The organism is Rhodococcus sp. SB1D (assembly GCF_048573875.1).
In the GTDB taxonomy this organism is placed as follows: Bacteria; Actinomycetota; Actinomycetes; order Mycobacteriales; family Mycobacteriaceae; genus Rhodococcus_F; species Rhodococcus_F qingshengii.
In genome coordinates this window covers 1-57,671 of the sequence record NZ_JBMAIQ010000022.1, presented here as the reverse complement: position 1 = coordinate 57,671, position 57,671 = coordinate 1, and the positions used below count along the sequence as shown (strand labels likewise).

Annotated in this window: 50 protein-coding genes and 2 tRNA genes (1 of these 52 running past the window's edge); 15 read left to right on the top strand and 37 right to left on the bottom strand. The window is 62.9% G+C overall.

Annotated features, from left to right (window positions below):
- From atpD to argS, 20 genes are all read right to left on the bottom strand, one after another.
- On the bottom strand, nucleotides 1-1,288 hold the 5' portion of the coding sequence (atpD, locus tag ACN50D_RS30150) for a F0F1 ATP synthase subunit beta (RefSeq protein ID WP_003941349.1). It extends 164 nt beyond the left edge of the window; the window shows 1,288 of its 1,452 coding nt (coding positions 1-1,288); it begins with the start codon at nucleotides 1,286-1,288; its stop codon lies beyond the left edge, outside the window.
- A gap of 3 nt (nucleotides 1,289-1,291) precedes the next feature.
- The gene (locus tag ACN50D_RS30145; protein ID WP_003941320.1) at nucleotides 1,292-2,275 is read right to left on the bottom strand and encodes a F0F1 ATP synthase subunit gamma; all 984 of its coding nucleotides are present in this window, start codon (nucleotides 2,273-2,275) and stop codon (nucleotides 1,292-1,294) included.
- A gap of 48 nt (nucleotides 2,276-2,323) precedes the next feature.
- On the bottom strand, nucleotides 2,324-3,967 hold the full coding sequence (gene atpA / locus ACN50D_RS30140; RefSeq protein WP_007726218.1) for a F0F1 ATP synthase subunit alpha: 1,644 nt from the start codon (nucleotides 3,965-3,967) through the stop codon (nucleotides 2,324-2,326).
- Nucleotides 3,968-4,029: 62 nt separating this feature from the next.
- Complete coding sequence (locus tag ACN50D_RS30135; RefSeq protein WP_003941304.1) at nucleotides 4,030-4,854, bottom strand: F0F1 ATP synthase subunit delta; 825 nt, start codon at nucleotides 4,852-4,854, stop codon at nucleotides 4,030-4,032.
- Nucleotides 4,855-4,859: 5 nt separating this feature from the next.
- Nucleotides 4,860-5,420, bottom strand: a complete 561-nt coding sequence (locus ACN50D_RS30130; RefSeq protein WP_003941337.1) for a F0F1 ATP synthase subunit B — start codon at nucleotides 5,418-5,420, stop codon at nucleotides 4,860-4,862.
- Between the two features lie 7 nt (nucleotides 5,421-5,427).
- A complete protein-coding gene (locus ACN50D_RS30125) occupies nucleotides 5,428-5,670 on the bottom strand; it encodes an ATP synthase F0 subunit C (protein WP_003941327.1) in 243 nt (80 codons plus the stop codon).
- 83 nt (nucleotides 5,671-5,753) lie between these two features.
- Entirely contained in the window at nucleotides 5,754-6,581 is an 828-nt protein-coding gene (atpB, locus tag ACN50D_RS30120; RefSeq protein ID WP_003941403.1) for a F0F1 ATP synthase subunit A, read from the bottom strand.
- Between the two features lie 280 nt (nucleotides 6,582-6,861).
- Nucleotides 6,862-7,332, bottom strand: a complete 471-nt coding sequence (locus ACN50D_RS30115) for a glycine zipper family protein (RefSeq protein WP_064444081.1) — start codon at nucleotides 7,330-7,332, stop codon at nucleotides 6,862-6,864.
- 32 nt (nucleotides 7,333-7,364) lie between these two features.
- On the bottom strand, nucleotides 7,365-8,552 hold the full coding sequence (locus tag ACN50D_RS30110; protein ID WP_212634100.1) for a glycosyltransferase family 4 protein: 1,188 nt from the start codon (nucleotides 8,550-8,552) through the stop codon (nucleotides 7,365-7,367).
- Nucleotides 8,549-9,874, bottom strand: coding sequence for a serine hydroxymethyltransferase (glyA, locus tag ACN50D_RS30105; protein ID WP_212634099.1), 1,326 nt, complete (start codon nucleotides 9,872-9,874; stop codon nucleotides 8,549-8,551). Before glyA ends, ACN50D_RS30110 begins: the two co-directional genes overlap by 4 nt.
- Nucleotides 9,875-9,876: 2 nt before the next feature.
- Nucleotides 9,877-10,539 carry an L-threonylcarbamoyladenylate synthase gene (locus ACN50D_RS30100; protein ID WP_003941345.1) on the bottom strand — a complete coding sequence of 221 codons (663 nt, stop codon included), beginning with the start codon at nucleotides 10,537-10,539 and terminating at the stop codon, nucleotides 9,877-9,879.
- Complete coding sequence (gene prmC / locus ACN50D_RS30095) at nucleotides 10,536-11,468, bottom strand: peptide chain release factor N(5)-glutamine methyltransferase (RefSeq protein ID WP_030537333.1); 933 nt, start codon at nucleotides 11,466-11,468, stop codon at nucleotides 10,536-10,538. The genes ACN50D_RS30100 and prmC overlap by 4 nt, the downstream gene beginning before the upstream one ends.
- A 77-nt stretch (nucleotides 11,469-11,545) precedes the next feature.
- The gene (gene prfA, locus ACN50D_RS30090) at nucleotides 11,546-12,625 is read right to left on the bottom strand and encodes a peptide chain release factor 1 (RefSeq protein ID WP_003941341.1); all 1,080 of its coding nucleotides are present in this window, start codon (nucleotides 12,623-12,625) and stop codon (nucleotides 11,546-11,548) included.
- 146 nt (nucleotides 12,626-12,771) lie between these two features.
- Nucleotides 12,772-13,008 carry a 50S ribosomal protein L31 gene (gene rpmE, locus ACN50D_RS30085; protein WP_003941310.1) on the bottom strand — a complete coding sequence of 79 codons (237 nt, stop codon included), beginning with the start codon at nucleotides 13,006-13,008 and terminating at the stop codon, nucleotides 12,772-12,774.
- 226 nt (nucleotides 13,009-13,234) lie between these two features.
- Nucleotides 13,235-15,364 carry a transcription termination factor Rho gene (rho, locus tag ACN50D_RS30080; RefSeq protein ID WP_058227676.1) on the bottom strand — a complete coding sequence of 710 codons (2,130 nt, stop codon included), beginning with the start codon at nucleotides 15,362-15,364 and terminating at the stop codon, nucleotides 13,235-13,237.
- A gap of 503 nt (nucleotides 15,365-15,867) precedes the next feature.
- Complete coding sequence (gene thrB / locus ACN50D_RS30075) at nucleotides 15,868-16,812, bottom strand: homoserine kinase (RefSeq protein ID WP_007726194.1); 945 nt, start codon at nucleotides 16,810-16,812, stop codon at nucleotides 15,868-15,870.
- A gap of 44 nt (nucleotides 16,813-16,856) precedes the next feature.
- Nucleotides 16,857-17,939 (bottom strand): threonine synthase, encoded by a 1,083-nt coding sequence (gene thrC / locus ACN50D_RS30070; protein ID WP_003941280.1) that lies wholly within the window; start codon nucleotides 17,937-17,939, stop codon nucleotides 16,857-16,859.
- Nucleotides 17,936-19,249: a homoserine dehydrogenase gene (locus tag ACN50D_RS30065; RefSeq protein WP_007726192.1), complete on the bottom strand. Its 1,314-nt coding sequence runs from the start codon at nucleotides 19,247-19,249 to the stop codon at nucleotides 17,936-17,938. The genes thrC and ACN50D_RS30065 overlap by 4 nt, the downstream gene beginning before the upstream one ends.
- Nucleotides 19,246-20,667, bottom strand: a complete 1,422-nt coding sequence (lysA, locus tag ACN50D_RS30060; protein WP_003941384.1) for a diaminopimelate decarboxylase — start codon at nucleotides 20,665-20,667, stop codon at nucleotides 19,246-19,248. The genes ACN50D_RS30065 and lysA overlap by 4 nt, the downstream gene beginning before the upstream one ends.
- Nucleotides 20,664-22,316, bottom strand: a complete 1,653-nt coding sequence (argS, locus tag ACN50D_RS30055) for an arginine--tRNA ligase (RefSeq protein ID WP_003941360.1) — start codon at nucleotides 22,314-22,316, stop codon at nucleotides 20,664-20,666. The genes lysA and argS overlap by 4 nt, the downstream gene beginning before the upstream one ends.
- A 216-nt stretch (nucleotides 22,317-22,532) precedes the next feature.
- Here argS and ACN50D_RS30050 point away from each other — a divergent pair, with 216 nt between their 5' ends.
- Complete coding sequence (locus ACN50D_RS30050) at nucleotides 22,533-23,360, top strand: DUF3105 domain-containing protein (RefSeq protein WP_003941378.1); 828 nt, start codon at nucleotides 22,533-22,535, stop codon at nucleotides 23,358-23,360.
- The gene (locus ACN50D_RS30045; protein ID WP_030537330.1) at nucleotides 23,353-24,072 is read left to right on the top strand and encodes a DUF305 domain-containing protein; all 720 of its coding nucleotides are present in this window, start codon (nucleotides 23,353-23,355) and stop codon (nucleotides 24,070-24,072) included. The genes ACN50D_RS30050 and ACN50D_RS30045 overlap by 8 nt, the downstream gene beginning before the upstream one ends.
- A gap of 55 nt (nucleotides 24,073-24,127) precedes the next feature.
- Here the strand turns inward: ACN50D_RS30045 and ACN50D_RS30040 are convergent, their stop codons facing one another.
- Complete coding sequence (locus tag ACN50D_RS30040) at nucleotides 24,128-26,497, bottom strand: phosphoketolase (RefSeq protein WP_030537329.1); 2,370 nt, start codon at nucleotides 26,495-26,497, stop codon at nucleotides 24,128-24,130.
- 243 nt (nucleotides 26,498-26,740) lie between these two features.
- Here ACN50D_RS30040 and ACN50D_RS30035 point away from each other — a divergent pair.
- The 4 genes from ACN50D_RS30035 to ACN50D_RS30020 all read left to right on the top strand — a co-directional run bounded on the left by ACN50D_RS30035 (nucleotide 26,741) and on the right by ACN50D_RS30020 (nucleotide 31,169).
- Nucleotides 26,741-26,816 (top strand) — tRNA-Arg (locus ACN50D_RS30035).
- Between the two features lie 89 nt (nucleotides 26,817-26,905).
- Entirely contained in the window at nucleotides 26,906-27,832 is a 927-nt protein-coding gene (locus ACN50D_RS30030; RefSeq protein WP_042445544.1) for a LysR substrate-binding domain-containing protein, read from the top strand.
- A gap of 128 nt (nucleotides 27,833-27,960) precedes the next feature.
- The gene (locus ACN50D_RS30025; protein ID WP_007726181.1) at nucleotides 27,961-29,289 is read left to right on the top strand and encodes an MFS transporter; all 1,329 of its coding nucleotides are present in this window, start codon (nucleotides 27,961-27,963) and stop codon (nucleotides 29,287-29,289) included.
- 2 nt (nucleotides 29,290-29,291) lie between these two features.
- Nucleotides 29,292-31,169 carry an FAD-dependent monooxygenase gene (locus ACN50D_RS30020; RefSeq protein WP_065456556.1) on the top strand — a complete coding sequence of 626 codons (1,878 nt, stop codon included), beginning with the start codon at nucleotides 29,292-29,294 and terminating at the stop codon, nucleotides 31,167-31,169.
- A gap of 73 nt (nucleotides 31,170-31,242) precedes the next feature.
- Here ACN50D_RS30020 and ACN50D_RS30015 read toward each other — a convergent pair whose 3' ends face one another.
- Nucleotides 31,243-32,772 (bottom strand): MFS transporter, encoded by a 1,530-nt coding sequence (locus ACN50D_RS30015; RefSeq protein ID WP_212634098.1) that lies wholly within the window; start codon nucleotides 32,770-32,772, stop codon nucleotides 31,243-31,245.
- An 85-nt stretch (nucleotides 32,773-32,857) separates the two neighbouring features.
- On the opposite strand from ACN50D_RS30015, the gene ACN50D_RS30010 reads away from it, so the two are divergent.
- Entirely contained in the window at nucleotides 32,858-33,235 is a 378-nt protein-coding gene (locus tag ACN50D_RS30010) for a MarR family winged helix-turn-helix transcriptional regulator (protein ID WP_003941367.1), read from the top strand.
- Between the two features lie 233 nt (nucleotides 33,236-33,468).
- Nucleotides 33,469-34,620 (top strand): N(5)-(carboxyethyl)ornithine synthase, encoded by a 1,152-nt coding sequence (locus tag ACN50D_RS30005; protein ID WP_030537325.1) that lies wholly within the window; start codon nucleotides 33,469-33,471, stop codon nucleotides 34,618-34,620.
- 9 nt (nucleotides 34,621-34,629) lie between these two features.
- Here ACN50D_RS30005 and ACN50D_RS30000 read toward each other — a convergent pair whose 3' ends face one another.
- The 5 genes from ACN50D_RS30000 to ACN50D_RS29980 all read right to left on the bottom strand — a co-directional run bounded on the left by ACN50D_RS30000 (nucleotide 34,630) and on the right by ACN50D_RS29980 (nucleotide 39,998).
- Nucleotides 34,630-35,001: a limonene-1,2-epoxide hydrolase family protein gene (locus ACN50D_RS30000; RefSeq protein WP_007726173.1), complete on the bottom strand. Its 372-nt coding sequence runs from the start codon at nucleotides 34,999-35,001 to the stop codon at nucleotides 34,630-34,632.
- Nucleotides 34,998-36,152 (bottom strand): 3'(2'),5'-bisphosphate nucleotidase CysQ, encoded by a 1,155-nt coding sequence (locus ACN50D_RS29995; protein WP_047270166.1) that lies wholly within the window; start codon nucleotides 36,150-36,152, stop codon nucleotides 34,998-35,000. The genes ACN50D_RS30000 and ACN50D_RS29995 overlap by 4 nt, the downstream gene beginning before the upstream one ends.
- Nucleotides 36,149-37,993: an adenylyl-sulfate kinase gene (gene cysC, locus ACN50D_RS29990; RefSeq protein WP_212634097.1), complete on the bottom strand. Its 1,845-nt coding sequence runs from the start codon at nucleotides 37,991-37,993 to the stop codon at nucleotides 36,149-36,151. The genes ACN50D_RS29995 and cysC overlap by 4 nt, the downstream gene beginning before the upstream one ends.
- Nucleotides 37,993-38,919 carry a sulfate adenylyltransferase subunit CysD gene (gene cysD, locus ACN50D_RS29985; RefSeq protein WP_003941285.1) on the bottom strand — a complete coding sequence of 309 codons (927 nt, stop codon included), beginning with the start codon at nucleotides 38,917-38,919 and terminating at the stop codon, nucleotides 37,993-37,995. The genes cysC and cysD overlap by 1 nt, the downstream gene beginning before the upstream one ends.
- Before the next feature lie 143 nt (nucleotides 38,920-39,062).
- Nucleotides 39,063-39,998: a helix-turn-helix domain-containing protein gene (locus ACN50D_RS29980; RefSeq protein ID WP_047270168.1), complete on the bottom strand. Its 936-nt coding sequence runs from the start codon at nucleotides 39,996-39,998 to the stop codon at nucleotides 39,063-39,065.
- A 116-nt stretch (nucleotides 39,999-40,114) separates the two neighbouring features.
- Here ACN50D_RS29980 and ACN50D_RS29975 point away from each other — a divergent pair, with 116 nt between their 5' ends.
- The 3 genes from ACN50D_RS29975 to ACN50D_RS29965 are packed head-to-tail and all read left to right on the top strand — an operon-like array spanning nucleotide 40,115 to nucleotide 43,213.
- Entirely contained in the window at nucleotides 40,115-41,281 is a 1,167-nt protein-coding gene (locus tag ACN50D_RS29975; RefSeq protein ID WP_064075259.1) for a hypothetical protein, read from the top strand.
- A gap of 2 nt (nucleotides 41,282-41,283) precedes the next feature.
- Nucleotides 41,284-42,066 (top strand): SDR family oxidoreductase, encoded by a 783-nt coding sequence (locus ACN50D_RS29970; RefSeq protein ID WP_212634096.1) that lies wholly within the window; start codon nucleotides 41,284-41,286, stop codon nucleotides 42,064-42,066.
- Nucleotides 42,067-42,073: 7 nt separating this feature from the next.
- The gene (locus tag ACN50D_RS29965) at nucleotides 42,074-43,213 is read left to right on the top strand and encodes a sulfotransferase family protein (RefSeq protein ID WP_212634095.1); all 1,140 of its coding nucleotides are present in this window, start codon (nucleotides 42,074-42,076) and stop codon (nucleotides 43,211-43,213) included.
- 87 nt (nucleotides 43,214-43,300) lie between these two features.
- Here the strand turns inward: ACN50D_RS29965 and ACN50D_RS29960 are convergent, their stop codons facing one another.
- A complete protein-coding gene (locus ACN50D_RS29960; RefSeq protein ID WP_064113028.1) occupies nucleotides 43,301-44,146 on the bottom strand; it encodes an alpha/beta fold hydrolase in 846 nt (281 codons plus the stop codon).
- Nucleotides 44,143-45,933: an N-acyl-D-amino-acid deacylase family protein gene (locus ACN50D_RS29955; protein ID WP_003941306.1), complete on the bottom strand. Its 1,791-nt coding sequence runs from the start codon at nucleotides 45,931-45,933 to the stop codon at nucleotides 44,143-44,145. Before ACN50D_RS29955 ends, ACN50D_RS29960 begins: the two co-directional genes overlap by 4 nt.
- Before the next feature lie 97 nt (nucleotides 45,934-46,030).
- On the opposite strand from ACN50D_RS29955, the gene ACN50D_RS29950 reads away from it, so the two are divergent.
- Both ACN50D_RS29950 and ACN50D_RS29945 read left to right on the top strand, forming a co-directional pair.
- Nucleotides 46,031-46,678 (top strand): TetR/AcrR family transcriptional regulator, encoded by a 648-nt coding sequence (locus tag ACN50D_RS29950; RefSeq protein WP_042923173.1) that lies wholly within the window; start codon nucleotides 46,031-46,033, stop codon nucleotides 46,676-46,678.
- Nucleotides 46,679-47,072: 394 nt separating this feature from the next.
- The gene (locus ACN50D_RS29945) at nucleotides 47,073-47,198 is read left to right on the top strand and encodes a hypothetical protein (protein WP_255246884.1); all 126 of its coding nucleotides are present in this window, start codon (nucleotides 47,073-47,075) and stop codon (nucleotides 47,196-47,198) included.
- An 82-nt stretch (nucleotides 47,199-47,280) separates the two neighbouring features.
- Here ACN50D_RS29945 and dcm read toward each other — a convergent pair whose 3' ends face one another.
- Both dcm and ACN50D_RS29935 read right to left on the bottom strand, forming a co-directional pair.
- Nucleotides 47,281-48,576 (bottom strand): DNA (cytosine-5-)-methyltransferase, encoded by a 1,296-nt coding sequence (gene dcm / locus ACN50D_RS29940; RefSeq protein WP_065456555.1) that lies wholly within the window; start codon nucleotides 48,574-48,576, stop codon nucleotides 47,281-47,283.
- Nucleotides 48,577-48,735: 159 nt separating this feature from the next.
- Nucleotides 48,736-48,806, bottom strand: a tRNA-Cys gene (locus tag ACN50D_RS29935).
- Between the two features lie 233 nt (nucleotides 48,807-49,039).
- On the opposite strand from ACN50D_RS29935, the gene ACN50D_RS29930 reads away from it, so the two are divergent.
- On the top strand, nucleotides 49,040-50,308 hold the full coding sequence (locus ACN50D_RS29930; RefSeq protein ID WP_042445586.1) for a multidrug effflux MFS transporter: 1,269 nt from the start codon (nucleotides 49,040-49,042) through the stop codon (nucleotides 50,306-50,308).
- On the opposite strand, the gene mraY is transcribed toward ACN50D_RS29930, so the two are convergent.
- Nucleotides 50,305-51,381 carry a phospho-N-acetylmuramoyl-pentapeptide-transferase gene (mraY, locus tag ACN50D_RS29925; protein WP_003941316.1) on the bottom strand — a complete coding sequence of 359 codons (1,077 nt, stop codon included), beginning with the start codon at nucleotides 51,379-51,381 and terminating at the stop codon, nucleotides 50,305-50,307. The two genes, ACN50D_RS29930 and mraY, sit on opposite strands and share 4 nt — an antisense overlap.
- 85 nt (nucleotides 51,382-51,466) lie before the next feature.
- Between mraY and ACN50D_RS29920 the strand changes: the two genes are divergently transcribed.
- Nucleotides 51,467-52,000, top strand: a complete 534-nt coding sequence (locus ACN50D_RS29920; protein ID WP_007726151.1) for a MarR family winged helix-turn-helix transcriptional regulator — start codon at nucleotides 51,467-51,469, stop codon at nucleotides 51,998-52,000.
- Nucleotides 52,001-52,093: 93 nt separating this feature from the next.
- Here ACN50D_RS29920 and ACN50D_RS29915 read toward each other — a convergent pair whose 3' ends face one another.
- From ACN50D_RS29915 to ACN50D_RS29895, 5 genes are read right to left on the bottom strand one after another with little or no spacing between them, the layout of a single operon-like run.
- Nucleotides 52,094-52,870: an enoyl-CoA hydratase gene (locus tag ACN50D_RS29915; RefSeq protein WP_003941374.1), complete on the bottom strand. Its 777-nt coding sequence runs from the start codon at nucleotides 52,868-52,870 to the stop codon at nucleotides 52,094-52,096.
- Entirely contained in the window at nucleotides 52,870-53,763 is an 894-nt protein-coding gene (gene mmsB / locus ACN50D_RS29910; protein ID WP_003941308.1) for a 3-hydroxyisobutyrate dehydrogenase, read from the bottom strand. The genes ACN50D_RS29915 and mmsB overlap by 1 nt, the downstream gene beginning before the upstream one ends.
- Before the next feature lie 23 nt (nucleotides 53,764-53,786).
- The gene (locus ACN50D_RS29905; protein ID WP_007726146.1) at nucleotides 53,787-54,845 is read right to left on the bottom strand and encodes an enoyl-CoA hydratase/isomerase family protein; all 1,059 of its coding nucleotides are present in this window, start codon (nucleotides 54,843-54,845) and stop codon (nucleotides 53,787-53,789) included.
- Nucleotides 54,842-56,002 carry an isobutyryl-CoA dehydrogenase gene (locus ACN50D_RS29900; protein ID WP_007726145.1) on the bottom strand — a complete coding sequence of 387 codons (1,161 nt, stop codon included), beginning with the start codon at nucleotides 56,000-56,002 and terminating at the stop codon, nucleotides 54,842-54,844. The genes ACN50D_RS29905 and ACN50D_RS29900 overlap by 4 nt, the downstream gene beginning before the upstream one ends.
- Before the next feature lie 14 nt (nucleotides 56,003-56,016).
- On the bottom strand, nucleotides 56,017-57,534 hold the full coding sequence (locus ACN50D_RS29895; RefSeq protein ID WP_003941275.1) for a CoA-acylating methylmalonate-semialdehyde dehydrogenase: 1,518 nt from the start codon (nucleotides 57,532-57,534) through the stop codon (nucleotides 56,017-56,019).
- Between the last annotated feature and the right edge of the window lie 137 nt (nucleotides 57,535-57,671).

Here is a 57,671-nt window from a genome sequence, read left to right as displayed (position 1 = left end):
TCTCGGCAACGATGAAGTTCTGGCCGAGGAACTTCTGGATACGACGGGCGCGGCCGACGAGGACCTTGTCCTCTTCCTGAAGCTCGTCCATACCGAGGATGGCGATGATGTCCTGCAGTTCCTTGTACTTCTGCAGGATGCGCTTGACCTCGTTGGCAACGCGGAAGTGCTCGGCACCGACGATGCCGGGCTCCAGGATGCGGGAGGTCGAGCTCAGCGGATCCACAGCGGGGTAGATACCCATCTGCGAAATCGGGCGCGAAAGCTCGGTGGTGGCATCGAGGTGCGCGAACGTCGTAGCCGGCGCGGGGTCGGTGTAGTCGTCGGCGGGCACGTAAATAGCCTGCAGCGAGGTGATCGAGCGACCGCGAGTCGAGGTGATGCGCTCCTGGAGCTCACCCATCTCGTCCGCCAGCGTGGGCTGGTAGCCCACTGCCGAAGGCATACGGCCGAGGAGGGTGGAAACCTCGGAGCCTGCCTGCGTGAAGCGGAAGATATTGTCGATGAACAGCAGAACGTCCTGGCCCTGAACGTCGCGGAAGTACTCCGCCATCGTCAGTGCGGACAGGGCGACGCGCATACGCGTTCCGGGCGGCTCGTCCATCTGGCCGAAGACAAGGGCGGTGTCCTGGAGGACGCCCATCTCTTCCATTTCCAGGTGGAGGTCGGTGCCCTCACGGGTACGCTCACCGACGCCTGCGAACACCGAGGTGCCCGAGAACTCGCGAGCGATACGCGTGATCATTTCCTGGATCAGAACGGTCTTGCCGACGCCGGCGCCACCGAACAGGCCGATCTTTCCACCCTTGACGTACGGGGTGAGAAGGTCGATGACCTTGATGCCGGTCTCGAGGATCTCGGTCTTACCTTCGAGCTGATCGAAGGCTGGTGGCTTGCGGTGGATGCCCCACTGCTCGCCGTCGCGGCCGAGGCCGGGGGTGTCGAGGCAATCGCCCAGGGCGTTGAACACGTGGCCCTTGACGACGTCACCGACGGGAACCGAGATCGGCTTGCCCGAGTCGGTCACTGCAGTGCCGCGGACGAGGCCGTCGGTGGGCTGCATGGAGACGGTGCGGACCAGGTTGTCACCGAGGTGCTGTGCAACCTCGAGCGTCAGCGTCTTGGCGACCGAGGGAAGCGTGATCTCGGCGTTCAGGGCGTTGAACAGTTCAGGAACAGCGCCACGCGGGAATTCAACGTCCACGACGGGACCGATGACCCGCACGACGCGGCCGGCTACGGCCGAAGCCGAACCTGCCCCGTTGTTTTCGGTTACTGCTGCGGTCATGTGCTAGTCACTTCCTGCGCTCGAGGCGAGCGCGTTGGCGCCGCCGACGATCTCGCTGATTTCCTGGGTGATCTGGGCCTGGCGAGCCTGGTTGGCCTGACGGCTCAACGTGTTCACCAGTTCGTTTGCGTTGTCCGTCGCGGCCTTCATGGCAGTACGACGGGCTGCCGACTCCGATGCCGCAGCATCGAGAAGCGACGAGAAGATACGAGTGCTGACGTACTTCGGGAGAAGAGCGCCGAGAAGCTTCTCGGGCTCGGGCTCGAAGCTGAAGTCCGCGACGGGGCCATTGTCATGGTCGTCGTCGTGGCCGTTGGTCAGCATGTCGTCACCGAGTTCGATGCGCTCTTCCGACACGAAGACCTCGAGAGGAGCCATACGGCGAACCTCGGGAGTCTGCGTCAGCATCGACACGAAGCGGGTGTAGACGATATGGAGTTCGTCGACGCCCTCGATCGTGCCTTCACCGTTCGGAGCGGCAACCTGGTTACCCGAACCAGCCATGAACAGCTCCACCAGGTGGCGGCTGGCCTTCGCGGCATCCGAGTAACCCGGATCCTGCGAGAAGCCCGTCCACGCAGCACCGATGTCGCGGCCGCGGAACGTGTAGTAGCCGAGCCCCTTGGAACCGAGCACGTACACGACCGGCTCCTTGCCCTCGCTGCGGAGGAGAGCCATGAGCTCTTCTGCCTGCTTGAGGACGTTGGAGTTGTAGCCACCACACATGCCGCGGTCACTGGTGACAACGAGGACCGCTGCCCGCTTGGGCTCCGGACGCTCGTTGAGCAACGGGTGATCGAGCGAAGCAGACGCACTCGCCAATTCGGTGAGTACCTTCGTGATCTCCTCGGCATACGGCTTGGACGCGGCGACGCGAATCTGAGCCTTGGTGATACGCGAAGTCGCGATCAGTTCCTGTGCCTTGGTGATCTTCTTGGTCGAGTTGACCGACTTGATACGAGACCGCAATTCGAGAATGCTCGCCATCGATCAATCACTCTCCCTTCGGAATTCGCAGTGTCATGGGCGCGTACGTCACTTGCTGACGGTCTTGCGCTTGACGTTGATCTGCTCGTTCGCGACCTCGTCGGCGCCCAAAGCATCAGCCTCGGCTTCGTTCACGACCCGGCTTCCGTCGGATGCGATGAAGCCTTCCTTGAACTTGTTCGTCGCGGCGATCAGCTCAGCAGCGTTGTCGGCATCGAGTGCCTTACCGCCGTTGATGCTGGAGTAGACGCCAGCAGCCGAGTGCTTGAGGTCTTCGAGCAGTTCCTTCTCGAAGCGACGGACGTCGCCGATCGGAACGCTGTCGAAGATGCCTTCGCCGGCCAGGTAGATCGAGACGATCTGGTCCTCGACGGGGATCGGGCTGTACTGATCCTGCTTGAGCAGCTCGACCAGACGGGCGCCGCGCTCGAGCTGAGCCTTGGAGGCAGCGTCGAGGTCGGAAGCGAAGGCGGAGAACGCTTCGAGCTCACGGAACTGAGCCAGTTCCAGACGCAGCGAACCGGAAACCTTCTTCATGCCCTTGGTCTGTGCAGCGCCACCGACGCGGGAGACCGAGATACCGACGTTGATCGCGGGGCGAACGCCCTTGTTGAACAGGTCGGACTCGAGGAACACCTGACCGTCGGTGATGGAGATGACGTTGGTCGGGATGTAAGCCGAGACGTCGTTCGCCTTGGTCTCGATGATCGGCAGAGCCGTCAGCGAGCCACCGCCGAGTGCGTCGGACAGCTTCGCCGAACGCTCCAGCAGACGGGAGTGCAAGTAGAAGACGTCACCGGGGTAAGCCTCGCGTCCCGGCGGGCGACGCAGCAGCAGCGAGATGGCGCGGTACGCCTCTGCCTGCTTGGTCAGGTCGTCGAACACGACCAGAACGTGCTTGCCCTGGTACATCCAGTGCTGGCCGATGGCCGAGCCGGTGTACGGTGCGAGCCACTTGAAGCCTGCGGAATCAGATGCCGGAGCAGCAACGATGGTGGTGTATTCCATCGCGCCCTTCTCCTCGAGGGCAGCCTTGACGCCCGCGATGGTGGAACCCTTCTGACCGATGGCAACGTAGATGCAGCGCACCTGCTTGTTGACATCGCCGGAATCCCAGTTGGCCTTCTGGTTCAGGATGGCGTCGATGCAGACCGCGGTCTTGCCGGTCTTGCGGTCGCCGATGATGAGCTGGCGCTGGCCGCGGCCGATCGGGGTCATGGCGTCGATAGCCTTGATACCGGTCTGGAGCGGCTCCTCGACCGGCTGGCGCTCGAGCACCGAAGCGGCCTGGAGCTCGAGTGCACGGTTCTCGGTGCTCTCGATCTCGCCGAGGCCGTCGATGGGCGCACCCAGCGGGTCGATGACGCGGCCGAGGAAAGCATCGCCGACGGGAACCGACAGAACGTCGCCCGTGCGCTTTACTTCCTGGCCTTCTTGAATGTTCTGGTAATCGCCAAGGATGACGGCACCGATTTCGGTGGCATCCAGGTTGAGCGCGACGCCGACGATTCCACCGGGGAACTCCAACAGCTCGTTGGACATAGCCGAAGGCAGGCCAGAGACGTGCGCAATGCCGTCACTGGTGTCGGTCACTGTGCCGACCTCCTCACGGGAGGCCTCCGGGGAGTAGCTCGCGGTGTAGTTGTCGATCGCGCTACGGATCTCGTCGGAGGAGATCGTCAGCTCCGCCATGTTTTTCCTGCTCTCGGTGTCTGGTCTTCGAAAAGATCTGGAGTATGTGTTCGGCTGAAGGACTACTTGAGGTTCTTCCGCAGTGCTGCGAGTCGACCCGCTGCGCTGCCGTCGATAACCTCGTCGCCCACCCGGACGACCAAGCCGCTGAGGAGTTCTGGATCGACCTCGACGTGCACTGCTACCGGCTTCCCGTAGGTGCGGGTAAGAGTGCTCGCCAAGCGATCCGACTGCTCCGAGCTCAACGCCGAGGCGCTGCGAACGTGAGCAACGGTGGTATCGCGCTGCGCTGCGGCAAGATTCGACAGCTGATCGAAAGTGTCTGCGGGTGCAGACTTCAACCGGCCGACAGCCTGTCCGGCGAGTGCCTCGGTGACCGCGGTGACCTTGCCGTAGAGCAAGCGGGAGAGGAACTCACGCTTGCGGGCTGCGGGAACCGACAGATCCGAGAGCGTCTGCTCCAGGCTGGGATCCCCTGCCACGATGCGACCGAGACGGAAGAGCTCGTCCTCAACGGTGTCCAACTGGCTCTGATCGGCTGCGGCGCGGAGCAGAGCTTCGCGTCCGAGCAGTTCGAGCGAGTTGACCAAGTCGCGGGCCGCAGACCAGTCCTGGCCTGCAGCTGCCTTCACGGTGGCGAGCGCCTCGGCGCCGACCTTTCCGGAGAACAACTGCTCTGCCAAAGCCTGGCGACCAGCGGCCGGTGCCGAAGCGTCAGCCAGCGCGCTGCGAAGAGCGCGCTGGCCGTCGAGTACCTCGACCACCGAGAAGAGCTCGGACCCAGCCTGAGCAGAAGCAGCAGTTGCGGCTCCTGCAGAGACGGCGCCCAGGGCACTGCTCAGCGCAGAACGAGTCTGCGCCAAGGCTTCACGGCTCGCTGCGTACATGTTGCTCACTTCCTGGCTGAATCAGCGCTGACGGTGTCGAGCTCGTTGAGGAAACGATCAACCGTTCCGGCGCGCTTCACGTCGTCGGCGAGGGACTCCCCGATGACCTTCTCGGCCAGGTCTACAGCGGTCTTGCCGAGATCCGAGCGGAGCTCAGCGACGATCTGCTGACGCTGGGCGACGAGCTGGCTGTGGCCTGCGGCCACGATGCGGTCGCTCTCGTCCTGCGCCTGAACCTTCATGTCAGCGATGATCTGCTGACCCTGGGTACGCGCTTCCTCACGGATCTGCGCTGCCTCGGTACGAGCTTCGGCGAGCTGCGCGCGGTACTGCTCGAGCGCTGCTGCTGCCTCCGCCTGTGCGTCTTCGGCTTTCTTGATGCCGCCCTCGATCTGCTCGGTGCGTTCGGCCAAGACCTTCTGGAACTTCGGAAGAACGAGCTTCCAGAAGACGAAACCAACTACTACGAGCGCGACCGCGGACCACACGATGTCGTATGTCTCGGGGATGAGGGGATTGTGTTCAGTCGTCCCCTCCGCCGCGAGAATTGCGATGGTGGCTGCCATGTCGGTCTTAGAAGATGAAGCCGGCGACGAGGCCGATCAGCGCGAGGGCCTCGGTGAATGCAATACCGAGGAACATGGTGGTACGAACCTGGCCGGCCATCTCGGGCTGGCGGACCATGCCTTCGATTGCCTTGCCCACAACGATGCCCACGCCGATGCCGGGGCCGATTGCTGCGAGGCCGTAGCCGATGGCTCCGTAGCCGCGCGACTTGGTCTCGACAACTTCCTGAGCGAGGTAAGCGATGCTCATGGTGTTCCATTCCCTTTCTGTTGACCTCCGCCGGATTCGGCAAGAGGCTCAGTTCTTGGTGTAGCTGGTGAGGAGGTAAAAGGTCAGTGCTCGTCGGCGTGGAGCGCCAGATCGATGTACACCGCGGTCAGCAGCGCGAACACGTAAGCCTGCAGGAAGATGACCAGCAGCTCGAAGAACGTGAATGCGATACCGGCAATGATCGACGGAACACCGAAGATCGCCTGGAATCCGCCGGACACGAAGAAGAAGTAGTTCGTCGCGCTGAAGAACAGCACCAGCAGGATGTGGCCGGCCAACATGTTGGCCATGAGACGAACCATCAGCGTGAACGGGCGCAGGATGAAGGTCGAGATGAACTCGATGGGCACCAACAGGAAGTGCAGGGGCAGCGGGACGCCGGGAACGACGATGCTGCTCTTGACGTACTTGAAGAAGCCGTACTTCTTGATTCCCACGTAGTTGAACACGATGTAGGCGAGCGCTGCGAGTACCAGCGGCATACCGATTCGTGCGTTCGGCGAGATGTTCAGGAAGGGAATGACGCTGGCCAGGTTGCTGGCGACCACGATGAAGAAGATCGTCGTGATGACCGGCAGGAAGCGCTTGCCCTGTTCCTTGCCCAGGATCTCCTCGGCGATGTTGATACGAACGAAGTCGAGCGCGAGCTCAGCTGCGTTCTGCAGTCCACGGGGAACCAGTCGAGGGCTGCGCATTGCGATCACGAAGAAGGCTGCGACCAGCACCGACATCAGCAGACGAATCAGCATCAGACGGTCGAGCTCGAAGGGGCCCGCGTGAATCAACACGGAGGGCGGGAAAAAATCGTCTAGTGACGGCGCATGGAATTCATCCGCGGCCAGGGTGGTGACGCTCAGCGTTCTCTCCCGTAGTCGGTCCGCAGCCATCATTGACTGCGGTTCGATCGGACATTGACGATCTACAAGTCGACAAGTTCGACTCGCGCATTCGTCAGCAGCTGGAGAACCCTAGAGGGGCCTGGCGTCTGTCGGTGTCGGCGACTCTCGTCGACTCAGTGGTCAGAATTTCGACCACCTGCGAGCACATGGCATCGTCGGCTGAGTGTTACTCGGCCCACCATTGCTCTCGCTTGAACCGAACCTTATCAAGTCATCTACGACATTGTGTAGATGGGGTACCTGGAAGTCCGATTAGTTACCTCTTGTAGTACTACTCGTCGTCGTCGACGTTGCTGCTGGGAGTGGGATCGACGTACGTAGTTTTGGTTCCCAGGACGCCGTAAGTCTCCGCACCGAGCACCACGACCAGCGACATGATGATGACCAGGACGAGGGCGGTCTTGTTGTAGAAATCCATGTCCGAGAGGACAAAGAGAACCACCATCGCGAGAATCATCTTCAGCAGCCAGGTACCGAGTAGAACGGCACCGGCCGTGAGCGCAGGCAGCTTCGCTGTGAGCAGCACGCCCAACGCCGTGAACAGGATGAACCCGCCGCCGACGGCTGCGCCGATCAAAGCGCCGTAGACGCCTTCCTTACCGGCGAAGAGCCCGCCCAGGAGCGCGCCGACCACGGCCAGCGCGATCAGCCCCATCACACCCCACTTCACGGCCGACTTCATGGCGGCGGTCGAATCAGGGATGGGTTGCGAGGCAGGTACAGGCTGCGGCGTGTTCGTCACGATACCCAAGGGTAATGGATCGGAAAACTTGGCTAGCGACGCTGCTGCTTGCGATCGATAAGGGAAGGCACCGCAGTGAAGAACAACGCAAGAACCAAACCGGCCGCGACGAGTACAACAACCAGCTGACGATTGAGCAGCGAGGATCCGACGGCACCGAACGCCAGGACGCTGACCCACAGGTAGATGACCAGCACAACTCGTCGGTGCGTGTGTCCGATCTGCAAGAGGCGATGATGCAGGTGCATCTTGTCCGGACTGAACGGACTGACGCCCGCTTTCGTCCGGCGGATCACGGCCAGGAGCATGTCCAGCATCGGGATGAACATCACAGCCCCGACCAGCAACAACGGCGCGAGGAGGCCGACGAGGTCGCGGGTTCCGTAGGCAGTGAGCGGAATACGACCGGATGCACTGGTGGAGATCGCGGCCAGCATGAGACCGATCAACATCGACCCGGAATCGCCCATGAAGATGCGCGCTGGATTGAAGTTGTGTGGAAGAAAACCGAGACAAGCGCCTGCCAAGGCCGCCGCGATCATCGCCGGCGGGTAGACACTCGCGTCGCCGCCCTGATCGTGGAGAAGACCGATCGAGAAGATGAGGATGGCGAGCGCCGCAATCAGACCCAACCCGGCGGCCAATCCGTCGAGACCGTCGACAAAATTCATGGCGTTGATGGTCGCGACGGCAACAGCAACGGTGAACAGTCCGGATTGAATCTGATCGAGGATGATGGTGGACCCACCGTCACCGCCGAACGGGTTGTAGATGATGAACCAGCTGACGCCCATCACCACGAGAACGCCGGCAGCAGTCACCTGACCGACAAATTTGGTGAGGGCGTCGAGGCCCCACCTGTCGTCGATCACACCCACGAGGACGATGACGGCGCCAGCTACGAGCGCAGCGTGTACGTCAGGACTGCCGAAGCCGAAACCTCTTGTGAGCGCGGGTAATTGCTGCGCAAACAGCAGACCGACAGCCATGCCGACATACATTCCGACGCCACCGAGACGGGGAATCGGCTCGACGTGAACGTCCCGATCACGAGGAATCGCGACAGCGCCGAACCTCAGCGCCAACAACCGGACTGCGCCAGTCGCCAGGTAGGTCACCACCGCCGCCGTACACAGCACGAGCAAAAGTTCACGGATGGGAACACCCGCTCCCCCGCCACCCTGTGCCAGATACGTGGTCGCCTCGTAGGAAATGATCACTGCTCGAGATCACCCGTCTGGCGGGCATAGGCAGGCTTTGCCCGGACCAGTTCGCGAACGCCTTCGGCAACTGCTGCCAACTCGGCCTCTCCTGACGTGGTGGCGGGGTCCGCGACAACTGCGCGCGCGATCAACTCCCCCACCACTCTCATGTCGGAGCGGTTGAAACCCTGGGTCGTGACGGCCGCGGATCCGACGCGGATTCCGGACGTGACGGCGGGCGACTGCGGATCGAACGGAATCGCGTTCTTGTTGAGCGTGATCGAAGCCAGTCCGCACCTACGCTCGGCGTCGACTCCGGTGACACCGCTTGCGCGCAGGTCGAGAAGCGCCAGATGTGTGTCGGTTCCACCGGACACGGTGCGCAGGCCGCGAGCTTCCAAAGACTGCGCGAGTGCCGATGCGTTGGCAACCACTTCCTGTGCATACCAACGATATTCCGGCGTCGACGCTTCCTTGAAGGCAACCGCCTTCCCGGCGATCGCATGCATCATCGGGCCGCCTTGAATGAAGGGGAACACCGCGCGATCTACAGCCGAGGCGTACTCGCTGCGGCACAGGATCATTCCGCCGCGCGGGCCTCTGAGGACTTTGTGCGTCGTCGCGGAGACGACGTCGGCGTACGGAACGCACGAAGGTATCGCCCGGCCTGCCACCAGTCCGATGAAGTGGGCGGCGTCGACCCACAGGATCGCACCGACCTCGTCTGCGATCGAGCGGAAGGCTGCGAAGTCGATGGTGCGGGAGTACGCGGTCGCGCCGGCGACGATGATTTTCGGCTTGTGCGCCAGAGCCAGGGTGCGAACCTCGTCGTAGTCGATCAATTCGGTGGCCGAATCGACGTGATAGGGAACGGTGGTGAACCACTGCCCCGAAAAGCTGACCCGAGACCCGTGAGTCAGATGCCCACCGTGCGGCAGACTCATCGCCAATACGGTGTCGCCGGGCTTGGCGAATGCGGCGTACACCGCGAGATTCGCAGTGGCCCCCGAATGCGGTTGGACGTTGACGTGCTCGGCGCCGAACAGCGCCTTTGCCCGATCGATCGCCAGATTCTCGGCTACGTCGACGTACTCGCACCCGCCGTAGTAACGCCGACCCGGATAGCCCTCGGCGTACTTGTTACTCAGGGTCGAACCCAAGGCAGCCAGTACCGAGGGACTGGTGAAGTTCTCGCTCGCGATGAGTTGAAGTCCGTCGCGCTGACGCTCGAGTTCCGCCAGCGCAACAGCCGCGATCTCGGGGTCTGCCGTGGCAAGCTCACCGAAATCCGGTCCCCAATACGTGGATTCCCCCGCGCGCTCGCCGCCGGCGCCGACCATCGTTACGAAACTCCCTCTACGAGACTTTCCGGACTGGTGCCCAATACCTCGGCGATGGATTCTGCCGAGACGGCACCCACTCGCAAGATACGCGGTGAATTGCCGGTCAGGTCGACGATCGTGGAAGCAACGGCGTGTTCGGCCTTGCCCCCGTCGAGATACACGCTGGCAGATCCGCCGAGCTGATCTCGGGCTTCCTCGACGGTAGTTGCCGGCGGACGCCCCGAAATGTTGGCGCTCGAGACGGCAAGCGGTCCGACATCGCGCAACAGTTCGAGGGCAACCGGATGCAAGGGCATGCGGAGCATGACGGTTCCGCGGGTATCACCGAGGTCCCAGGCAAGTGAAGGCGCCTGCTCGACGACCAGGCTCAGTCCGCCGGGCCAGAATGCGCGGATCAGATCCCGTGCCTGCGGGCGCACGCTGTAGACGAGCCCGTCGATGGTGTTCCACGATCCGACCAGAACCGGGACGGGCATGTCTCGCCCGCGTCCCTTGGCGCGCAAAAGACTCGTGACAGCTTCGCTGTCGAACGCGTCGGCGGCGAGTCCGTAAAGGGTGTCGGTAGGGAGAACTACGAGTCGGCCGGCCTTGAGCGCGTTCTTCGCGGCGGCCAAGCCTGCGGTTCGGGAATCTGTCTGACTGCAGTCGTACACGGTGCTCACTCAGCCATCCTTTCACTCTGCGCTTCGGGCGTTCGATTCCGCTGTGCTTCGACGTCGGTGGCGACACGTCTGGCGACGACGAATCGCGGACGACCGGCAAGATCTGGATGCTGCGCAACCTCGCCGAATACCCGGCGCGCCGAGAACAGCGCAGCGACGCCGTCCCCGTTGGTGTCGTCGTGCTCGATGCCTGCCGCGCCGCCGATTCGAAGCCACCGCGCGATGTTGCTGATCATGGGTTTGATGACGGACAGACCGTCGGTACCGCCGAACAGTGCGGTGTGTGGGTCGTAATCCATGACCTCAGGCTGCAATTGCGCGCCTTCGGGGATGTACGGCGGATTGGACACGACCAGATCGACGCCGCCCTCGAGCCCTGGCAACAGGTTCCGATCGGTGACATCACCCTGATGCAGATGGATCGGTGTATCACCGGCGGCCTCGCGGTCGGCAGCATTACGACGCGCCCACGCCAACGCGGCGGGCTCCTTCTCCACGGCGTGAACGACGGCGTCCGGACGGGCCTCGGCGATGGACAGCGCGAGTACACCCGATCCCGTGCACAGGTCCAGAACTACCGGCGGCTTGCTTCCGCAACCTTCGAGGAACGAGAGTGCCCAACCCATGAGCAGTTCGGTTTCCGGCCGCGGAATGAAGACACCCGGCCCGACAGCGACGTCGATGTTGCCCATCGACGCGACTCCGATGATGTGCTGCAACGGAATCCGCTTCACCCGTTGGGCAACCAACTCGTCGAACGCCGCGATGACCTCGGGATCGACCAACGGAATCAGTCCGAGACGCGTGCGTTCGACCCCGAGCAGGTGGGATGCCAACAACTCGGCGTCGGTGCGTGGGCTGGGCACACCTGCGGCGTCGAGCTGTTTTGCAGCTTCGATCAGCGCCAAACGAAGTGGAAGTCGACTCACGGGTACAGCCTGCCACGCTCGACCGACACGCGGTTCACCGAGTTCCCGGCGGGATGGAGGTCAGTCATGGTCTGCATCTACTCGGCCGCGAGACGCGCCTCTCGGTCCGCCTTGCCCAATGCATCGAGAAGTGCGTCGAGCTCACCGTCGAGCACCGCGTCGAGGTTGTGCGACTTGAATCCGATGCGGTGATCGGTGATGCGGTTCTCGGGGAAGTTGTAGGTGCGGATGCGCTCCGAACGGTCCACCGTCCGAACCTGACTCTGGCGACCTGCCGACGCTTCAGCGTCCGCGGCTTCCTCGGCGACTACCTGCAAACGGGCTGCAAGGACCTGCATGGCGCGCGCCTTGTTCTGGAGCTGCGAACGCTCGTTCTGGCAGGTGACGACGATGCCGGTCGGAAGGTGCGTGATTCGGACAGCAGAGTCGGTCGTGTTGACGCCCTGACCGCCCTTGCCGGACGAACGGTAGACGTCGATACGCAGGTCACTTTCGTCGATCTGGACCTGCTCGACCTCTTCGGGCTCCGGGTAGACCAGAACGCCGGCAGCCGAAGTGTGAACGCGTCCCTGGGATTCGGTGACGGGCACTCGCTGGACGCGGTGAACGCCGCCCTCGAACTTCAGCCGCGCCCACACTCCGTCCGGGGTGTCCGACTTGCTCTTGATCGACAGCGTGGCTTCCTTGTATCCGCCGAGATCGGAGACCGTCGCGTCGAGAATCTCGACGCGCCAGCCATGCCGTTCCGCGTAGCGGACGTACATGCGGGCCAGGTCCGAGGCGAAGAGCGCGGATTCTTCGCCGCCCTCACCGGACTTCACTTCGAGGACGATGTCGTCGCCGTCATGCGGATCACGCGGCGCCAACTGATCGGTAAGCGTCTGCTCGAGCTGCGCGACCTCGGCTTCGAGATCGGGGATCTCGGCGGCGAAGCTGGAATCGTCGGCGGCTAGTTCGCGCGCGGCTTCCAGATCGTCCTGCGCAGCGGTGAGCTTGTTGTACGTCGACATGATCGGCGAGAGCTCGGAGAACCGCTTACCGACGCGCCTGGCAGCGGCAGGGTCGTTGTGCAGCGCCGGATCGGACATCTGTGCTTCGAGACCGGCGTGCTCCGCCAAGATGTCGTCGATGGCCGAGGGCTGGGTTGCGCCTGCCATGGTTCGCTCCGCTCTGAGTTTCGATTCCTACGGTGCGCGCTTGAAGGTATTTCGACGCCGGGACCCGGGAAACGCGCAAACCGAGTGCAGGCACAAAAAAGCCGACGCCCGATCTGCGCATGGCAGATCGGGCGTCGGCGGAACAGCTAGGACTCGGTGGCCGGGACCTTGCTGTCTGCGCGCTTGCCGTAGCGAGCCTCGAAGCGAGCGACGCGTCCACCGGTGTCGAGAATCTTCTGCTTGCCCGTGTAGAACGGGTGGCACTGCGAGCAAACCTCGACGTTGATGCGTCCGGACTCCTTGGTGCTGTGGGTCTCGAACGTGTTACCGCAACCGCAGACGACGGTGGTCGCTACGTAGGTTGGGTGGATTCCTGCCTTCATGGTGTCCCTTTCAATGGTCGCCGGGTCGACGTCGCCAATCGACATCGTGAACCGGAACCGGACTCGGCCGTTCAGTATGCCAGATGCGGTACCTCACCGGATAATCCGCGTCTCGCACGCCTCGGGATGGCTGTACGAAGTTGTCAACGCACTGCCCCTCGGTTTTGTTCCGCCCACGCAAAAGGCCCACAACCAGCTGGTTGTGGGCCTTTTGACGTCGAATCGATCAGTCGTCGATCGCACCCGGTGCGGTCTTGGAGACCTGCATCAGGAACTCGAGGTTGTTCTTGCTCTTCTTCAGTCGATCGATCAGCAGATCGATGGCCTGATGCGAGTCCAGACCGGACAGGACGCGACGAAGCTTGTGCAGCACCGCAGCTTCGTCCGGGCTCAGGAGCAACTCGTCCTTACGCGTGCTGGACGGGTTGACGTCCACGGCCGGGAACACGCGGCGTTCGGCGATCTTGCGATCGAGCTTGAGCTCGGCGTTGCCGGTGCCCTTGAACTCTTCGAAGATCACGGTGTCGCCGGTGGATCCGGTCTCGACCATTGCGGTAGCGATGATGGTGAGCGATCCACCGTTCTCGATGTTGCGGGCAGCACCGAGGAAACGCTTCGGCGGGTAGAGCGCCGTCGAGTCGACACCACCGGAGAGGATGCGTCCCGACGCCGGCGAGGAGTTGTTGTACGCACGACCCAGACGCGTGATGGAGTCGAGCAGTACGACGACGTCCTTACCCATCTCGACCAGGCGCTTCGCACGCTCGATTGCCAGCTCGGCAACTGCGGTGTGATCTCCCGGCGGGCGGTCGAAGGTGGAGGAAATGACCTCACCCTTCACGCTGCGCTGCATGTCGGTCACTTCCTCGGGACGCTCGTCCACGAGGATGACCATCAGGTAGCACTCAGGATTGTTGGTGGCGACGGCATTCGCGATCGCCTGCAACACGCTGGTCTTACCGGCCTTGGGCGGGCTCACGATGAGGGCGCGCTGGCCCTTACCGATGGGCATCACCAGGTCGATGACACGCGTGGTGAGAATGTGCTGCTCGGTCTCGAGGCGCAGACGCTGGTTCGGGTACAGCGGCGTGAGCTTGTTGAACTCGGGGCGCTTCTTCGCGGCCTCGACGTCGCCGCCGTTGACCGTGTCGATACGGACCAGCGGGTTGAACTTCTGACGCTGGCTACCCTGCTCACCGTCACGCGAGACGCGGACGGCACCGGTGATGGCGTCGCCACGGCGAAGGCCGTTCTTGCGGATCAGGTTCATGGAGACGTAGACGTCGTTGGGGCCGGCGAGGTACCCGGACGTACGCACGAAGGCGTAATTGTCGAGGACGTCGAGGATGCCGGCGACCGGCTGCAGGACGTCGTCCTCACGAATCTCGGTCTCGCGTGAATCGTTGGGTGCGCCACCCTCACCGCGATCGCGACCACGGCCACGGCGCTCGCGGAAACGGCGTCCGCGGCGTCCGCGTCCACCCTCTTCGTCGTCGTCCGGCCCGTTGTTGCGGTTGTCCGTGCGAGGACCGGCGTTGTTCTGGCCGGCGTTGTTCTGATTGCCGCGATCCTGACGGTCCTGGCGATCCTGGTTACCCCGGTTGCCCTGGTTCTCGCGCTGGCCCTGGTTGTCCCGCTGGCCCTGGTTGTCCCGGTTTCGCTCGCGGCGGGGACGCTCGTTGCCCTGCTCGGCAGGAGCCTGATCAGCGTCGGACTTGCCCTCGGTGCGCGCAGGACGCTCGGCCGGAGCCTCGGCCTTGGCGGTCTCGGCGACCTTCGAAGAATCGGCGGCCTTCGCGGTGTCCGCGTCGGACTTCGCCGAAGGAGCTTCCTGCTCGATGCTCAGTTCGCCCTGGTCGGGTGAACCTGCACGACGAGCGGCGCCACGACGCTGACGTCCGCGACGAGGTGCGCTCTGATCGGAATCCTCGGCGGATTCCGTACGCGCAGGCGCGGCCTCGGCAGGAGCCGACTCGGCTGCCGGAGCTGTTTCGGCTGCGGGGGTTTCGGTGCGTGCGGCGCGAGTGCTCTTGGCACGAGTGCGCGCAACGGGTGCGTCGTCGAGAGTGAGTTCACTCTGTGCGGGTGCAGCCTTCGCGCTGCCGCCCTGGCGCTCCTTGATGGCTGCGATCAGGTCACCCTTGCGCATGCCGGAAGTGCCTTTGATGCCCAGTTCACCCGCAAGAGTGCGGAGTTCGGTGAGCACCATGCCGGAGAGTCCGGCACCACGGCGCGTTTCGGCACGCTTCGTGGAGGTCGCCACCGCACCGTTCGATGCTGAAGATGACGCCTGAGAATTGTCGCCTGATTCCGACCCGGCGGGTGCAGAAGTGGCGATGAGGTCCGTATCGGTCACGGAGGTCCTTTCCTTCCCTCACTCGCACTGCGCAAAGTCGAGGGTTCGTCCCGCAGTTCGACTGAATACCGAACTCGGTGGTGCCGTACGTGGTTGCTGTCCAGAACTGCCGGCTTGTCCGCCGTCACATGATTGTCGGAAACTCTCGCCTCAAACTTTTCATGCGCTCGCAAACCTGCCCAACGCGCCTTCGTCGACGATTCACTCCCCCGTGTGTTGAACCCCAGAGTGATGGAACCTCTGAGTGTTCGATCCGCGGAGGATTCAAACCTTCGGAGAAGGTACAAGCGTGAGGATCATGCCTGCGAGAATCATGCCAAGGACTGTGGACCCCGATTGGGAAGGAGTTTTGCCCCCTGGTGATGCACCGGCGACTGACGCGCACGATGTACGGACATAGCCCAGGATAGCGCCCAAACCTGAGTCCGGCAAGAATTTGGACGACTGGGTGTGTCAGTTCACTACCGATCGGTAGTGGGCGATCACCAGGACCAAGGCAGGGATCAGACCGTCGTCGTGGATACTTCGACGCCGTCGGCGATGTCCAATTCGAGCACACGTAGTCCGTCTGCCCGCGCCGCTTCCGCGAGTTCGACGGGGAAAGGTTCTGTGCTGAGCGCCAACACGGTGGGGCCGGCTCCGGAAACGGTCGCAGCAATACCCGCCTCGCGCAGGATCCCGATCCATCGCGTCGTGAGCGGAAGCGCGGGTGCGCGCTGTGCCTGATGCAGGCGATCCTCGGTGGCCGCCATCAACAGATCGGGCCGAGCAGTGAGCGCAACGACGGCGAGCGCGCTGCGGCTCGCGTTGAACGAGGCATCCTGGTGCGGAACCAATTCGGGCAGGAGCCCGCGAGTGTGTGCGGTGGACGACCGCTCCTCGGGAACCAGTGCCACAGCACGGATGTCGGGATGGACGTCGAGTTTGGCCGCGGAGTAGATCGGCTCGTCACCTTCGACGGCCGGTGGGCAACTCCACGAGACGACTGCGCCACCGAGAACACTGGCAGACGCGTTGTCCGGGTGACCTTCGAACTCGGACGAGAGTTGAACCAACTGCTCTTCCGTCAAGCCGATCTCGGCATCGAGAGCGCGCGCCAGACCGTTGGCTGCTGCCAATCCACCGACAGCCGCGGAAGCCGAGGATCCCAACCCGCGCGAATGTGGAATCGCGTTGCGGCACAACACGTCCAGGCCACTGGCCCACACTCCGGCCGCCTCGAGACCACGCTCGATGGCGCGGACCACGAGATGCGAAGGACCCCAGGGCACGTCGGCAGCGCCTTCACCTTCGACGCGAATCTGAAGGCCTGAATCCGTTGTGGTGACCACGATTTCGTCGTACAACCCCAACGCCAGACCGAGGGTGTCGAACCCCGGCCCCAAGTTTGCACTCGAGGCCGGGACGCGAGCAGTCACCGAAAGGCCGATAGGCAGGGTTATAGTCATGTCAGACACCGGATTCCGCGGAGTGGTCGATGAATCCACGGACACTATGCAAGCTCGAGGGCAGCCGCGACGGCAACGGGATCGACACCGATCGGCTCGACGTTCGGCATACCCTTCAAAGCCGTGTCAGGATCCTTGAGACCGTTACCGGTCACCGTGCACACGACGGTCAGGCCCGGCTCGAGCCAGCCCTCTGCACGTGCGGCGAGCAGGCCGGCGACGCTGGCTGCCGACGCCGGTTCGACGAAGACGCCCTCGGTGGCGGCGATCAGACGGTAAGCCTCGAGGATCTTCTCGTCGGTGGCGGCACGGAATGCACCGTTCGACTCTTCCTTCGCGGCGACAGCGCCGTTCCAGGAAGCGGGAGAACCGATTCGGATTGCGGTGGCGATGGTTTCGGGATCCTTGACGGGTGCACCGTTGACCAGCGGAGCCGCTCCGGCTGCCTGGACGCCGAGCATGCGGGGCTTGACCGTGGTCAGACCGTCCGCGTAGTACTCGGAGTATCCGCGCCAGTACGCGGTGATGTTACCGGCGTTTCCGACCGGGAGTGCGTGCACGTCGGGAGCCTTGCCGAGGACGTCCATGATCTCGAATGCCGCGGTCTTCTGGCCTTCGATCCGCACCGGGTTGACCGAGTTGACGAGACCGATGGTGGGGAATTCGGCCGTGGTCTTGCGTGCCAGCTCGAGGCAGTCGTCGAAGTTGCCCTGGACCTGAATGATCTTGGCGCCGTGCATGACTGCCTGCGCAAGCTTGCCCATGGCGATCTTGCCCTGCGGGATGAGCACGGCGCAGGTCATGCCGGCCTTGGCTGCATACGCAGCGGCCGAGGCGGAGGTGTTGCCGGTGGACGCGCACAGAACTGCGCGCTGGCCACGGGCCAAGGCGTCGGTGACGGCCATCGTCATGCCGCGGTCCTTGAAGGAACCGGTGGGGTTGAGACCCTCGACCTTGAGGTAGACGTCGCAGCCGGTGATCTCGGAGAGGTGGCCGGCCGGCAGGAGCGGGGTGCCGCCTTCGCGCAGGGTGACGGTCTTCCAGTTGTCACCGATCGCGAGACGGTCCCGGTATGCCTCGATGAGACCCGGCCATGCCTTGTGGACGGGGTTGACGATGCCGGTCATTGTTCAGTGCCTTCCAGTCGCAGCACGCTGGTCACAGCGGTGACGAATTCGAGTTCGTTGAGGGCCGCCACGGTCTCGGAGAGAGCCGCGTCGGTTGCTACATGAGTGACGACCACCAGACGCGCGCCGGCGCCGGCGCCCTCCTGGCGGACGACGGAGATGCTCACGCCGTGCTTGGCGAACTCGGCGGCGACTGCGGACAGCACACCTTCCTTGTCCGCGACCTCCATGTTCACGTAGTAGCGCGTGAGGATGTCGCCCATCGGGGCGACCTTCAGCTTGGCGTACTTGGACTCGCGGGGGCCGCGGCCGCCGTGAACCTTGTTGCGCGCAGCCATCACCAGGTCACCCATCACCGCGGAAGCGGTGGGGGCGCCGCCTGCGCCCTGGCCGTAAAACATGAGCCGGCCGGCGTTCTCTGCTTCCACGACAACGGCGTTGAACGCGCCGTTGACCGAGGCCAGCGGATGGCTGAGCGGAACCAGCGCCGGGTACACGCGAGCGGAAATCCGCTCCTTGCCCTTGGGCGTGACGATGCGCTCGCAGATCGAGAGCAACTTGATCGTGCAGTCGAGTGCCTTCGCCGAAGCCAGGTCGGCGGAGGTGATCGTGGAGATTCCTTCGCGGTACACGTCCGCGGCAGTGACGCGGGTGTGGAACGCGATCGACGCGAGGATCGCTGCCTTCGCCGCGGCGTCGTAGCCTTCGACGTCCGCGGTCGGGTCGGCTTCCGCGTATCCGAGGCGTCCGGCTTCGGCCAAGGTCTCTTCGTAGTCGGCGCCGGTCTCGTCCATCGCCGAAAGGATGAAATTGGTGGTGCCGTTCACGATTCCGGCGACCTTGTTGACACGGTCTCCGGCCAACGACTGTGTGAGCGGGCGGATCACGGGGATCGCGCCGGCAACAGCGGCCTCGAAGTACAGGTCGACAGAGTTGGCCTCTGCAGCCTCCGCCAATTCACCGGTGTGGTCCGCGAGCAGCGCCTTGTTGGCGGTCACGACCGACTTACCGGAGTTGAGGGAAGAGAGAATCAGCTTGCGAGGGAGCTCGATTCCGCCGATCACCTCGACCACGATGTCGACGTCGTCACGACCGACCAGGGACTCGGCGTCCGTCGTCTGCAGTTCCTCGGGAATTCCGCGGTCCGAGCCGATACGGCGGACGGCAACCCCCCGCAGTTCCAACGGGGCGCCGACGCGAGCTTCGAGTTCCTCGGCCTGCTCACGAATGATCCGAACGACCTCGCTCCCGACGTTGCCGAGGCCGAGAACGGCCACACCGATAGCGCGATGCGCCGATTCGCTCGTCACTGCGATACCTCCAAGCTGAGCAGATCTTCCACTGTTTCCCTCCGCAGAATCACGCGTGAGACTCCGTCACGCACCGCCACCACGGCTGGGCGGGTGAGCAGGTTGTACCTGCTCGACATCGAATAGCAGTATGCACCGGTCGCTGCTACCGCTAGTAAATCACCGGGCCCGACGTCCTCGGGCATCCAGGTGTCCCGAATGACCACGTCACCGGACTCGCAGTGCTTACCGACGATACGTGCAACGACGGGATCAGCCTCGGAAGTTCGCGAAACCAACTTGGCTTCGTACTCCGCACCGTAGAGGGACGTGCGGATGTTGTCGCTCATCCCGCCGTCGACGCTGATGTAGCGGCGTGTCAGCGAGCTACCCACCGTGACGTCCTTGATGGTGCCGACCTCGTAGAGCGTCACCGTGCCAGGTCCGGCGATGGCGCGGCCGGGTTCGACGGCAAGCGTCGGCTCCGGCAATCCGGCCAGTGCTGACTCGTTGCGCACGATGTGGCCGAGCTTTGCTGCCAGTTCGTCGACGGGCGGCGGGTCGTCGGAGGGGATGTACGAGATCCCCATGCCGCCGCCGAGGTCGATGATCGAAATCTGCTTGGTCTTCTCGACTCCGAACTCGGTGACGACGTCGCGGAGCAAACCGATCACGCGGTGCGCTGCCACCTCGAAACCGTCGACGTCGAAGATCTGCGAACCGATGTGGCTGTGCAGGCCGACCAGGCGCAAGTTGTCGGCAGCGAAGACGCGACGGACCGCGTCGATTGCCGCTCCCCCGGCCAGCGAGAAACCGAACTTCTGGTCCTCGTGTGCGGTGGAGATGAATTCGTGGGTATGCGCTTCGACGCCGACGGTCAGTCGGATCAACACGTCCTGAACGACACCGGCCTCACCGGCGACACGATCGAGTCGGTCGATCTCGATCGACGAGTCGAGCACGACGTGTCCGACGCCCGCGGCGACACCGGCGGCCAGTTCGGCGACTGACTTGTTGTTGCCGTGCATGGCAATTCGCTCGGCCGGGAAGTCCGCGTGCAACGCGATCGCCAGTTCGCCGCCGGAGCAGACGTCGAGCGAGAGGCCTTCGTCGGCGACCCAGCGTGCGATCTCGCCACAGAGGAATGCCTTGGATGCGTAGTGCACCTTGGCATCCGGGCCGAAGGCGCGGGCCATGTCACGGCAGCGCGAGCGGAAGTCGTCCTCGTCGATGACGAACAACGGAGTGCCGTACTTCTCGGCAAGTTCACCGACCTTGACACCCGCGAGGGTCACTTCACCGTCGTCGCCGCGAGAAGCGTTGCGCGGCCACACCTGCGGTGAGAGTTCGCCGAAGGCTTCGGGGCTGGTCGGACGGTCGGGCAAGCCGGGGGCCTGCAACTGCTCGGCGTGCTTGGGGCCGGCGGGGTGCGCGTTCACATTTGCTCCGGTGCGGTGACGCCGAGCAGTTCGAGACCGTTGGCCAGGACCTGTCGGGTGGCGGCGCAGAGAGCCAGACGCGCGCGGTGCACGTCGGTGGCGTCTTCGTCGCCTTGCGGAAGGATGCGGCACGCGCCGTAGAAGCGGTGGTACGCACCCGCGAGTTCTTCGAGGTAGCGGGCAATACGGTGCGGCTCACGCAGATTCGCCGCGCTCGACACGACGCGTGGGTACTCGCCGATCGTGCGGATGAGGTCACCCTCCTGCTCGACGGTGAGCAGGGCGAGGTTGCTCGCGTCGGCGGACAGACCGAGGTCTGCGGCGTTGCGAGCGATCGCCGAGAGGCGTGCGTGCGCGTACTGCACGTAGTAGACGGGGTTCTCGCTGCTGGTCTTGGTCCACAGGTCGAGGTCGATGTCGATGCTCGAGTCGACCGACGAGCGGATCATGACGTAACGCGAGGCGTCGACGCCGATTGCCTCGACCAGGTCGTCGAGGGTGATGACGGTGCCGGCGCGCTTGCTCATCTTGACGGCAGTGCCGTCCTTGACGAGGTTGACCATCTGGCCGATCAGCACCTCGACGGTGTCCGGATCGTCGCCGAATGCGGCAGCGGCAGCCTTGAGACGGCCGATGTAACCGTGATGGTCGGCGCCGAGCATGTAGATACAGAGGTCGAACCCACGTGCGCGCTTGTTCTGGAAGTAGGCGATGTCACCGGCGATGTAGGCGGCGTTGCCATCGCTCTTGATGACGACGCGGTCCTTGTCGTCGCCGTAGTCGGTGCTCTTGAGCCACCACGCACCGTCTTCGTGGAAGAGGTTGCCCGAACCCTTGAGGGATTCGACGGCCTTCTCGACCGCACCGGATTCGAAGAGCGAGTTCTCGTGGAAGTAGACGTCGAAGTCGACGCCGAAGTCGTGCAGGGTCTGCTTGATGTGCGTGAACATCAATTCGACGCCGATGGCGCGGAAGGTTTCCTGCTGCTCGTCGGCAGGCAGATCCATGACGTCGGGACGCTGCTTCAGAACCGAGGCGGCGATGTCGGCGATGTATGCACCGGCGTAACCGTCTTCGGGAGCAGGTTCACCCTTCGCTGCAGCGATCAGCGAACGCGAGAAGCGGTCGATCTGGGCACCGTGATCGTTGAAGTAGTACTCACGTGTTACCAAACCACCCTGCGCGGACAGAATGCGTCCGAGCGCGTCTCCGACTGCGGCCCAACGGGTTCCACCGAGGTGAATCGGTCCGGTGGGGTTGGCGGAGACGAATTCGAGGTTGATCTTCTTGCCGGCGAGGGAGTCACCCGAGCCGTACGACGCACCGGCTTCGAGAACCGACACGACGATCGCGCCCTGGGCGTCCTTGTCCAACCGAATGTTGAGGAAGCCGGGCCCGGCGATCTCGGCGGATTCGATTCCGTCGGCAGCGGTGAGGGCTTCGGCGATCCAGCCCGCCAGCTCGCGGGGATTCGTGCCGACCTTCTTGGCTACCTGCATGGCAATGTTGGTGGCGTAATCGCCGTGCTCGGGGTTGCGTGGTCGCTCGACGGTGAGGGTTTCGGGTAGCACGGATACGTCGAGGCCACGATCGGCAAGGACGCTCGCTGCGGTTCCGCGGAGCAGTTCGGCAAGGTCAGCTGGAGTCACAGGTATTCATCCTATTGCCTGCACACCGGAAGTGGAGACTCGCCTCACGCCTCGCTCTCCGTGAACGTGCGCGGGGCCGCTGTGGCGTGTCGCACGCCACTCTCAAAGTTTGCCCTCAGACTCGGAAAGTACAGTGGTAATGCCCGAGCTACCACCGCGTACCTTCATGCGCGGGCGCGCCACACCTCAAGCCCACACACCGAAAGAGCCCAATCGATGCCAAGCGGTTCCGATAGTCGCGGTCCCAACAAGAACTCCGGGGCCAAATCAGCCAAGGCCATCAAGGCCGCCAACAAGAACAGTCGGCCGGCCAAGAAGGGCAAGGGCGGCGTCCCCGCTCCCCGCCAGATCCCCTGGCTGTCGATCGGCGCCGGTGTGGCTGTGCTCGCACTCATCGCCGTGCTCGGTATCAATCTGTGGCCCAAGGTCGAGGAGCGGCAGGCCCTCGAGCCGTACAAGTACAGCTCGGAGAACAAGGATCCGTCGGACAAGATCGACGGCGTCCTCAAGATCGAGTACCCGGCCGGCCAGCACGTCGATTCCACTCAGCGCGTGGCGTACGACCAGACCCCGCCGTTCGGTGGCCCACACGACGCCACCTGGGCTAACTGCACCGGAACCGTGTACGCCGACCCGATTCGCACCGAGAACGCCGTCCACTCGCTCGAGCACGGCGCCATCTGGATCACGTACAACCCCGATCTCGTCGACCAGGACCAGATCGACAGTCTCGCCGGACGCGTGAACGGCAAGTCCTACATGCTGATGTCGCCGTACCCCGGTCAGAGCAGCCCCATTTCTCTGCAGTCGTGGGGCCATCGCCTCGAGATCGACAAGGCCGACGACGATCGCATCGATCAGTTCATCACTGCGCTGAACCAGAACCCGAACGTCTACCCCGAGGTCGGCGCGAGCTGCACCAACCCGCTGTTCACTCCGTCGACGTCGCCGTTCGATCCGACACCTCCGGGCGCCGACGCCATCCAGATGGACGGCACGGGCGCTACCCCGGCCACCGACGAACAGATTCCCGCCGGTGGATAGTTCGACGAACACCGATCAGTCTTCGAAGCCGAGTCAGCGCACCGCACTGCTGATCATCGGTCTGATCGGCGCGATCGCCGTCGGTTTTGCGCTCGGCGCACTGACCAACCTCCTCGGACCCGATGCGAAGTCGTCACTGACCGTTCCGGCTTCGGATTCGGTGGACGTGGGCTTCGCGCAGGACATGAGCGTGCATCACAGCCAGGCCGTCGACATGGCGTCCATCGCCCTGACGAAGTCCACGGACAACGACGTACGCACGCTCGCGTTCGACATCTTGACCACGCAGCAGAACCAGCTCGGTCAGATGCAGGCGTGGCTGACCATGTGGGATCAGCCGCTGTCCAAGGTGGGCCCGTACATGGAGTGGATGTCGTCGGATTCGGGCTCCGGCCATGGATCGCACGGGACTTCGGCCACGATGGACATGAGTCATTCCGGGCCGGTCGACACGATGCCCGGCATGGCGTCCCCCGAGGACCTTGCGGCTCTCCGCGCAGCGGAAGGTCTGCAACTCGACACCTTGTTCCTGCAGCTGATGCTTCGTCACCACGAAGGTGGGCTTCCGATGATGGAGTACGCAGCAGCCGACGCCACCGAGGGGCCGGTGCGCAGCCTGGCGCAGACGATGGTCAACACGCAGCAGAGCGAGTCCAAGCTGATGACCGACATGTTGGCAGCTCGCGGCGCAGTGCCACTGCCCATGAACTGAGCAGAACTGAACTGAGCCGAAACTGTTCAGACCCAACTGGGCCTGGTCCTGAATTTCAGGACCAGGTCCAGTTTTCTACTTCCGGCATGTCTTCGAGGTGCTCGACGATGTAACGCGAGTGCTTTTCGAGCTGTGTGCGGCAGAACTCCGCCAACTCGGACGCCCCGGCCGGCCGACGCTTGGAGCGTCGTAGCGCCTCGATCACCAGGTGGTAGCGGCTCATCTTGTTGAGGACAACCATGTCGAACGGTGTTGTGGTTGTTCCCTGTTCACTGAATCCGCGAACGTGGAAGCGCTCGGGACTCGGACGCCCGTGAATCAGTTCGTGCACGGCACGCGAGTATCCGTGGAATGCGAACACGACGTCGGTCTGCGCGGTGAACAGATCGAGGAAGACCCGCTCCCCGAATCCGTGGGGATGCTCGGTTGGCGTCAGCAAGGCCATCAGATCGACGACGTTGACGACGCGGGTGATCAGTTCGGGTGTGTGATCGCGCAGCAACTGTGCAGCAGCCAGGATCTCCTGCGTCGGCACATCTCCCGCGGCGGCCAGGACCACGTCCGGTTCCTGTCCGCGAGCCTCGGTTCCGGCCCATTCCCAGACCGAAGCGCCCGCCGCGCAGTGCTCGTGCGCTTGCTCGAGCGTGAGGTACTGCAGGTGTGGTTGCTTGTCCACGACTATCAGGTTGACGTGGTCGGTGCTACGCAGGCAGTGATCCGAGATCGAGAGCAAGGTGTTGGAATCCGGCGGCAACCACACGCGGATCACACTGGGGGCCAGGGGAATAACGGCGTCGATCATGCCGGGGCCCTGATGACTGAATCCGTTGTGATCGTTGCGCCAGCACGTACTGGTCAGCAGCACGTTGAGCGAAGCAACAGACGCCCGCCACGGCAGGTCGACGGCATGTTGGAGCCACTTGGCGTGCTGGATGAGCATCGACACGCTCACCATCGCAAATGCTTCGTAGCTCGCGAACATCCCGTGTCGGCCCGACAGCAGATAGCCCTCGAGCCATCCCTCGCAGAGGTGCTCGCTGAGGACCTCCATGACACGACCGTCCGCGGACAGCCCGTCGTCGTAGTCGGTGATCGGCAGTTGCCAGCAGCGATCGGTTGTCTCGAATACGGCGCCGAGGCGATTGCTCGACGTCTCGTCCGGACAGAAGAGTCGGAAGATCCCGCCGCTGTCCTCGGTTTCCGTGGCGGCGTAGATGTCGCGCAGAAGCTCGCCGAGCACTCGCGTCGTCTCGTGGAAGGTCGAACCCGGGGATTGGATGGGAAGCGCGTACTTTTCGAGCGGCGGCATCGGGAGATCGACGCGAAGTCGTCCACCGTTCGCGTAGGGAGTGCTCCCCATGCGCTTGTCCCCCGTCGGCGACAGCGCCGCCAGTTCCGCGACGAGTGATCCGTTGGCGTCGAACAACTCGTCCGGACGGTACGACCGCATCCACTCTTCGAGTTGCCGCAGATGTGATTCGTTGCTTCGCACGCCGGACAACGGCACCTGGTGCGCACGATGTGTGCCCTCGACCAAGATTCCGTCGACGGTGTGTGGACCGGTCCATCCTTTCGGCGTCCGCAACACGATTGCCGGCCACGAACCCGTCCACTCCTCTCCGCGGCGTGCGGCACCCTGCATCTCGCGGATCTTCTCGTGCGCCTGCGAGATCGCTTGATACAGCTGAGGAAACACCGCGTCGGGGTCGTCACCGGAGACGACGATCGGCGCCCACCCCTGTCCACCAAGATAGGCCTGGATGTCTTCGTCGCTGCTGCGTCCGTAGACCGTCGGCCCGGCGATCTTGGCACCGTTCACGTGCAGGATCGGCAGCACCGCGCCGTCGCGTCGTGGATTCAGGAACGCCGGGAGCTTCCACGAACCGGACAACGGCCCGGTCTCCGCTTCGCCGTCGCCGATCACACAGGCCACCACGAGGTTCGGATGATCGAAGGCAGCGCCGGCCGCATGGGCAAGGGCGTAGCCGAGCTCGCCGCCTTCGTGGATGCTTCCGGGTGTCTGCACACTCACATGGCTGGGCACTCCGCCGGGAGCGGAGAATCGCCGACACATCCGGTGGATGCCCTCGGCGTCGTCCGAGACTTCCGGATAGATCTCCGAGTACGTTCCCTCGAGATACGTCGACGCGACCAGCGCCGGACCGCCGTGCCCGGGACCGGTCACGTAAAGCCAGTCTGCGCCGGTGGCGACGATGTGCCGATTGAGGAGCGTGTAGATCATCGACAAGCCGGGGCTGGTCCCCCAGTGCCCGAGCAGTCGGGGCTTGATGTGCTCGGCACGCAACGGTTCCCGCAGAAGCGTGTTGTCCTTCAGATAGATCTGCGCGACGGTCAGATAGTTGGCCGCTGCCCACCACTTCAGGTCGAGCGCGAGCTGGTCTTCGGAATAGTGGTGATCGGTCATCAACGACTCCCGTACCTCACGAGGGTGCCCGAGCAGTCCGCCCGAGCCTGTGCTCAGAGCCGAGCCTAGGCGTAAAAAGCATCCGAGTCAGTCGGTACAGATGATTCGACGACCATGGTCCCCGGCCGCATCCTCGACTACCTCCCGCGACGACGCCATGCCGAGGCGGGTGCCGGTTTGGTCTTGTCCCCCCGTGATGCGCTACGCTAACGCAGCCCAATCGGCACACCGAGTATTCGGTGCGCCCCCGTAGCTCAGGGGATAGAGCGTTCGCCTCCGGAGCGAAAGGTCGCAGGTTCGAATCCTGCCGGGGGCACCACGAAGACGCAGGTCAGCGATTGATCGTCGACCTCTTCACGGTGCCACACCAAAATATTCAGGGCAATCTACCCGACTACTGTCGATCTCATGCCTCGCATCGATCCTGCTCCCACGTACACGATGCGTCAGCTGGCCGCGTTTGTCGCGGTAGCCGAGACCGGAACGATCAGTGCCGCGGCCGAGCGCCTGCACCTCTCTCCTTCCGCCCTGTCCGCGGCGCTCACCGAACTCGAACGCGCGCTCAAAGTTCAACTGTGCGTTCGCCGTCGCTCATTCGGCATTCAACTCACCCGCACCGGTGAAGCGGTTCTGGTGCGCGCCCGGGCGCTACTTCAGCAAGCCGGGGAACTCGAATCCGATGCGCTCGGAACCGGCGGAAGCGTGTCGGGGCCCATAGCGATCGGCTGTTATCCCGCTCTGGGGCCGACGGTGTTGCCGTCGATGATCGCCGGGTTCACCCGTGAGAATCCTGACGCGCAGGTGGAGTTCCGCGAGGACACTCAGAATCGGCTCCAGACACATCTCGAGAACGGCGAGTTGGACCTCGCGATCGCTTACGACCTGGACCTGTCTCCACAATTGCGCACAGTTCCGTTGGCCATCCGCGAACCCTTGATCGTCCTGGGTGCAGAACACCCACTCGCGCGGTCCGAGCGACCGATCCATCTTCCGGACCTCGCGGAACACCCGATGGTTCTCCTCGACGCGCCGCCGAGCACCAAACACGCGCTCGACGTCTGTCGCGCAGGCGGATTCGCCCCGAAGGTTGCCTACAGAACTGCGAACTTCGAGACGGCGAGGGCATTTGTCGGCCGTGGCCTCGGCTGGACGCTGCTACTCCAGCGGCCCAAGATCGACGTCACGTACGAGGGGCTCGAGGTGGTCGTCAAGACCATCGCTTCCCCCGCCGTGCCGTCGGTGCACGTAGTTCTCGCTTGGCACCAGAACACTCGCCTCAGCCGCGTCGCACGCGCTTTCATAGAATTCGTTTCACCCTCAGAACCTGCCCAATAGTCCCGCTACCAGGCAGCGGAGCTGGTTCCACGTATTTTCCGTGCAAGAACCTCCAATTCTTTCGCTTTTCAATTGTTGTGGCGCACGTCATTGTTTCTTCAAGCCACATTCATCTCGAAAGGCACTTCATGACCTCCATCGCCTCACCGACCGCAACGCGCGCCGCCGCGACGGTCAAGGCGCGTAAGGCCGCCCTCGGCAGCTTTGTCGGCACCGCCATCGAGTGGTACGACTTCTTCATCTACGGCACCGCCGCCGCACTCGTGCTCGGCAAGCAGTTCTTCCCCGGCACGTCCGATCTGGCCGGCACCCTCGCCGCCTTCGCCACCCTCGCCGTCGGATTCGTCGCGCGTCCCATCGGCGGAATCGTGATGGGCCACTTCGGCGACCGCATCGGACGCAAATCCATGTTGGTCACCTCGTTGATGCTGATGGGCTGCGCCACCGTTGCCATCGGGCTGCTACCCAACTACGCCGCTATCGGCGTCTTTGCCCCCATACTCCTGGTGACCTTGCGATTCGTTCAGGGACTCGGTGTCGGCGGCGAGTGGGGCGGCGCAGTTCTGGTCGCCACCGAAAACGCACCCGAGGGCAGGAAGGGGCTGTACGGCAGCGCACCACAAATCGGTGTTCCCGCAGGCGTACTGGTGGCCAATCTCGTCTATCTCCCCCTCGCCGCCTTCATGGACGACGATGCATTCAACTCCTGGGGATGGCGAATCCCGTTCCTGCTCAGCGCAGTTCTGGTGGGCGTTGCGATGTGGATCCGTCTCGGCCTCGAGGAAAGTGACGAGTTCACCGCGTCGAAGTCCGAGGCACCGGCGGAGTCCATGCCGATTCTCGAGGTTCTCACCAGACACTGGAAGACTGTGCTCCTCGCCGGTGGAACCTTCATCGCCACCAACGGAATCGCGTACGCGTACATGGTTTACGTCCTCAAGTACGGCGAGACCGAACTCGGCTTCAGCAAGACCACGATGCTCTTTCTTCTCATCGCATCCTGCCCGTTCTGGATGGCGGGAATGGCTTTCAGCGCTCACAAGTCGGACACTCTCGGACGCCGGACCGTCTACATCCGCAGTTCGATCACCCTGGTAGTGGCGGCAGCGGTGTTCTTTCCGCTGATCGACACAGCGATCGTTCCGGTGATGCTCGTATCGATGATCGCCCTCGGCTTCACGCTCGGCTGCTGCGCCGGCCCACAAGCGGCACTGTTCGCCGAATTGTTTCCCGCACACATCCGCTACAGCGGAGCGTCACTCGGCTACCAGATCGGCGCAATCCTCGGCGGCGGTCTGGCCCCGATGATCGCCACCGCGCTCTACGCCGCCTTCGACACCTCGTTCGCCATCACCGCCTACTTCGTGATCATTGCCGTGATCAGCCTGGTTTCCATCCTGCTGCTCCCGGAACCTCAATTGATCCCGAAAAACACTGCCGCACAGAAAGCCTCGTGACCATGTCGACCTACTTTCATCCGAAGAAGTACGCACCCGAGGACTTCGCCTCCCTGGCGCCTTCGGCCGACGCACTTCCCGTCGTGATCGTCGGAGCCGGCCCCGTCGGCATGGGCGTAGCCATGGGCTTGGCGCAGCGCGGCATTGCCGTCACGATTCTCGAAGCGGCCGATCAGGTCTCGTTCGGCAGTCGCGCGATCTGCGTGTCACGCCACAGCCTCGAAGTTGCCGAACGCCTCGGCTTCGGTGCCGAGCTCGAAGACCTCGTTCTGCCGTGGGTGGGTGGTCGGAGTTACTACCGCGATCAGGAAGTACTGCAGTTCCGCATGGCATCCGCCGAGCACGACGCGCGTGGACCCATGGTCAACGTCTCGCAATCCGAGTTCGAGCAGATCATGACCGACAAGCTGCTCGCTCACCCACTGGTGAACTTCCACTGGTCGTCGTCGATCGCCGGCATCTCCGTCGGTGACAACGAGGTGACTCTGACCGTCGACACCGCGTTCGGAACCCGCGAACTGCGCGCGGCGTGGGTCGTTGCCGCCGATGGTGGACGCAGCAAGATGCGCGAACTCAGCGGAATCCGCTTGCAGGGCAACAGCTACGAGGGCAACTACGTCATTGCCGACATTCATTGGGAATCGGAACTCCCGGCCGAGCGTCTGGTGTGGTTCGACGCACCCAGCAACCCGGGGTCCACGATCATCATGCATCGCCAACCACGGGACATCTGGCGCATCGACTACCAGCTCGACGCCTCGGACGATCCGGAAGCGGAGACGCAAGAAGATCGCATCCGTGACCGCATCACGCGTCACCTCGAATGGCTCCAGAGCGACATCCCCTGGACCCTGGAATGGTTCGGCTTCTACCGCGCCCACGCACTCGCTCTGGAAGATTTCACTCACGGCCGTGTGCTTTTTGCCGGCGACGCCGCGCATCTCGTTCCGATCTTCGGTGTTCGCGGCCTGAACTCGGGCATGGAAGACGCCGAGACCTTGGTGTGGCAACTAGCCGCCGTCATCAACGGAGCTGCCGATTCCACCATCCTCGACGCGTATTCGAAGGAACGTCGCAGCGCGTGGCAGCAGAACGTCGACAACGCAGGCAAGTCGACGCTCATCATGTCGCCGGGAAGTCACGGCTACCGGACCACCCGCGATGCCGTACTCGAACTCGCCACCAAGCGAAGCGAATTCGCGCACCTCATCAACCCGCGCCAGTCGAGTGCGACGCACGCCCGGCTCTCCCCGCTGACGTGGCCGACAGCTGCGGGCGCCGAGGGCGTACTACCCGGCGATCCGTTGGAAGACAGGGTCGTCCAGGTCTCGGCGGACGGTTCATCTACCTCCTTGAACAGTCTGCGCGGTACTGGATTCGGCCTGCTGGCTTTCGGACTGTCAGCTGAGCTGGTATCCGAACTCGACACGCAAGCCGAAATCCTTGCTCAGGCCCTTGCACCGGAAACCGTACGCGTGATCACCGTGGGAACTACCGACTCCACGGTTCCCGATGCCGAAGGCAATCTCGCATCTGCCCTCGGCGCTCGTGTCGGCGAAATCTTCGTGATTCGGCCCGACGGATTGGTGCTGTGCCGCATCAGCGATCCCACGCAATTGAACGACGTGGCCAAACACCTCACCGCCGGCACTGCGCCGACGCACTTCGATACGGCACAGTCGGCGACAACTGCGGTGGTCGACGACGAGGGCCATCGCGAACACGTCTGGTTGGCACTGTCGAATGCACTGGATCAGGCTGATCCGTCCGACCGCGAAGCCATGTTGGCGCGCCTTGCCTTGATTCTCGGTTCGCAAGCTACGTCGACGAGCTTCGACGTAGCACTGAAAGACGCTGCCCTGAAATCTGCCACCCGATAGTTCAGACACAGCAACTCGGCCGCGCAGGATTGTCTCCTACGCGGCCGAGCGCATTCGCGGATGAAGCAAGTATTCAGTTGACCTCGGCCAATTCCTTTTCTTCCTCAGCGCGCCTTTCACGCACGGATCTTCCCCGCTGCGACCTTCCACGTAACAGCGGCGAGACGGTGATCGCCAAGCCCACCAGCGCGACTCCGGTAACCAGGATCAGTCCGGGATGGAACTGCTCGAATCCGGCGGTACCGGCGCCGGACGCGGTGTGCGATCCAGCGGTCACGAGGGCAGTGGTCAGAGCGAGCACGAGCGCCGCACCGACCTGAGCGGAGGTGTTCACCAGCCCGGACGCCAAACCCTGCTCCGAGTCGTCGACACCCGAGGTGGCCTGGGCCATGATCGAGGTGTACCCCAGCGCGAATCCGAGTCCGAGCAGGATGACGCTCGGCAGAATCGCCACGACGTACGACGGTGAATCGCTGCCCGCGAAGAGGAACCAGAGGTACCCGACGCTGAGCGAGGTCAGTGCCGCGATGATGAGCTTGGCACTGCCGTACAGGTCGACCAGCCGTCCGACGAACGGCGATCCGAATGCGACGATGATGCCCGCGGGCAGCAGTGCCATCGCCATCTTCAGGGGCGACCAGCCGAGGGCCGACTGCAGGAAGATCGTCATCATGAACTGGAAGCTCAGGTAGGAACCGAAGAGCGCGATGATGGCCAGATTTGCACGAACGATGGTGCCGACGCGCAGAAGCCCAAGTCGCACAAGCGGATGCGCCACCTTCTTCTCCACGAAGAAGAACGTCGCCAGAAGCACGGCTGCGACAGCGAACGAACCCAGCGTCATCGGGTGTGCCCATCCACGGGTCGGAGCCGAAACCATCGTGTACACCGTGAGAAGCATTCCCGTCACCAGGGTGACGGCGCCGACGAGGTCGTGTCCCCCGGTATCTGCGGGACGGTCCCGCGGAATGAGGAAGTACCCACCGATCAGCGCGATGACGGCAAACGGAACCGGCATCAGGAACGTGAATCGCCAACCGGCACTGGTCAACAGCCCACCGAGGATCAGACCGGACGAGTAACCACTGGCGCCGAACACGGAGAACACCGACAGCGCACGGTTACGGGCCGGACCTTCCTTGAACGTCGTGGTGAGAATGGACATTGCGGTCGGAGCGGTGAAGGCCGCAGCCAATCCCTTCACGAATCGTGATGCGATCAGCAGTGTTCCGTTGTCGACAAGGCCACCGACCAGCGAGGCGATTGCGAACACGGTCAGTGCGATCAGGAAGACCTTCCTGCGCCCGAGAAGATCGGCGGTACGTCCACCGAGTAGCAACAGGCCGCCGAATCCGAGGACGTAGCCGTTGATGATCCACTGCAGCGAGGTAGTGGACAGGCCCAGTTCATTGCCGATGGACGGAAGCGCGACGCCCACCATCGACACATCGAGACCGTCGAGGAACAACACGAGGCAGAGCACCGCGAGGATGCCCCACAGCTTGAGGGACCAGCCCTCCCCTGTGGCCGGAACCGAGGATTCCGTAGAAACCGGGGCGTCCGGCGAATCGAATGGTTTGAGTGTCGAGTCTGTGCAAGTCACGTGAGCGAGAATAGATGCACATGCACATAATGCACAAGCATTTAATGCAATTGCACGTAATCGAGTCTTCAACTAGAATGCGGTCGTGACGTCGGAATCCGAATTGCGCAACACCTGGCGCTCGCTGTCGACCAGCTACAACGACATCGCGTGCGAACTCGATCGCCAGATGCAGTCGGCGCATGGGCTGAGCATGAGCGACTTCGAGGCTCTCGACCGACTCATGGACGCCACGTGCGAACGTCCACGCATGCAGGAGCTTGCCTCGGAGATGTACCTGAGTCCCAGCGCGCTCTCCCGTAGCGTGGCCCGTCTCGAGAAGGCCGGACTGGTTCAGCGAGCACTGTGCGAGGCCGACCGGCGCGGAGTCTTCGTCGACGTCACCGACAAAGGACGTCAGGTACACGCGGACGCCAGCAAAATTCAACTGGCCGTACTGGATTCACGCCTGCGCGAGCAGTAGCCACACGTCAGCGGAGCACAACACAGCGCCCGGCCACCGGGTGAGGGCCGTTCCGGACTAGACTGAGCACATACCGACGCGCCTTTCTGTTGCCGTCGGCGATCGACAGCAGCGCAGCCAGCACGCTTTCACGCGGTCCTGGCCGAGGCAATCTGCCAGCGTTCCTGCGGCTTCTGCTAGTCCCTCAGGCTCCTGCCTGACATCTCTACCTGCTCCTATCGAGAGATACACAATTGAACAACGCACGCACCCTTGGAGTCATCGGACAGTCGAGCAAACCGGCAGAACGCCGGTTGCCGATCCATCCTGCGCATTTCGATCGCATCGATGCCGAACTACGTTCTCGGATCTACCTCGAAGAAGGCTACGGTCACCCCTTCGGCTACTCCGACGACTACCTCTCGCGCCTCGTTGCCGGAATCCGCACGCGCAAGCAGATTTTGGCGGAAACCGATGTGGTTCTGCTACCGAAGCCGTTGGTGCGTGACCTCGCCGAGCTACGATCAGGTCAGGTTCTCTGGGGCTGGCCGCACTGTGTCCAGGACACCGAACTGACACAGATCGCGATCGACAAGAAACTGACTCTCATCGCCTTCGAGGCCATGAACTTCTGGCACAGCGACGGATCGTTCAATCTGCATGTGTTCCACAAGAACAACGAGCTCGCCGGTTATTGCTCGGTACTGCACGCCCTGCAGTTGATCGGTTCCACCGGTGACTACGGCCGGCGTCTCACCGCTGCCGTGATCGGTTTCGGAGCCACTGCACGCGGCGCGGTCACAGCACTCAAGGCGCACGGTATCCACGAAGTGGACGTCCTCACCCAGCGTGGAGTCACCGCCGTCAGCTCCCCCATCCACTCGGCGCGCATGGTCTCGTTCGACAACAACAACGGTGACGTCCGTGGCAGCCACGTCATGCTCGACAACCACAGCGTGCCGGTGCCCGGTTTCTTGGCCGAGCACGACATCGTCGTCAACTGCGTACTGCAGAACACGGACGCCCCACTGACGTTCCTGACCGAGGAAGACCTCATGGACTTCCAACCCGGCAGCCTCATCGTGGACGTATCGTGCGACGAAGGCATGGGCTTCAGTTGGGCTCGCCCCACCTCGTTTGCCGAGCCGACCTTCATCGTCGGTGACAACATCACCTACTACGGTGTCGACCACAGTCCGTCATACCTGTGGAACTCCGCGTCGTGGGAGATCAGCGAATCACTTCTTCCCTACCTGCCCACTGTGATGGCAGGAGAGACGGCCTGGAAGGCAGACGAGACCGTCGACCGCGCCATCGAAATCCGTGACGGCGTCATCGTGAATCCCGCCATTACGCGTTTCCAGCACCGCTCGTCGGACTACCCGCACGCTGTCATCGCGGAGTAGGCGCCCCGATCAGGCCTGGCCGGCTGCCGCATTGATCGGCGCCATGTCGAAATAGTCGCGCCAGGCTTTGATCTTTCCGTCCTCGACTTCGAACACCCCCATGACCGGGAGCGCTACCTCGGCGCCGTTGATGGTGAAGACGTCGACGCGCTCGTTCATGACGGTGTTGCCGTCCGCGACCTGACGCTTGATCTGAAAGTCGATGTTGCCGAAGGCACCGACAAACTGCTCGATGAACGCCCGGACGGCCTCGCGACCGACCACGGGCTCCATCGGGATGTTGTGATAAACGACGTCATCGGTGAAGTAGTCGACGATCTTTGCAACATCGGCGTCTGCCCACAGCGCACAGAAATCGGTGATCAGTTTGTCCGATGTCATTGTGTTCCAGCCTCTTTCGAATCGTCTTCGTGGGGTTCGATGATTGCCAGGATGCTTTCGATCTCGCCTGCCGGTATCCCGAAGTACTCGGTCACGAAAACCGTGACGGCCGGTGCCTGGCCGGGTGTTCCGAGGTCGAGCAGATACCGGGCTACTACGCTCTCGCCCCACTCACGCAGCGCGAGTTCACGTATCGCCACGATTCCGCGATATTGCTGGCCTTGTTCGAGCTCGTTGCTGATGAAGGCGCCGCTGTCACCGGTTCGCTGACCGTTCTCGACCCGCCAGGCGTCGGCGGCGAAGCGGACCTTCGTTGCGTCATGAGTGAGCAATGCGTTCACGTATTCACGCGCCATGGCGACGCGTCCGCTGACCGCAGACTCCGTGGAGTGCTTGGCAATTGCGCCCAGGATCGACTCCGACAACTCCGGTCGGCAGATCACGAGATCCGGCAGGTACGGATGAGATTCGTTGTAGAGCAGCGGCGAACCGTCGATGCGGCTGCAATGCAGTCCCGCCGCCTGTGCGACGCCGACGGGCGCAGCCGAATCCCATTCCCACTGCCCACCGGCGTGCAGGTACGCGTCGACCTCGCCGCGCACCACCGCCATCGCCTTGGCGCCGGCCGATCCCATGTGCACCACGTCGGCGCCGAGTTCGGCTGCCACCGCTTCGGTGAATGCGGGTGGTCGCGATCCGCTGACTACTACGCGGAGCGGCGAGTTGGCGGCAACCGAAGCTGCCTCGTCGCCACTGGAGTACACCGCTCCGAGCGCCGGCTGAGCAACCGCGGCTGCGGTAATTCCGCTACCGCGCTCCCAAAGCGCCACGTGCACTGCCCAATCCGCATGATTCGGCAAGCCGTATTCCTTGGAGCCGTCCAGCGGATCGATGATCCAGACCCGAGCTGCATCCAGACGACTGCGATCGTCGGCAGATTCCTCAGAGAGCACGGCATCGCCCGGCCGCTCGGCAGCCAACCGGTCGAGGATGTAGGAATCGGCGGCCTTGTCGCCCCGGCGACCCAGTTCACGACCGTCGTCGACACCCAGACCCTCGGCTCGGATCCCCAGGAGGATCGCACCGGCGGCCTGCGCCAATTCCGCCGCGAGTGCCTCGTCGGCGATTCTGCTGTGTGTGGATTCGCTCACCGGTCCAACACTTCCATAATTCGCAGCGCAAGTTCGGTAGGCGTTCCGTCTTCGGGTCTGATCACCAGCTCGGGACTTGTCGGAGCTTCGTAGGGATCGTCGACTCCGGTGAATCCCGTGATTTCCCCGGCCCTGGCCTTGGCGTACATGCCCTTGGGGTCTCGGGCTTCACATTGCTCGATCGGGGTGTCGACGTAGACCTCGACGAACTTCAGCCCGGCGGCCTCGTGCGCCGCCCGCACTCGATCACGATCTTCGCGGTACGGGCTTATCAGGCAGGCCACTGCCACTGCACCTGAATCAGCGAACAACTGCGCCACCGAGCCGACTCGGCGGACGTTCTCGGCGCGGTCATCGGCACTGAATCCCAGATCCGCGTTCAATCCGTGCCGGAGGTTGTCGCCGTCGAGGCGGTACGCCGGGATACCCGCGGCCACCAAGCGGCGTTCGAGTTCCACCGCGATCGTCGACTTACCCGAGGCCGAGAGACCGGTGAGCCACACGGTGGCGCCGGCAGTCGCACGTTCCTCGCGAGAAACCTCCGAACTGTGCCAGACGACGCGCGATTCCTTGAGCGTCGGACCGTTGATCATTCCGGCGGCGACGGTATTGCCCGTGGTCTCGTCCACGAGAATGAAGCTGCCCGTCACGCGGTTGCGGCGGTAGGGATCGAACATCAACGGCTGCTGCGTCTTGATCGAGATGCGGCCGATCTCGTTGAGGGACAGAGATTCTGCCTTCTCGTCGCGGTGCAGAGAATTGACGTCCAGCCGGTAGTCGAGCTTGACGATCTGCGCTTTCGTGGAGCGCGTGGTGTGCAGCAACGAGTAGCGATTGTTCTCCGACAGAGTTGTCTGTTCGGTCAACCAACAGACCATCGCATCGATTTCCTGCCCGACCTGCGGCCGGTTGTTGAGCCGACACAATTGGTCCCCGCGGCTGACGTCGAGATCGTCGGTCAGCTCGATGCATACGGCCGAGGGCGCAAACGCTTCGTCGATCACGTCACCGCCCGGCCCGTGGACTGCCTTCACCGTCGAGGTGAATCCTGAAGGCAAAGCCACGATTTCGTCGCCGGGCTTGAAGACGCCACTGGCCACCGTTCCGGCGTATCCACGGAAATCGTGGAGGTCGGCGTCGGTCTGCTTCTGCGGACGGATCACGTACTGCACCGGGAAACGCGCGTCGATCAAATTGCGATCCGACGCGATGTGCACCTGCTCGAGATGGTGCAGCAGAGAAGGCCCGTCGTACCAGGACATGTTCTCGGTCCGGGCAACGATGTTGTCCCCCAACAGCGCCGAGACCGGAATGAACGTCAGGTCGTGGACGTCCAGTTTGATCGCGAAATGTCGGAATTCTTCCTTGATCTCCTCGAACCGTTCCTGAGACCAGCCCACCAGGTCCATTTTGTTCACACACAGCACGAGGTGGGGTATCCCCAGGAGAGTGGACAAGAAGGCGTGCCGCCGCGTCTGTTCGAGCACCCCTTTGCGAGCATCCACCAGGATCAGGGCAAGGTCGGCCGTCGACGCGCCGGTCACCATGTTGCGGGTGTACTGCTCGTGCCCGGGAGTGTCCGCGATGATGAACTTCCGATGAGGGGTCGCGAAATACCGGTGGGCCACGTCGATCGTGATGCCCTGTTCACGCTCGGCGCGCAATCCGTCGGTCAGTAGCGCGAGGTTGGCGTACTCGTCGCCGCGTTCTCGACTGCTCCGTTCCACGGCCTCGAGTTGGTCCTCGAAGATCGACTTGGAGTCGTAGAGCAAGCGGCCGATGAGTGTCGATTTTCCGTCGTCGACACTGCCCGCTGTAGCGACTCTCAGCAGTTGCGGCATCAGAAGTACCCCTCTTTCTTACGATCTTCCATGCCAGCTTCGGAAATCCGGTCATCAGCTCTGGTTGCGCCACGCTCCGTGATACGGCTCGCCGCAACTTCTTCCACGACAGCGCCCGGTGTTTCGGCCGACGATTCGACGCATCCGGTACACGTTGCGTCGCCGACCGTACGGAAGCGCACCAACGCCTCGTAGGACTCTTCGCCGGCGCGCAGCTCGAGGAAGCGGGTGCGTGCCAACAACATTCCGTCGCGTGGAACCACCTCGCGACGATGGGCGTAGTAGATGCCGGGGAGGTCGATCTGCTCGCTCTCGATGTACTGCCAGATGTCGAGCTCTGTCCAGTTGGAGAGCGGGAAGATCCGAATATGTTCGCCCTTACGGTGTTTGCCGTTGTACAGGTTCCACAGTTCAGGTCGCTGCACCTTCGGATCCCACTGCCCGAACTCGTCCCGGAAGCTGAACACCCTCTCTTTGGCGCGCGCCTTCTCCTCGTCTCGGCGAGCACCACCGAACACGGCGTCGAACTTGTTGTCGCGAATTCCGCGCAGCAACGCGTGCGTCTGCAGGCGATTGCGACTGGAACCGACTCCGGTGTCCTCGATGACGCGTCCGGCGTCGATGTCGTCCTGCACGCTGGAGACGACAAGACGCAGGTTGAAGCGATCGACCGTCTGGTCGCGGAATTCGATCACCTCGTCGAAATTGTGACCGGTGTCGACGTGCATCACAGCGAACGGCAGTGGGGCAGGCCAGAATGCCTTGGCCGCTACGTGCAGCATCACGACGGAATCCTTACCTCCGGAGAACAGGAGGACCGGCTTTTCGAAAGTCGCTGCGACTTCGCGGAAAATATGGACCGCCTCCGCTTCGAGTGCTCGCAGATGCGACAACTCGTAGGCGGGCGGGGTCTGGAGTGTTGCCATGTCTTTCGCTCCTGAGCATCACGTACTCCGTGCGGAACACCATTTCCGCATCGGTACATTTATGTACCGGACTGGTTCTAAATTGAACGCAATCACAGAATAGAACTCGTTCTACCCAAAGGTCAATGACCGGCAATAAGACGTCACAGACCGCGAACCGGACTCCTGCCACCAACTTCCGCCGTCACCGCATCCGCCGCCGCAACCAGCACCGCGGCGCGGCGCTCGATCTCGGCGCCCGTGATCGCCCCACCCACATAAAGTGTCAGCACAAGGGCCTGATGCCCCTCGGCGTCGTAGGTCGGGGCCGCGATGAGACTGACGGGATGCTCGTCGTCAGAGCTGATGTCGCGTCCGAGATACACCCTCTCGCCCAGGCTCGACACCATCTCACCGAGCAGTTCACGCACCTCCGGCGGAAGATCGTGCGTCGCAACGCCCGCCATCAGCGTGTGCAGTCGCTGCCCGACGGGATCCAGACTCTCGACCAGATACCCCGCAGCCCGACACTCGCGGACCACGTTCCACAGACGCTCGCGATCCAAGCGCACCGGCAGGCTCGGCTCTTTGCTCAGCCAACTGTCCATATCGTGATCCGAACCCCAGAGGACGTACATCAGCCCGACCGGCGGAGCGAACGGGTACACCTGACCGACCTTGGCAGCGCGACGCGCGCCGATCGGTCCGGTCACTTCGAGAACGCTGATCTGATCACCGATCACACCGGACGCCGTGCACGTCGTCCCGAACTCCGTGCTCACTTTCTCCAGATGGGTGCGGGCAATGGGTCCGACGGCAAATCCTCGCTGAGCTGCACGTCCGGCCGCGATCAAGGCCGGACCGAGCCCATAGGTCTTCGACACCTCGTCCCGAGTCAGGTATCCACGATCAGCCAGCGCCGTGAGGATTCCCAAGCAGGTGGGCTTGCTGATCTCGAGCGCGCGGGCCAGTTCCGACAGCCCGAACCGCTGATCAGGGCGGCCGACGAGGTAGTCGAGCACCTGAACCACCCGTTCGGTGGGAGGCGATTGTCTCCCCCTCGGGCGTCCCTCTTCAGGCGTCTTCTCCGGTCCACCCATTGACCACTCCCTAGAACGCGTTCTATTGTCGAAATACCCAACATCTACCAAATAGGTACATATTTGTACCACGACGCTCTGGACCGGCGACATAGTCGGAACTGTGAGGAGCCAGCGTGCTGACGGACCCGTTTGCCGAGGCGATCGCCGAAGCCGAGAAATTGATCGAGACTGCGCCGCACATCAGATCCGAACAGGATCTACTGGAGGGATACCAATATCTGGCCGGCGGAATCATCGCGACGACGCATGCCGCCTGGGCCGGCGAAAAGACCCATCCGAGTTTCATCCAGGGCACCGGACCATTCACCAAGATGGGCCTCGACAACCCCGACACTCTGTACTTCGGCGCCCGAATCAACGACGACAAGGAATACAAGGTCACCGGAAAGCGCGGCACCACAGCCGATCTCAGCTTCCAAGTGTTGAGTGGGAACTACACCAACTCGAACGTTCCCGGCAGCGAAATCGCCTTCGACGACCGCGAGCTGGAGATAGACGACGACGGTAACTTCGTCGCTTGGTTCGGCCCCGGCCCTGCCGACGGCCGAGCCAACTACTACACCCTGGCGCCCGGATCCTCGCAGCTGGTCGTTCGCGAGGTCTACAGCGACTGGAGTCAGCAGCGCGGTGTGATCCGCATCGAGCGCACCGATTCGATCGGGATCGCGCCGCCACCTCTCACCGCCGAAGAGACCGAGAAGCGTTACGCCCGGGCTGGGAAGGCACTGGTCACGCGGGTCAAGACGTGGCTCCAGTTCCCGGAGTGGTTCTACCTCAAGCTCACGGTCAACACCATGACCGAACCACGCCTGACACCGGGCGGGCTGGCAACACAGTACTCGTCGGTGGGACATTACGAACTCACCGACGAGCAGGCGATGATCATCACCGTTCCCGCCTCCGACGCACCGTATCTCGGCTTCCAACTGGGGAGCCTCTGGTACATCTCACTGGACTACGTCAATCATCAGACCTCCCTCAACAACGGCCAGGCACAGGTCGATCCGGACGGGATGGTTCGAATGGTGGTCAGCGAGAAGAACCCCGGTGTCACCAACTGGATCGAAACCGTCGGACATCCGCGCGGCATTCTGCAGTTCCGTTGGCAGCGCGTGTCCCGCGAGCTGACGCCGCAGGACGGTCCCACCGTCGAAATCGTCGCCGTCGCAGATATTGCGAAGCACCTGCCGCATTTCGACACCAACGCCATCACCGCCGAGGACTGGGCAGCACGCATTGCCCAGCGCCAGGCCGCCATCGACAACCGAATGCTGGGGTAATCATGACCGCCTTGCTCGAAGACCGTGTAGTAGTCATCTCCGGAGTCGGCCCGGCACTCGGCCGCGCTCTGGCCCTTCGATGTGCGTCGGCCGGCGCGAGTCTTGTTCTCGCAGCACGTACGCAATCGCGACTCGACGACGTTGCGAAGGAAATAGTCGATGCCGGTGGGCGCGCCGTCACCGTTGCCACCGACATCACCGACCAGGCTTCCGCCGAGAATCTGGTGGCCGAGTCCATTGCCGCCTACGGCAAAGTGGACACTCTGATCAACAATGCATTCTCGATTCCGTCGATGAAACCGTTGGCTCGCACCGATTACCAGCACATCCGCGACAGCATCGAACTGACCGTACTGGGTGCGTTGCGCCTGACTCAGCTGTTCACGCCGGCACTTGGCGAGTCGGACGGCTCCGTGGTGAATATCAATTCGATGGTGTTGCGGCATTCGCAAGAGCGTTACGGCAGCTACAAGATGGCGAAGTCGGCCCTGCTCGCCATGTCGCAGTCCCTGGCCACCGAACTCGGCCCGCAGGGAATTCGTGTCAATTCGATTGCACCCGGCTATATCTGGGGAGACACCCTCAAGGGATACTTCGCGCACCAGGCGGAGAAGTTCGGCATGACTGTCGAGCAGATCTACGAGCACACTGCGTCGAACACCGACCTCAAGCGCCTGCCGACGATGGATGAAGTATCCGACGCGGCGATCTTCCTGGCGTCTCCGATGGCCAGCGCGATCACCGGCCAATGCATCGACGTCAACTGCGGCGAATTCCATCACTAGGAGCACCATGACTGAACGCACTCACGTCGGCACCGTCGAGGATCTCCACGCCTCGGCGACGCGGATGACCGGACTGACGGACTTCGGCGTCGACGATTACACCGAAGCTCTGTCGGTCCTGCTCGAGTCCTACGACCGCGACGAGGATCTGACGCCGTTCGGCAGCAAGATCTCTCGGGTATTCCTTCGCGGCGCCCTGGTGGCCCGTCTGCTCAGCGAATCGGCGTGGAAGGAGCATCCGGAACACGCCGACGTCAAGATCGAGCGGCCGATCTTCGTCACCGGATTGCCACGGACGGGCACCACTGCCTTGCACCGCCTCCTCACGGTCGACCCGGCTCACCAGGGCCTCGAGATGTGGCTGACCGAGTTCCCTCAGCCTCGCCCGCCTCGCGATACGTGGGAATCGAACCCGGTCTTCGCCAAGATCGAGGAGACATTCGGTCAACACCACGTCGAGCATCCCGAATTCATGGGCGTGCACTACATGTCGGCCAGCGAAGTCGAAGAATGTTGGCAACTCTTGCGTCAGACGTTCAAGTCCGTGTCGTACGAGTGTCTGGCCAATCTACCCACGTACTCCGCATGGCTGAAGGACCAGGAGTGGTCGAACGCCTATGCACGACACAAGAAGAACCTGCAGCTGATCGGTCTGCCCGATCAGGATCGACGGTGGGTCCTCAAGAACCCGAGCCACCTGTTCGCGCTCGACGAATTGATGGAGGCGTACCCCGACGCGCTTGTCATCCAGACTCACCGCTCCCCTTCGACGATCATTCCGTCGGTGTGCAGCCTGGCCGCCCAGGCTACAGAGGGTTGGTCGAACACGTTCACCGACAAGGTGATCGGCGAAAGTCAGCTCGAATTGTGGGCCAGGGGGCTCGAGCAGTTCGACAGTGCACGCGCACACCACAATCCCGCACAGTTCATCGACGTCGACTATCAGGACTTCGTCACCGATCCGCTGGGAACCGTCGAGAACATCTACACGCACTTCGACATCCCGTTGACAGCTGTCGCGCAGCAGTCGATGGAGGCCATGCACGAGGAAAGCCGCTCGGGTGCTCGCAAACCGTCGCACAAGTACACGCTCGAGGAGTTCGGTCTGACGAAGGAGCAGGTGGAAGAGCGATTCGGAGCTCGCTGACCACGGTTGGTCGACGACCTTGCTGACGACCTTGCTGACGACTGAAGCCCCCGCCGAACGGCGGGGGCTTCAGTGATCAAAACGCGGTCAGCTGCTGAGATGCTCACCCAGCAGTCGGTCCAACTCGACCGGCGCCTCGTCCGGAATCCAGTGGCTCACGCCGCTGAGAACCTCGAACCGGTACGGGCCGTCGACAAACGCGGGGGTGAGCGCAGACCCTTTGGGGCCGATGGCGGCGTCGCCGTCACTCCAGACGTGCAGGGTCGGCACGGTGACCCTGGCAGTTGCGGGGTTCGGCTTGGTCATCCACATCGCGCGGTACCAGTTCAGACCGCCGCGTAGCCGACCGGGAGCCAGCATGGCATTCAGATCGCGCCGTGCGTTCTCCGGCGTCTGCCCGCTCGAGATCAGGAACTTCTCACCCGCCGAGGTGGAGGACAGAACCTTCTCGGGAACGAACGGCAATTGGAACGCCCCCATGTACCACGATTTCAGTCCCTGCGTGCTGGTCACCATCGCCTTGACGAACGCCAGTGGATGCGGAACCGACACCGCGGTAACGGTGTTGAGCAAATCGGGCCGCTCGGCAGCGACCTGCCATGCGACTGCGGCACCCCAGTCGTGGCCGACCAGGTGCACTTTGCCCACCGCGAGCGCGTCGATCAGTGCGACAGTGTCAGCGGCGAGTTCGGACCCGCGGTATGCCCAGCGCGCTTTCGGCCTGGCGCCGGGTGAGTACCCTCGCTGATCCGGCGCCACCGTGCGGAAGCCGCGGGTGTGCAGCAGCGGTGCGAGCTGATCCCACGAGCTCGAATCCTGCGGAAAACCGTGCAGGAGGACCACCACCGGACCGTCTGCCGGACCTTCGTCGCGTACGTCGAAGGTCAGCCCGGACCGGGAGTACGAGGTGAGGCGATCCGCCGGTGTAGTCATAGCGCCACGCTAGTCTTCGCGGCCCTGGTAACCGGAGCCTTTTCACCGGCACGCAGGAACTGACCTGTCTTTTCGATTCCGAATCCGGGGGCGAATTCACCTTCGCGGTAGACGAGTCGGCCGTTGATCACCGTAGCGACGGCTGCGTCGTCGCTGCGGTTGACCATCCGGCTGATCCCGCCGTACTCGGGAACCTTTGCCTCGAACAACCCGTCCACCGACTCGTCGAGCCCGGCCGGGTCGATGACAACGAAGTCCGCGCGGTCACCCTGGCGTAGATGCCCGGCGTCGATGCCGTACCAGTCCGCCAGTTCGCCCGTCAGGCGGTGGATTGCGCGCTCGATGGTGAGGAACGGCTTGCGGTCACTCTGAGCGTCCTTGACGCGCTTGAGGAGTCGCACCGGGTAGTTGTAGAACGCCATGTTGCGCAGATGCGCGCCGGCATCGCCGAAGCCCATCTGCACACCGGAACTCGCGGCGAGTTTCTTCGCGAACTTGGGCCGGTGATTGGCAATGGTGGTGCGCCAGCGAAGATCTCGCCCGTACTTCACCACCAGGTCGAGGTACGCGTCCACCGGGTGCACTCCGCGGATGTCACCGACCTGACCGAAGTTCTTGCCGATCAACGTCTCGTCCGGGCATCCCACGATGACCGCATCGTAGAAATTGCGATGCCAGATGCGGGGTGAGAACTTGTTGTCGTAGTCCTTACGGAATGCGCGACGGTACGACTCGTCCTGGAGCAGTTCGTTGCGCTCCACCTGGTCCTTGAGGTGCAAAGCGGCGGCGCCGGCACCGAACTCCTCGAACACGACCAGGTCGATTCCATCCGCGTAGACGGTGAAGGGAACCGGAAGGTGCTGCCACTTGAAATCGGTCTTGGCGAAGCGATTGAGCAGTGGGGCCGCAGCGAGCATGAAGTACACGATCACCGGGTAGGCCTTCGAATCCGCGCCGGAGAGCAGCGACGTCTTGAGCGGCTTCTTGCGCCCGATCGCCGAGCTTTCGGCGAAGAACGCCGCGACGTTCGGATGCAGGTTGATGGTCGGAGCGCTCTGCAAGATCTTTCCGCGATCACGAAGGATGCGATTGAGGAATCGGAACTCTTTCCACCGTGCATACGTCGACGGCAAAGAGCGAGAACGATATTCGTCGCCGTCGATCTTGTCGAGGGCATTGGTCATCGACGACAGGCCCAGCATCCCAGCGTCGATGGCGTCCTCGAGCATCGAGCCCATCCGGCCGAGTTCCGAGCGAGTCGGCTTGACCTTCTTGTCGGTACCGCGCCCCAGTCCGAGTACGTGCGTGCGGATATCGGAATGACCGATGAAGGCCGCGACATTGGGTCCGAGGGGAAGGGCTTCGAGGGCGGCGGTGTACGCCGCGGGACCGGTCCAGGTCTTGTTCGCTTCGAGGATGCGCAGCACCGCGTCGTGGGGAACTGCTTCGACCCGGCTGAACAGATCCGCGATCTCGCGCGGCGTCGAATACACCGTCGACAGCGAGCAATTGCCGAGCACGACCGTCGTGACGCCGTGGCGAACCGATTCCGGAAGCCCTGGACTGACCAAGGCTTCGGCGTCGTAGTGCGTGTGGACGTCGACAAAGCCGGGGAGAACCCATTTGCCGGCCGCGTCGATCACTTCTGTGTCCGGCCCGATCTCGAGGCGCGTCGTGGACACCTCCGCGACCACGCCGTCTCGAATTCCGAGATTACGACGCAGACCTGGAGCCCCCGTCCCGTCGAACCACAACCCGTCGTTGACCACGATGTCGAAAGCAGACACTGTTGGACTCCTCGCCTCACGTATGTGTTACCTCACGTTATAGACAGCGTTGAGTAAAAGTCAATGAACCATTCGAACCAATACATAAGATGACGGAATGGCTGCAGTCCCCCGCTCCCCCGAAGACCGTCAGAGGCAAATCCTCGAGGTGGCAGTACACATGTTGCGGACCGAGCCTTTCGACCAACTGTCGATGGATCGCGTCGCAGCCGAGGCCGGTGTCTCGCCGCCACTGCTGTTCCACTACTTCAAGAACAAGAAGGGTTTCCAGAACGCCATCCTCGAGGCCGCCTCGGCCGATCTCGAAGATCGAATGCGACCGGATCCCGAGCTACCCATCACGTCCCAGCTGCGCTCAGGTATCGAGACATTCGTCGACGCCGTTATCGAGCACCCCACCATTTACCTCGCCGTGATGCGTATGGCCGGCAGTGGCGACGTTCGAATGCGCACGATCTACCGAGGCATGCGCCGCACTTTCACCACGTGGATCGTCGCTGCGCTGACGAATCTAGGCATCGAATCGAATGCGACCGTGGAGGCGACAATCGCCGGGTGGCAGGCATTCATGGAGGAAATCGTCGTCAACTGGATCGACGAGCCGACGCTCGAGCGAGGCGAAATGGTCGACCTCTGCGAACGAATCTTCTACCACTGCCTACCGGCAGCGGGCATCAGCGTGGAGCAAATAGTGGCAGCCACCGTTGTCGCGACGGCCAGTGAGTCCGGCGCAACACAACTGTGATCTTCGTGCCGGGGTTTCACAGGTGGTCACGATTGGGTATCTTGCTTGCAGTGGCACTGGACCACGACCCCAACACATGAAGGATCCAACATGGAGTCTGTCGAAAACGTATTGCCCGAGGGTGTCAAGCTCGAAGACGTCTTGAGTGTCCTCAAGGTCGCAGTTGCGGGCATCGGCCTCATCAGCGCACTTTCGGCATTCAGCTGATCGCAAAGCGTCATCGACAGGCCGGACTTCGGGGAGTCCGGCCTGTTTTTTGTTTACGTTCCTGAACAATCCGTGAACTTTTCAGCAACTTCAGCGCAAAGCGGTCATTTCGACCCAAACAAGCGTCCAGTTTGCTAAGTTGTGTCTGCGACACAAGGTCGTACAGAAACACCACGCAGACACAACCTTGTACATACAAACCTGTACATACGACACGGAGGACCGAAACATGGGTTCCATCAACACCCTCAGCGCCGTCATCGACATCATCAAGGTCGTCCAGCCGTTGATCGCCAAGCTCAACCTCAGCTGATTCGCTTGGACCACACCCCTGCCAGGGCGTAACTCGAAATGGGGCCGACATCGTCGGCCCCATTTTCCGTAGGTGCCCTATCTCAGCCGAGTGCCTTCTTGATCTCTCCTGCCAGTACCGACGCCAGCTGCGGCGGCACCGCATTGCCGATCATCGTGCGCACCGCTCCCCACTTACCCTCGAAGACGTAGTCGTCGGGAAAGGTCTGGAGGCGAGCAGCTTCTCGAACGGTCAACGATCGCGTGTGTTTCGGATGCACGTTGCGTGAAGCCGAGATCATCCCGAAAGTGGTTCCGACCGTGGACGCCGGCTCGTCCCACCGGAGGCGCTTGTACGTCGTGTTGTATCCGGACGACGGTCGCATCGCCGGATCTTCGTTGTCGTGAGCCGACATTCCTTCTGGTACATCACGCAGCCACCGCAAGACGTGCTCGGGATGTTCGACGGCCCAGTGCAGCGGGTCCGTCTCGCAGGCCTGCCCGGATTCCAGCGGGGCCAGATCGACGGTGGCATCGCGGAAAGTCCTCAGCGGCGCAACATCATTCACGCCGTGAGTCTTCGGCGGGAAACGCAGCGGCCCGATACCACTGTCGCGGCGGGTCGCCACGATGAACACTCGTTCCCGGAACTGCGGGACGCCGTAATCCTGCGCATTGACCGTGTTGACCGACGCGTCGTAACCGCATGCAGCCATCTCGCCGAGAATCCGGTCGACGACCATCCCACCGTCCGGGTCTTTCATGCTCAGCAGCAGCCGAACATTTTCCATCACCACGACCTTCGGCCTCACCAGATCGGCGAGCTCGAGTAGGTTTCGGAAGAGATGGTTACGCGGATCGTCGCGGTCTCGCCGGCCGGCGAGACTGAAACCCTGACACGGCGGCCCCCCGGCCAACACATCGATATTCACCTGTGCCAGAAGATCTTTCACACGGGCTTCGTCGATCGCCCGGATGTCCTCACCGAGGCACCGCGCGCCGGGGAAGTTCCGATCGAAGGTCGCGCGCGCCTCCGGCACGACTTCGATGTATCCCTCCACCGAAAACCCCGCCATCCGAAAGCCTTCGGCCATACCGCCACAACCGGAGAACGCCGTCAATACGGTGGGGCCACCGTTTCCTGCCCCCGCGACCGCACGCCTGGCCACCGAGGCGGGGTCGTTGACCGGTGTCGCTCGACGCGCACGGGTACTACCGCTCGATCGCTTCCGGGGGGCCGCGTACGTGCCCTCACGCTTGGCTGCTTCCAACGCGGAGAGGGCCGTGAGGACTGCTCGCTCAACCGGTGGCTTCGGATATGCCTTGTCGAGTTCCCACGCGGAGACGACTGCTGACGAGACTCCCGCCTGGCGGGCGAACTGGAACTGACTGATCCCCACGTGCAAGCGCCGCGATCGCAGGTCCTGTCCCGAAATCAATTCAGTGCCTCACTCATGTGGTCCGCTCGCTCCGGCAGCCCAGACTATCGCAGCCGACCCCGCGAACCGGGACCACACAAGAGAGACCGGCAGGCGATATGCCTGCCGGTCTCCGACACGAGCGGATGACGGGACTCGAACCCGTGTGAACGGCTTTGCAGGCCGGTGCCTAGCCACTCAGCCACACCCGCGTCAGTGAGTAACTCTGCCCTGAGTGACGATCTCGAACCACAGTTCCGCTCAGCATGATTCGAGTGCATTCTCGCCAAGCGTTCCAGTCTCTGGGAAAACCGCGGGCCTTTCGGGAACAAATCGGTCAGTCTCGATGCTGACTCCCTCGGTGGGCGCATGTCATTCGATTGCGGCCCGAAATTCGACCGAACGACCGAGCAGTTCGCCAGACCCAGACAACCCAGAAGGTTTCATGAGTGCCGAGAACACCGCCATCGCCCCGCTTGTGAAGGCAGCCCCGCCCGTGAAGGCAGCCCCGCTGGAAACGAGCAGTATCGACCGTAAGCCGAGCGTCGGGAAGATTCTTGCCCTCGGTTCCATGACTGCACTCGGGCCCTTCACCATCGACATGTACCTGCCCGCGCTGCCGGATATCGGTGCCGATCTCGGGGTCTCGTCGTCAACGGTTCAGCTGACCATCACCGGAACTCTCATCGGCCTCGCACTCGGCCAGCTGTTGGTCGGGCCGCTCTCGGACACTCTCGGCCGCAAAAAGCCGCTGCTTGCCGGAATCGGCGTCCATATCCTGGCTTCGCTGCTGGCGGTCTTCGCACCGAGCATCGCTGTCCTCGGCATCCTGCGGGTTTTCCAGGGCATGGGCGCGGCGGCCGCGGCAGTGGTCACCATGGCGATCGTCCGCGACCTCTACAGCGGTAACACCGTTGCCGTTGTGATGAGCCGGCTGATGCTCGTGCTCGGCGTTGCGCCGATCCTGGCGCCCAGCATCGGTGGCGCCCTCCTCGTCGCCCTCGACTGGCGCGGGATCTTCGTCGTACTGGCACTGATCGGCGTCGGCACAGCGATGATCGGTGCGTTCGGACTGTCCGAAACATTGCCGAAGGAAAAGCGTCGCCCGAGCGGATTGACGTCGGTTCTCCGTACCTACGGTTCGCTGCTCGGCGACCGCACGTTCATGGTCCTCACGCTCGTCTCCAGCGTCGGCATGGCGTCGTTGTTCGCGTATGTCTCCGGCGCGTCGTTTGTCTATCAGGATCAGTACGGCCTCAATCAGCAGGAGTTCGCACTGCTCTTCAGTGCGGGCGCTATCGCGTTGATCGGCGCTTCGCAGGTCAACGTTCGACTGCTCGATCGCTGGACTCCTCAGCAGATCACCAAGTGGGCCCTCGTGGCTGCGGTTGTCTCCGGGGCCGTCGTCATTGCTGTCGCGGTCCTGGAACTCGGCGGACTCGCCGGATTCGTGATCGCACTGTGGGTCATGGCCGGCGCCATCGGGTTCGTTCTGCCCAACGCCCCGGCACTGGCCCTCGCTCGTCACGGCGAAGCGGCCGGTACTGCCGCGGCAATGCTCGGTGCATTCCAGTTCGGCGTCGGTGCGGCCATCGCGCCGGCAGTCGGTCTACTGGGAAACACGAGCACAGCCCTGGCCGTCACGATGACGGCGTGTGTGTCGCTCGGTCTGATCGCTCTTCTGGCTACGACCCGAAAGAGTGAATCGGTCTAACCGGCAGCGGAGAACCACTCGCTGTAGAAGGTGGCAAGTCCCAGGACGCACGAGATCGCGACGAAGATCCAGAATCTTGCGATCACGACGGTTTCCGGCCAACCGAGTAACTCGAAGTGATGATGGATCGGGGCCATCTTGAATACGCGTCGACCGGACGATCGGAAGACCAGAACCTGGATGATCACCGACAGGATCTCAGCGACGAACAGGGCGCCGATGATGACCATCAGCAGCTCGGTGTGCGTCGTGACGGACAGGCCGACAACCAGGCCGCCGAGTGCCAAGGAGCCGGTGTCGCCCATGAAGATCTGAGCCGGGGCGGCATTCCACCAGAGGAAGCCGAGGCACGCCCCGCCTGCGGCGGCAGCGACGATCGCTAGATCGAGAGGGTCACGAACGTCGTAGCAACCGGCGGCAGGCTCGAGGACACACGAGTTCCGGTACTGCCAACCGGCGATGACGACGTAGGTCCCCAGGATCATGCCCATCGAACCGGCCGCGAGACCGTCGAGGCCGTCGGTGAAATTGACGGCGTTGGACCAGGCGAACACCAGAATGCAGAAGAAGACCACAAAGCCGATGGCACCCATGGAGAACACCGAGATGTCACGAACATGGGACAGGTACTGGCTTCCGGGAGTGACTCCGTTGTTGTTGGAGAACTGCAGGAACAAAATGCCGAAGATGATGGCACTCGCCAGCTGACCGACGGTCTTCGCTGTCTTGTTGAGCCCGAGATTGCGCTTCTTACGGATCTTGATGAAGTCGTCGAGAAAGCCGACGATTCCCAGTGACGTGGCGAGCGCGAGAACCAGCCAACCGGATGCAGACAGCCGCGGTAGCCGCGAGCCGAATCCGATGATGTGTGCCGCCAGGTAGCCCGCCCACATACCGGCGATGATCGCGATCCCGCCCATCGACGGGGTGCCACGCTTGCCCTGATGACTCTGCGGACCCTCGATCCGAATCTCGTGCCCGAGCCCCTGCCGCGAAAGCACACGAATGAGAAACGGAGTCAGGAAGAGCGCGACGAACAACGAGACGCCACCCGCTACGAGGATTGAAATCACCCGTGGGACTCTACAGACGTAAGCGGCTGCGACACACAATCAGACAAGGCACCCGACCGCTTGCCAGCATGGGATGATCGAACTTATGTCTCCCCCCGCGCCGCTCCCCCTCGACCCCATCGAAGAGGCGCATCGTCAGTGGACGAAGCACGGTTGGAGCGATGTCGCCGACGGTATGGCTGCGGTCACGTCGGTGATGCGTGCGCAGCAGATCATGATGGCGCGGGTCGAAGAGGTACTCAAGCCTCTCGGGCTGACCTTCGCCCGCTACGAACTGCTGACGCTTCTCACCTTCACCAGGTCGGGCGCACTCCCGATGGCCAAGGCAAGTGCCCGACTCCAGGTTCACCCCACCAGCGTCACCAATGCCGTCGACCGTTTGGAGAAAGCGGAGTTGGTCAGGCGGGTCCCGCATCCCAGCGATCGCCGTGCAACGCTCATCGAGATCTCGGACACCGGTCGCGCACTGGCCCTCGAAGCGACCGAAATGCTCAACAGCAAGGTGTTCGCTCACCCCGGACTCCAGCAGGACAAGCTCGAGCAATTGGTGACGATCCTCACTGAACTTCGCAAGACTGCGGGTGACTTCGACACCGGCGGCGCACCGACCAAGTGGTGAACCGACCACCCGTACACACAAAGAAACTGCCCTCACACTCTCGACGAGTGTGAGGGCAGTTTCAGCGCTGTTGAAATTCGGCGCTGTTGAAATTCAGCGGTGCTTGAATTCTGCCGACCGCTTCTCCACGAACGCGGTCATGCCTTCCTTCTGATCCTCCGTCGCGAAGGTCGAGTGGAACACCCGACGCTCGAAGCGGACGCCCTCGGCGAGGGTGGTCTCGAAGGAGCGGTTGACTGCTTCCTTGGCCATCATCGCAATCGGCAGCGACATCTCGGCGATGGTGGTTGCGGTCTTCAAGGCATCGTCGAGCAGATCGGCGGCCGGAACGATCCGGGCAACCAGGCCTGCACGTTCGGCTTCTTCTGCGTCCATGTTGCGGCCGGTGAGGCACAGCTCCATGGCCTTGGCCTTGCCCACGGCGCGCGTAAGGCGCTGCGAGCCACCGATACCCGGAATGACACCGAGCTTGATCTCGGGCTGGCCGAACTTCGCGGTATCCGAAGCGATGATGAAATCGCAGAGCATCGCAAGCTCGCAGCCACCACCGAGCGCGTATCCGGAGACGGCGGCGATCAGCGGCTTACGAGCTGCTGCGACGCGATCCCACGGGGTGAAGAAATCCTCGACGTATGCGTCCATGTACGTCTTGGACTGCATTTCCTTGATGTCGGCACCGGCGGCGAAGGCGCGCTCGGAACCGGTGATCAGGATGGCTCCGATGCCGTTGTCCGCCTCGAGGTCGGCAACCGCGGCGACGACCTCGTTCATCAGCTCGGAGTTCAGCGCGTTGAGAGCCTTCGGGCGGTTGAGCGTGATGACGCCGACGCGACCCTTACGCTCGAGGATGATGGTGTTGAAGTCGGTCACTACTGTCCTTCGGTCGAACGGTCACGGATGTCGTTGATGATGGCAGAGAAGTCCTGACCGCCACCGCCCGCGGCATGGAAGCGACTGTAGAGTTCGGCTGCCTTGAGTCCGATCTCTGCATCGACGCCGTTGTTGCGCAGCGCATTTGCTGCCAGACCCAGGTCCTTGTCCATCAGTGCAACAGCAAAGCCGGGCTGGTAGTCGTTGTTGGCCGGGCTGGTGGGCACAGGTCCCGGAACCGGGCAGTTGGTGGTCAGTGCCCAGCACTGTCCCGAGGCGTTGGACGCCACGTCGAAGAGCGCTTGGTTGCTCAGGCCGAGCTTTTCGCCCAACACGAACGCCTCGCTGATCGCGATCATCGAAATGCCGAGGATCATGTTGTTGCAGATCTTGGCTGCCTGGCCGACACCGGCGTCGCCGCAGTGAACGACCTTGCGGCCCATCACGTCCAGCAACGGTGACGCGGCTTGGAAGTCAGCCTCGGAACCGCCGACCATGAATGCCAGCGTGCCTGCGGTAGCCCCGACGACTCCACCGGAGACCGGAGCGTCGACGCTGCGGTGACCGGCCGCTTCGGCCTTGTCGTGTGCCTCGCGGGCGTCGGCGACGTCGATGGTGGAACAGTCGATGAACAGGGTGCCCGGTGTTGCCACCGGCAGCAGCTCTTCGTACAGACCCAGAACGTGCTTACCGCTCGGCAGCATCGTGATCACGACGTCGGCACCGCGAACGGCGTCGACCGCCGAATCCGCCACCGATGCACCGTCTTTGACTGCCTGCTCCAGCGCCGCAGGTGCCAGGTCGAAACCGACGACCTTGTGTCCGGCCTTGACAAGATTGGCCGCCATCGGGCCTCCCATGTGACCGAGTCCGATAAATCCAATGGTGCTCATTAGTGATGCTCCTTCGGCGGTGATCAGTTGCCTTGCGGTTGAGGGGTGAGTCCGAGCTCGTTGTCGCCCAGCGGGGCGAAGTAGGCATCGACGGATTCAGCCGTGACATCTTCGAGGGTTGCCGGCAACCACTTCGGGTTTCGGTCCTTCTCGACTACCTGGGCGCGAATACCCTCGACCAGGTCGTGTGAGGCGAGCGCTGCCGTCGAGACCCGGAACTCCTCGTTGAGGACTTCTTCCAAGCTTGCTGCTTCCTTGGCATGTCGCAGGGATCGCAGGGTCACCGACAGTGCAATCGGAGACTTGCCGAGAATCTGCTCCGCTGCCTTCTCCGCCTCGGGGATTCCACTCGCTCGAAGACGCTCGACGATGGTGGAGACGTCGTCGGCAGAGTACGCGGCGTCGATCCAGCTCTGCTGGGCCAACAGTTCCGACACCGGAGCCGGCTCCGCGTACTGCGCCACGGCGTCGGCAACCGAAGACGACGCGAGTGCGGCGATGAACGTCTCGATGTTCTCCGACGGGATGAAGTGATCCGCGAAGCCTGCTGCGATGGCATCGCCGGCGCTCAGTCGCGCCGTGGTGAGCGCGATGTGCGTTCCGAGTTCACCGGGAGCACGCGAGAGCAGGTAAGTTCCGCCCACGTCAGGGATGAAACCGATTCCGGTCTCGGGCATTCCGATCATCGAGCGCTCGGTCACGATGCGAATGTCGCCGTGTGCGGACACTCCGACGCCGCCGCCCATGACGATCCCGTCCATGATTGCGACGTACGGCTTCGGGTAGTTCGCGATCTCGGAATTGAGGATGTACTCCTCACGCCAGAAATCGAGCGAACCGGTCTTGCCGTCCTTGGCGTCGTGGTAGATCGAGACGATGTCGCCGCCGGCGCACAGACCACGCTCGCCGGCGCCCGTGAGTACGACCGCCTTGACGTCGTCGTCGTACTTCCATTCCGCGAGTGCCTTGGCCATCGCCTTGACCATCGAGTGGTTGAGGGCGTTGATCGCCTTGGGCCGGTTGAGGGTGATGAGCCCCAGTCCGTCACGCTTTTCGATCAATACCTCGAGCTCGTCGCTCATGCTGCTCCTTGCTTTCCCTGACCTGATGCGACCACGCTGCGCGCGATGACCACCCTCATGATCTCGTTGCTGCCTTCGAGGATCTGATGAACCCGAAGATCGCGGACGATCTTCTCGATCCCGTACTCAGCAAGATAGCCGTACCCGCCGTGAAGCTGGAGGGCCTTGTTGGCTACGTCGAATCCGGTGTCGGTGGCAAAGCGCTTGGCCATCGCGCACAACTCCACGACGTCGGACGCTCCGTCTTCGAGCGCGGCGGCGGCGCGCCACAGCAACGTCCTGGCCGCTTCGAGTTCGGTACGCATGTCGGCGAGCTGGAACTGCAGGGCCTGCGACTCGATCAGTGCCGAACCGAAAGCTTTGCGGTCCACCAGATATGCGACTGCCTTCTCCAGCGCTGCCTGGGCCCCACCGACCGAGCAGGCGGCGATGTTCAGCCGGCCGCCGTTGAGACCCTTCATGGCGATGCGGAAGCCGCTGCCCTCTTCACCGAGCATGTTGGCGGCAGGAACTCGCACGTCTTCGAAGATCACCTGACGGGTGGGCTGCGCGTTCCAGCCCATCTTGACCTCGTTGGCACCGAACGACAGTCCGGGCGAATCCTTGGGCACGATGAACGCCGAGATCCCCTTGGCACCGGCAGATCCGGTGCGTGCCATCACGACGTACACGTCGGAAGTGCCTGCGCCGGAAATGAACTGCTTGACGCCGTTGAGGATGTAGTCGTCGCCGTCACGAACGGCCTTGGTGCTCAAGCCCGCAGCATCGGAGCCAGCGCCGGGTTCGGTGAGGCAGTAGCTGCCCAGTTGATCCATCGAGCAGAGTCCGGGGACCCACTTGTGGCGCTGTTCGTCGTTGCCGAACTGGTCGATCATCCACGTGACCATGTTGTGGATGGAGATGTACGCGGCGATCGACGGATCGCCCTTGGCCAGCTCTTCGAAGATCCGGGCAGCGTCGACGCGACTCAGCTCACTGCCACCCACGTCTTCACGAATGTAGATACCGCCCATTCCCAGGGACGCCGCCTTACGGAGGACGTCCACCGGGAAATGCTTGGTCTGATCCCACTCCACTGCGTTGGGCGCCAGATGCTCGGCCGCGAAGTCGCGGGCAGTGTCACGAATCGCCCGCTCGTCATCGGTCAGAGTAAACATGGAAAGTGTTCCGATCAGTTCATCGTGGGGATGACGAAGTGGTTGGTCTCTTCCTTCTTGCCGGAAGGCCAGCGCTGCGTCACGGTCTTGGTCTTGGTGTAGAAGCGGAAGGAGTCGGGACCGTGCTGGTTCAGGTCACCGAATCCGGAGCGCTTCCAGCCACCGAAGGTGTGGTACGCGATCGGGACCGGGATCGGCACGTTCACGCCGACCATGCCGACGTTGACGCGAGCGGTGAAGTCACGCGCGGTGTCGCCGTCGCGGGTGAAGATGGAGACGCCGTTGCCGTACTCGTGTTCGGTCGGAAGACGCAGTGCCTCTTCGTAATCGGCAGCGCGGACCACCTGAAGGACGGGTCCGAAGATCTCTTCCTTGTAGATGCGCATGTCCGAGGTGACGTTGTCGAACAGGGTTGCGCCGGCGAAGAATCCACCTTCGTGGCCTTCGAGGGTGAAGCCGCGGCCGTCGACGACTGCCGTTGCGCCCTCGTCGATGCCGATCTGCACGTAGTTGTTGACGCGGTCGAGGGCATCCTGGCAAACGAGCGGTCCGAAATCGACGCCTTCGTCGTCACTGCGACCGATCTTGAGCTTCGCGACGCGCTCCTTCAGCTTCGCAACAAGAGCGTCCGCGGTCTCCTCGCCGACGGGAACGGCAACCGAGATGGCCATGCAACGCTCGCCGGCGCTGCCGTAGCCTGCACCGATCAGGGCGTCGGCAACCTCGTCGAGGTCCGCGTCCGGCATGACGATCGCATGGTTCTTGGCGCCACCGAAGCACTGTGCGCGCTTGCCGTGAGCTGCGGCCGTCTCGTAGATGTACTGAGCGATCGGCGTGGAGCCGACGAAGCCGACGGCTTTGATGCGGTCGTCGGTGAGCAGGACGTCGACAACTTCCTTGTCACCGTTGACCACGTTGAACACACCTGCGGGCAGTCCTGCTTCGAGGAACAGCTCGGCCAGGCGCAGCGGGACGGAGGGGTCACGCTCGGAGGGCTTGAGGATGAAGGCGTTACCGGCGGCGAGGGCGGGGCCGGCCTTCCACAGCGGGATCATCGCGGGGAAGTTGAAGGGCGTGATGCCTGCGACGACGCCGAGCGGCTGACGCATGGAGTACACGTCGATGCCGGTGCCGGCACTCTCGGTGAATTCACCCTTGAGCAGGTGCGGAGCGCCGACGGCGAACTCGATGACCTCGAGGCCACGCTGGATGTCACCCTTGGCATCGGCGACGGTCTTGCCGTGCTCGGACGAGAGGAGACGGGCCAGAGAATCCATCTCGGCCTGAGCGAGCTGCAGGAACTTCATCAGCACGCGGGCGCGCTTCTGCGGGTTGAACGCTGCCCACACCTGCTGCGCCTCTTCGGCATTGGCGATGATGGCTTCGGTCTCGGCCTTGCTCGCGAGGGGGACGCGGGCCTGCACCTTGCCGGTGTTGGGATCGAACACGTCCGCAAATCGATCAGATGTCCCGGGAACACGCTTGCCACCGACGAAGTGCGTCAACTCGTGAACCGTCGCATTTTCAACCATTGTGCTAACCCGTTCCTTGCTCGTATGGACCGCCCAGGAGGCAGCAGTGAATATGTCTACCATCCTATAGTTGGATGTCCATGTATGTCTAGAGCCCAAGGGCTGTGCGGGGGGGTTTTTTGGGGGGGGGGGGGGGG

What these genes read in the sequence shown, in the direction of transcription:
- ACN50D_RS30145 (WP_003941320.1), bottom strand. Translation starts at nt 2,275, where the DNA reads ATGGCGAGCATTCTCGAATTGCGGTCTCGTATCAAGTCGGTCAACTCG.
- atpA (WP_007726218.1), bottom strand. Translation starts at nt 3,967, where the DNA reads ATGGCGGAGCTGACGATCTCCTCCGACGAGATCCGTAGCGCGATCGAC.
- ACN50D_RS30135 (WP_003941304.1), bottom strand. Translation starts at nt 4,854, where the DNA reads ATGTACGCAGCGAGCCGTGAAGCCTTGGCGCAGACTCGTTCTGCGCTG.
- ACN50D_RS30130 (WP_003941337.1), bottom strand. Translation starts at nt 5,420, where the DNA reads ATGGCAGCCACCATCGCAATTCTCGCGGCGGAGGGGACGACTGAACAC.
- ACN50D_RS30125 (WP_003941327.1), bottom strand. Translation starts at nt 5,670, where the DNA reads ATGAGCATCGCTTACCTCGCTCAGGAAGTTGTCGAGACCAAGTCGCGC.
- atpB (WP_003941403.1), bottom strand. Translation starts at nt 6,581, where the DNA reads ATGATGGCTGCGGACCGACTACGGGAGAGAACGCTGAGCGTCACCACC.
- glyA (WP_212634099.1), bottom strand. Translation starts at nt 9,874, where the DNA reads ATGGTCGGCGCCGGCGGCGAGCGCGCGGGGGAATCCACGTATTGGGGA.
- prfA (WP_003941341.1), bottom strand. Translation starts at nt 12,625, where the DNA reads ATGGCAGGCGCAACCCAGCCCTCGGCCATCGACGACATCTTGGCGGAG.
- rpmE (WP_003941310.1), bottom strand. Translation starts at nt 13,008, where the DNA reads ATGAAGGCAGGAATCCACCCAACCTACGTAGCGACCACCGTCGTCTGC.
- thrB (WP_007726194.1), bottom strand. Translation starts at nt 16,812, where the DNA reads ATGACTATAACCCTGCCTATCGGCCTTTCGGTGACTGCTCGCGTCCCG.
- thrC (WP_003941280.1), bottom strand. Translation starts at nt 17,939, where the DNA reads ATGACCGGCATCGTCAACCCCGTCCACAAGGCATGGCCGGGTCTCATC.
- ACN50D_RS30050 (WP_003941378.1), top strand. Translation starts at nt 22,533, where the DNA reads ATGCCAAGCGGTTCCGATAGTCGCGGTCCCAACAAGAACTCCGGGGCC.
- ACN50D_RS30040 (WP_030537329.1), bottom strand. Translation starts at nt 26,497, where the DNA reads ATGACCGATCACCACTATTCCGAAGACCAGCTCGCGCTCGACCTGAAG.
- ACN50D_RS30030 (WP_042445544.1), top strand. Translation starts at nt 26,906, where the DNA reads ATGCCTCGCATCGATCCTGCTCCCACGTACACGATGCGTCAGCTGGCC.
- ACN50D_RS30025 (WP_007726181.1), top strand. Translation starts at nt 27,961, where the DNA reads ATGACCTCCATCGCCTCACCGACCGCAACGCGCGCCGCCGCGACGGTC.
- ACN50D_RS30020 (WP_065456556.1), top strand. Translation starts at nt 29,292, where the DNA reads ATGTCGACCTACTTTCATCCGAAGAAGTACGCACCCGAGGACTTCGCC.
- ACN50D_RS30000 (WP_007726173.1), bottom strand. Translation starts at nt 35,001, where the DNA reads ATGACATCGGACAAACTGATCACCGATTTCTGTGCGCTGTGGGCAGAC.
- cysC (WP_212634097.1), bottom strand. Translation starts at nt 37,993, where the DNA reads ATGCCGCAACTGCTGAGAGTCGCTACAGCGGGCAGTGTCGACGACGGA.
- cysD (WP_003941285.1), bottom strand. Translation starts at nt 38,919, where the DNA reads ATGGCAACACTCCAGACCCCGCCCGCCTACGAGTTGTCGCATCTGCGA.
- ACN50D_RS29980 (WP_047270168.1), bottom strand. Translation starts at nt 39,998, where the DNA reads ATGGGTGGACCGGAGAAGACGCCTGAAGAGGGACGCCCGAGGGGGAGA.
- ACN50D_RS29970 (WP_212634096.1), top strand. Translation starts at nt 41,284, where the DNA reads ATGACCGCCTTGCTCGAAGACCGTGTAGTAGTCATCTCCGGAGTCGGC.
- ACN50D_RS29965 (WP_212634095.1), top strand. Translation starts at nt 42,074, where the DNA reads ATGACTGAACGCACTCACGTCGGCACCGTCGAGGATCTCCACGCCTCG.
- ACN50D_RS29960 (WP_064113028.1), bottom strand. Translation starts at nt 44,146, where the DNA reads ATGACTACACCGGCGGATCGCCTCACCTCGTACTCCCGGTCCGGGCTG.
- ACN50D_RS29950 (WP_042923173.1), top strand. Translation starts at nt 46,031, where the DNA reads ATGGCTGCAGTCCCCCGCTCCCCCGAAGACCGTCAGAGGCAAATCCTC.
- ACN50D_RS29930 (WP_042445586.1), top strand. Translation starts at nt 49,040, where the DNA reads ATGAGTGCCGAGAACACCGCCATCGCCCCGCTTGTGAAGGCAGCCCCG.
- ACN50D_RS29920 (WP_007726151.1), top strand. Translation starts at nt 51,467, where the DNA reads ATGTCTCCCCCCGCGCCGCTCCCCCTCGACCCCATCGAAGAGGCGCAT.
- mmsB (WP_003941308.1), bottom strand. Translation starts at nt 53,763, where the DNA reads ATGAGCACCATTGGATTTATCGGACTCGGTCACATGGGAGGCCCGATG.
- ACN50D_RS29905 (WP_007726146.1), bottom strand. Translation starts at nt 54,845, where the DNA reads ATGAGCGACGAGCTCGAGGTATTGATCGAAAAGCGTGACGGACTGGGG.
- ACN50D_RS29900 (WP_007726145.1), bottom strand. Translation starts at nt 56,002, where the DNA reads ATGTTTACTCTGACCGATGACGAGCGGGCGATTCGTGACACTGCCCGC.
- ACN50D_RS29895 (WP_003941275.1), bottom strand. Translation starts at nt 57,534, where the DNA reads ATGGTTGAAAATGCGACGGTTCACGAGTTGACGCACTTCGTCGGTGGC.